The following is a 47,395-nucleotide window of genomic DNA, read 5'->3' on the forward strand; positions in this document are numbered from 1 at the left end:
GTGGCGTGGCACCTGACAGGTGCCACGCCACCGTCCGTCGCGGGTTCCGGGTCCGTAGTCCTGCGCCGGGCTCGTGGTCAGGGGCCCGGGGCCGGACTCGTGGTCAGGGGACGGGGCGGGGCCTGGCTCGTGGTCCGAGGTGGGAGCCGGAGCCGGGCCCGTGGTCCGGGGTGCTCGGTCCGAGGGGTCCGGCCCCCGTACGCGCGGGCGTCACGCCGCCGCGGCCAAAGGCGGGTTCCCGGACACGGGCGCCGTCACGCCGCTCCCCCGTCCAGTTCGAACCACACCGCCTTGCCCACGGCGTGCGGCCGGACGCCCCAGGCGTCGGCGAGCGACTGGACCAGGATCAGGCCCCTGCCGTGGGTGCCGTCGTTGGCGCCCGGCACCCGCAGCCGCGGCCTGCGGGCCACGAAGTCCCTGACCTCGACCCGCAGCGAACGCGGTCCGACGGTCGCCGTGACCACCGCGTCCTGGTCGGTGTGGACGAGCGCGTTGGTGACGAGCTCGCTGGTGAGCAGTTCCGCTATCTCCGCCCTTCCCGGCCTCCCCCACTGCCTCAGCATCTCGCGCAGGGCCCGGCGCACCTCGGGCACCGCGCGCAGGTCCGTTCGTGTCAGCCTGCGCCTGAACTGCGCGAAGCCGTTCAGGTGCGCCTCGCTGTCCGCCGGTTCCGCCGTCGGTCCGGCCTTCTTCACGGAGAGGGTCCCGGTGATCACCGGACCGCCTCCTCGTGCATGCCTCTTCATGACCCCCGCCCACACGCTGCTGTCGGTCGTTCCCCTCAGGCCCGAACACGTTCACGGGATGCATGCCCCCGGCCCGAACACGGCAGTCATGTCGAATGGTCAACGAGCATCCGCCCTCGTACGGCCGCCCCACCGCGCCCCGGTTGCGTGAAGCCGGAACGGTGCGCCGGGGACGCTCCCGGGCCGCCGCCGGGTACGCCGTCCGGACGCGGGCGGGACGCGGAGCACGCCGTGCGGCGGAACTCCCTGCGGCTCACGCAGTACGCGGCGTCCATGCCGTAGGTCCTGCCCGCGCGCCCGGCGGGCCCGTGGAACGCCGGTGCGGGGGCGTTCCGCGCACCGGACCGCGCACCGGCCGTCCTCCGGCGGGGGGAGGCGGCCCGGTGCACCTGCCGCTGCGGGCGGCGGGGTAGCGGGCGGTGCCCCGCCACGCGCGGTGGCCCGGCCCGCTCGCGTGCGGCCCGCGGCAAATCGCCCCAACTGCCGACGCGCCACTGCCCTTGTGGGCGTAGACGACGGAGCCGTGGCGGCGCGGTCGTTCCGTCCGTACGACCGGGGGGCGCCGCGGGCGCCCCCCGGCGACGTTCGCACGGGCCTTCGCACGCCTCCGGAGCGGCACCGGCCGCCCCGGCGCGCCCGCGCACCGGAGGTGGTGCCGCGGGCCGCGGTTCACTCCTCCCACACGGCCGCGGCGGTACGGTCGTCGGCGTACCCCTTGACCCGTGTCTGGGTGTCCGCGAGGAACGCGGCGAGGCCCGGCGGGCGGCCGGCGGACCAGCGGGACGTGAGGTGCACGGCGAGGCCGGGTTCGCCGCGCAGCGGGTCGGCGAGACCGGCGGTGCACAGGAGCAGCGTGTCGCCCGGGCGGGCGACCGAGGCCCGGAAGCGGAACGGGGCCCGGGGCGCCGCGGGGGCCGGTTCGTACGGGCTCGGGGGCGTCGTGATGCCCAGGTCCATGGTGAACCGGTCGCCCCCGGAGGTCTCGTGGGGCTTCCGCTGGGCCTCTTCCTGGGGCAGCGAGCCGAAGCCGACGACGGCCTCGCCGGTGGCCGCGGCGACGCGCGGCTCGATGTCCTGCCACTCCCCGTCGCGCAGCCGGAACAGGCCGCCCGCGCCGACGCCGAAGAAGACGCGGACACGGCACCCGGGGTCGGCCGGCAGCAGCAGGCAGCGCAGGGTCGCCGTGTACTCCTCCGGGGCGACGCCCTGTTCCGCGGCGGTGGCGCGGAGCCGGCCGAGGCTGCGGTCGGTGAGCCGCTGCAGACCGGACTTCAGTTCGCCGCGGCGGGCGGCGCGGAGGTCCTCGGCGAGGCGGACGTGGCTGCGGCCGACGGCCCGGCCGATCCACCGGCAGGCCTCGGCGGCGGCCCGGTGCGCGCCGGGCGTCCCGCGCGCGCCGGTGGCCATGGCGACCAGCACGAGGGCGTCGTCGCCGCTGCCGAAGCGGGCGGTGAGCAGGGAGTCGCGGCGCGGCTCGCCCCGGTACCGCGGGGAGTCGCCGCGCGCGGACACCGCCCGCAGCGTGCAGGCCCCGTACCGGGCGCCGTCCAGCACGGTGTCGGCGACCAGGTCGCCGAGCGCGTCCGGGTCGGCGGCGGGCAGGACGCCCGGCTCGGCGGCGTAGGTGGGCGGCCCGGAGCCGACGTAGGCGACATGGGGCGCGGGCTGCTCCTCCTCCGCCGGGTGCTCCTCCGCCCCGGCGGGGGCGGGGGGCGCGTCGGCGGGGTCGTCGGGCTCCTTCACGCCGGCCGGAGCGGGGCCGGGGCGTGAAGGCGCCGGTATGCCGTCGCGGACGGGCTCGCGGGACCGGTCGTCCGCGGGGACGGGAGGCGTGTCGCTCCAGGCGGCACCGGGCGGGGGCGTCAGAGGGCCGAAGGCGGGACCCGCGGTGGAGGCGGCGGGCCCGCCGGACGGGGCGGGCGGGACGGACGGAGGCGCGGCGGGGTGCGGGGACGGGGACGGCGGCCGATCGCCGGCCGCCGGCGCGTTCGGCCGGAAGCCGGGAGGGAAGGTCGCAGGCCCCGGCGGCCGTTCGGGCGGCTCCCAGGGGGCACGCCGGGGCCGCAGCCCGCCGGGGAGCAGCGGCGCGTACGAGGGCCCGGGCGGACCGGGCGGCACCGGTGGGCCGGACGGGGCTCCACCGGGGGTGCTGCCGGGTCCCGGCGCACCCTCCGCCGGGACTGCCGCCGAGGACGCGCCCGCACCGGGGGCTCCCCGCTCGCTGCCCCCGTCGGTCTCCGACGCACCGGACGCGTCCCGCCGGACACCCGCTCCGGACGGGCCGGGCGTCCGCGGCTCGTCGGCCGGGCCGGTCGTCCCGTCCGATTCCGGCCGGGCGGCCGGGCCGGGCGGGTCGGGTACCTCCCGCCGGTGCGGGCCGGTCGCCGCGCGGCGCGGAGGCGGAATGGCCGGTCCCGGGCTGTTCGTGTCCGGTGGCTCCGGCCCGCCGTCCCCCACCGTGCCGGCCGCCGACGCGAACCGGTCGTCGAGGGAGTCGGCCGCGGCCGCCGGTCCCGTGTCCTGGGCGGAGTCGGCGTACAACTCCCCCCACCAGTCGTCCTCTTGGCCGGTGGGCCTCTCCCCCTGCTGGCTCATGCCCACAATTGTCCACCGCGCGGGCGCGTTGGAAACGGGGCGTCAGGAAAAACCGGCGCGCGGGCCCGTGGCCGAAAGACGGGTGCGGCGGCCCGGCGGGCGACGGCGCGGGCCCGTCCGGCGGGCCGTCGTGCCCGTGAGGAGGCGGGCCGCCGGTACCGGGGAGACCCCGCCTTGGCGGAGTGACCGGTGGTGCGGCGATGATGTGCGACGGCGGGTTCGCGCCGTGGCCGTTTTCCGCCACGGCCGACCGTGCCGGGAACTCTGGGGAGGGGTGTCGTTCGCATGCTGGGAGCGATCGGTCTGGACGAGACGCACGAGTCGGCGTACCGGATGCTGGTGTCCGTGGGCGCCGCCGACGTGCCCGACCTCGCGCGCCGTCTCACCCTGGGCGAGCACGACACCGAGCGGGCGCTGCGCCGCCTCGAACGCCACGGTCTCGCCGCCCAGTCGACCGCCCGGCCCGGCCGCTGGGTCGCCGCGCCGCCCGGCGTCGCCCTCGGCGCGCTCCTCGCCCAGCAGCGCCACGAGCTGGAGAAGGCGGAGCTGGCGGCCGCGCTGCTCGCCGCGGAGTACCGCGCCCACGCCGCCGAGCCGGCCGCGCACGACCTGGTGGAGGTGGTCACCGGCGCGGGCGCGGTCGCCCAGCGGTTCCTGCAGCTCCAGCTCGGCGCGAGCGACGAGGTCCGCGCCCTGGTCACCGGTACGCCGATGGCCGTGTCCTCCGTCGAGAACGACGCGGAGGAGCAGGCGGCGGACCGCGGCGTCCGCTTCCGCGTGGTCATCGAGCGGGAGGTGCTGCACCGGCCCGCCGGCCTCAACGGTGTGGCCGTCGCGCTCGGCCGCGGCGAGCAGGTGCGGGTCGTGGACCGGGTGCCGACCAAGCTGGTGATCGCCGACCGCACGCTCGCCATGGTGCCGCTGACCGCGCACGCCGAGGGGCCCGACCGGCGGGCGCCGGAGCCCGCCGCGCTGGTGGTGCACGCGAGCGGACTGCTGGAGTCGCTGTCGGGGCTGTTCGAGGCGGTGTGGCGGGACGCGCTGCCGCTGCGGTCGGGCGCGGGCGGCCTCACCGAGCAGGATCCGGACGGCCCGGACGGCACCGACGTGGAGATCCTCTCCCTGCTCCTGGCCGGCCTCACCGACGCGAGCGTCGCCAAGCAGCTCGACCTCGGCCTGCGCACCGTGCAGCGGCGGGTGAAGCGGCTGATGGAGCTGACGGGCGTGAGCACCCGGCTCCAACTGGGCTGGCAGGCCTACGAGCGCGGATGGGTGACCCGGCACCACCCCGCGGACCGGACGGACTGACCGAACGGAACGCGGCGGAAGGGGACGGGACGGCACGGCCCGCGGGCCGTGCGGACCGACGGCGTGCGGCGGATCGTGCTTCGCTGGCCGGCATGAGCGAATTCAGCGAGGCGGAGCGCGCCTACCTCAGGTCCCAGCGGCTGGGGCGGCTGGCGACCGTCGACCCGCACGGACAGCCGCAGGCCAACCCGGTCGGGTTCTTCCCGCAGGAGGACGGGACGATCCTGATCGGCGGGTACGCCATGGGGAGCACCAAGAAGTGGCGCAACCTGCAGCGCAACCCCAAGGTCGCCCTCGTCGTCGACGACATCGTCAGTGTGCGCCCGTGGAAGGTGCGCGGCGTCGACGTCCGGGGCGAGGCCGAACTCCTCACCGGGCCGCACGGGCTGGGTCCCCGTTTCAGCGAGGAGCTGATCCGGATCCGTCCGCGGCGGATCCACAGCTGGGGACTGGAGGACGACTGAGGTCCGGTGCGAGGGCGCCTTCGAGGGTGAGCAGGCGCGTCTTGCGGTGCAGCCCGCCCGCGTACCCGGTGAGGGAGCCGTCGGCGCCGATCACCCGGTGGCAGGGGCGCACGATCAGCAGCGGGTTGGCGCCGATCGCGCCGCCGACGGCCCGCAGGGCGGCGCGCGGCGCCCCGACGCGGGCGGCGATCTCCCCGTACGTGGTGGTCGTCCCGTACGGCACGGAGTCCAGGGCGGCCCACACGCGCTCCCGGAAGTCGGTGCCGGACGTGCGGAACTCCAGGTCGAACTCCTCCAGTTCGCCGGCGAAGTAGGCCGCGAGCTGCCGCTCGGCCGCGCGGAAGAGGTCCGGGGTGTGCCGCCACTCCGGCTGCGGCGTCCGGCCGCCCTTCTGCTCCGGGACGGAGAGGGAGGTCAGGGCGCCCGACGCGTCGGCGGTGAGCAGGAGCGGGCCGAGGGGGCTGTCGAGGGTCGTGTAGTGCGGGGGCGGGGCGGACGCCGGCGCCCTCCGCCTCGCCGCTGCCGCCGATGTCGCTGTCGATGTCGATGTCGTCATGACTGTGCTTCCGGTTCCGGTGTGTGCGGGCCCGAGGGGCCGGTCGGGTGGGCGGCCCGCAGGTGGGCCAGGGCGTAGGAGCGCCAGGGGCGCCAGCCGTCGGGGGCCCGTACGCCGGGCGGGGCCACGTCGGGGTCGCCGAGCGCGCGGGCGCGGACGGTCGCGGCGGTACCGGGGTCCATGCCGGGCAGCGCCAGCAGGGCGGCGTGCGCCGCGTCGCGGTCGGCGCCCGCGTCCAGGCGCAGGGCGCCGTCGGCCAGCGCGGCGGCGAGCGCGCCGAGGGTGCCGTGCGGCACGGCCGCCGTGAGGGCCGCCGGTTCGGGGAAGAGGTGCGTGAGCGTGCCGTGCGGGGCGTCGAGCGCCTTGCCGTGCTCGCGCACCAGCCGCGCCGCCTCCTCCGGCCCGGCCACCGCCCGTACGGCCAGTTCCTCCGGATCGGCGGCGCCCGGTGCGCGCAGGCCGGGCCGGGCGGCGACGAGCGGGGCCAGCAGGGGGTCGGCGGCGAGCCGCTCGTCCACGGCGTACGGATCGGCGTCGAGGTCGAACAGCCGCCGCAGCCGCTGCACGGCGGTGGTCAGGTCGCGCGGGTCGGTGAGCCGCAGCCGGGCGTCGAGCCAGCCGCCGGGGTGCCCGACGGCCGGGTGCCCCGGGACCGTCCGGCCGGTCCCCTTCCGGAGAGCGGCGGGGGCGCCGGGGCGTTCGTCCACGGCGGCGACGCCGGTGCCGTACGGGAGGCGGAGGGTGCGGCGGTAGGTGCGGGCGCCCGGGGCGCCCGTGACCTCCTCGACGCCGGGTACGGCCTCGGCGGCGAGCAGGTCGAAGAGGGCGCCCGCCTGGTACGGGCCGCGGTACGCCAGGCGCAGCGGGATGCCGGTGAACGGGGCGGCCGCGCGGCGCGGGCCGTGGCCGCCGCGGGGCGCGGCGGCGCGCACCTCGCTCGGCGTGGCGGCGTAGACCGCGCGGATCGTGGCGTTGAACTGCCGCACGCTGGCGAAGCCGGCCGCGAACGCGATGCCGGTGACCGGCAGGTCGGTGGTCTGCAGCAGGACCCGCGCGGCGTGCGCCCGCCGGGCGCGGGCCAGGGCGACCGGGCCCGCGCCCAGTTCGGCGGTGAGCTGGCGCTGCACCTGGCGGGCGCTGTAGCCGAGGCGGGCGGCGAGGCCCGCGACGCCTTCCCGGTCGACGACGCCGTCGGCGATCAGCCGCATCGCGCGGCCGACGACGTCGGCGCGCACGTTCCACTCGGCGGAGCCGGGCACCGCGTCGGGGCGGCACCGCCGGCAGGCCCGGAACCCGTGGCTCTGGGCGGCTGCGGCGGTGGCGTAGAACCGCACGTTGTGCCGCTTGGGCGTCACCGCGGGGCAGCTCGGGCGGCAGTAGATGCCGGTCGTCTCGACGGCGAAGAAGAACTCCCCGTCGAACCGCGCGTCCCTGCTGCGCACCGCCTCGTACCGCGTGTCCTGCTCGATCACCCCTCCAGTGTGCGGGGTCGCCGGCGGCGGGGCTGGCGGAAATCGGACACGGCGCTGCGGGCGCGCGCACGAGGCCGCCCACCGGGCGCCCCGCCCCCTCGGCGAGGCGCCCGGCAACCGGAACGGGCAGCCCCGCCCGCCCCCGGGGACCGCCCGACCGGCACGAGACCGCCCGCCCCGCAGGGGCCACCCGGCCGGCACGAGGCCGCCTGCCCCGCAAGGGCCACCCGGCCGACACGAGACCGGGCGCCCCTCCAGGTGGACGAGACCCGCCCGCTTCTCAGGGGCCGCCGTTCCTCCGGCACAGGGCCGTCCGCTCCCCGGAACGGGCAAAAGTCTCCCGGAACCGGCGAAAGTCTCCTGAAATCGTCGAAAGCCTCCGGGTCGCGCGGGGCCGTCCGGTCACAGAACGGGCGGACCCCGTCCGGCCGGTGCGGCCGGACGGGGTCCTGTCGGCGCTCCGCTCCAGGTGGGGCGCCGGGGCCGGAGCCTGCCCAGGCCCGCCGACGGGCCGGGGCAGGCGACGGGCCGGGGCAGGCGACGGGCCGGGGCCGGCGCCCGGGGCCGGGCGCCGGCTCAGCGCAGGCGTCCTCGCTTCGCCTCCATCGCCGCACGGCCCTCCGCGCCCTTGCGCTTCCAGTCGCGGCGGAGTTCGGCGCGCAGCCGGGCGTCCGTCTTGGCGACGATGTACTGGTTCTCGCGCAGGAGCTTGCGGTAGCTGTCGAGGCGGCGCCGGTGGAGCGCCCCCGTCTCCACCGCGTCGAGGACCGCGCAGCCCGGCTCGGCCGTGTGCGCGCAGTCGTGGAAGCGGCACCCGGCCGCCAGCTCCTCGATCTCGGCGAAGACCTGCTCGACGCCGGTCCCGGCGTCCCACAGGCCCACGCCGCGCAGCCCCGGCGTGTCGATGAGGACGCCTCCGCCGGGCAGGAGCAGCAGGTTGCGCGTCGTGGTGGTGTGCCGGCCCTTGCCGTCCACGTCGCGCGTGGCCTGCACGGTCATGACGTCCTCGCCGAGCAGCGCGTTCGCGAGCGTCGACTTGCCCGCGCCGGACTGGCCGAGCAGCACGGACGTACCGCCGGTGACGATCGCCGCGAGGACGTCCACGCCCTCCCCTGCCGCGGCGCTGACCGGCAGCACCTCGACGCCGGGCGCCGCCCCTCGGACGTCCTGGACGAGGTGGCCCCGCGTCGCGGGGTCGGGCACGAGGTCCGCCTTGGTCAGCACGACCAGCGGCTGCGCGCCCGACTCCCAGCCGAGCGCGAGGAACCGCTCGATCCGGCCGAGGTCGAGCTCCGCGGCCAGCGACACCGCGATGACGGCGTGGTCGACGTTGGCCGCGAGGATCTGCCCCTCCGACCGCTTGGAGGAGGTGGACCGCACGAAGGCGGTGCGGCGCGGCAGGTACGCCCGGACGTAGCGGGGGTCGCCGTCCGGGTCGACGGCGGCCCAGTCACCGGTGCAGACGACCCGCAGGGGGTCGTGCGGGGTGACGAACTCGGTGTCGACGCGCACGAGCCCGTCGGCGGTGACCACGTCGCACCGGCCGCGGTCGACCCGTACGACCCGCCCGGGCACCAGGCCCCGGCCGGCGTACGGCGCGAACTCCGCCGCCCACGCGTCGTCCCAGCCGTAGGGGGCCAGCGGATGCGCCGGGGCGGAGGAGGCCGAGGAAGAGGAGAGGGAAGGGGAAGAGGAGGAGGAAGAGTACGAGGAGTACAAGGGGTGCCCTTCGCAGGGGTGGCCCCGGCCGCGCGCCCGTGCGCGGAGATGTGGAGGTCAGCCGGTGGCCACGGAGGTGGACGGAATGGACTGGATGCGGGCGGCGCCCGTCGCGATGACAGCCATCGGTCGACACCTCCTCTTCTCCACTCGTCTTCCCGAACGCATCGGCTCGCCGGAGGCCGGGCGGCCACAGCCGCTCCCGGTCCGGTGACGCCCACCCTAGGGACCCGTCCCGCCCGGCCGCCACCGAATTAACGGCCGGGTGTCCCCTCGTCCCTTTCCCCGCCCTTGTTCCCCGTTCCCCTCGCCGGGCGACGGCCTCAGCCGACGGGCGCGCCCGCGGCCGTGCGGTCCGCCCCGTCCCCGCCGGTCCCGCCGTCCCCGGCGCCGCCGTCCGCCGGCAGGCTGTCCATGAACGAGCTCACCGAGAAGACGGCGCGGCCCGGTCCGGGCGGGCCGTAGCCGGGCGGGGAGGAGAGGCCGAAGTCCTCCATGGTCTGCCGGTAGGCCTGGAGCAGCCGGATGTGGTACTCCAGCGGCGCGCCCTGCGGGTTGGCCTTGCCGAGCGGGGTGGTCGGCTCCGGGCACCAGGTGGTGAAGCGGGGCGTGATGCCGTGCGACATGAAGAAGCGCAGGCCCTCCGTGGTGGAGGCGATGGCCTCGTCGACGGTCTTGAAGCCGAAGGGCTCGGCCATCTCCACACCGGCGACGAAGTTCGGGATCACGTTGCGCGCGCCGAAGATCTCCGCCGAGTCCAGGATGCGCTTGTGCCACTCGTCGCGGCCGACGTACCGCTCCTTGCCGGGGCAGTACATCTTGAACAGGTACTCGTCCCAGACCTCGTAGTTCGGGTGGTAGATCTGGACGCCGTAGTCCTTGAAGCGCTGCACGTCGTCGCGCGGCAGGGCCTGGGCGACGACCTTGCCGATCCAGCGGCCCGGGAAGCGCTCCTCGATGGCCTTGGCGTAGTGCCCGTAGAAGTCGGCCTCGTCGCGCCCGGCGACCGTCTTGGTGATCGCGCCGCCGGTCAGCGTGTAGGCGGTGGACGCCTTCGCCGTGTCGTAGCGGTCGATGATCTCCAGGGCCTCCAGGACCTCCTCCACGTCCTTCACGCCCGTGTACGGCCGCCCGGCCGCCTTGTGCTGGCGCCAGTTGTGGTTGATGTCGCAGTACTGGCACTCCTCCTTGGCGCCGAAGTACTGGCAGACGCGGAAGACGGTGAGGTAGATCAGGTAGCCCCACTGGATGGTGGGGGCCACCTCCATCACGGACTTCCCGTTGGAGAGCTTGTGGCGGTAGTACTCCGGCATGGGCGGGACGCCGACGTCGGCGATCCGCTTCCCGTCCAGGTAGAGGCCGAGCACGCCGTCCTCGTCGGCGGCGACCCGGTACGGGGAGGACGGGTTCACGCGGACGGAGACGACCGTGCGGCGCAGGTCGTACGGGCCGCCGGTGAGGATGATCTCCTCGGGCGGGCGGCGCAGCGCGGCCTCGCCCAGCTCGGGCAGCGTGCCGTGGTCGAAGGAGAAGATGAAGTACGACTTCGGCTTGACCTCGCCGCTCTCGTTGTCGCTGAGCGCCGAGGCGTCGAAGGCCACACCACCGCGCAGCAGGTCCTCCTTGAACACGGCTTCCCGCGGTACGTGCGGGAACCGTTCCATCAGATCCTCTACCAGTGCGGTGCGGCTGCCCATCCTGTTCTCCTCGCTCCCGGATAGCTGCGCTCGACTCCTCACGGTATGCCCCCGCTCGCCGGAACCACGGGCCGGGTGCCCGGCGAACGGCCGTGACACCCGTCACGGAAGGCCGCGCGGCCCCGTCCGGGACGGCGGCACGGAACCGCCCACAGCGGCGGAACAGAGCGGTTCTGGAGGGCGAAGGCGCACGTGGGAGCTTGTTTTCATGATCGTCCGGGGTCTTGTTTTCGTGCTGCCGATGAGGTCCGATGCCCTCGTACGCGCGCGGTGGCGGGCGTGCCCCGTCACCGGTGCCGCACCCCGCGGCGCACCCGGTGGGCGGGCGATCCGGTGTGAGGAAGGACGCGGATGACCGAGGCAGTCACCAACTGGGCGGGCAACATCACGTACACGGCGAAGGAGCTGCACCGCCCGCGCTCGCTCGACGCGCTGCGCGCGCTCGTCGCGGAGAGCGGGAGGGTGCGGGTGCTCGGCAGCGGGCACTCCTTCAACACGATCGCCGACGCGGGCACCGAGGGCGCCCTGGTCTCCCTGGCGGACCTGCCGCCGGTGATCGACGTGGACACCGCGGCCCGCACGGTGCGGGTGGGCGGCGGCGTCCGCTACGCCGAGCTGGCCGAGGCGGTGCACCGGCACGGTCTCGCCCTGCACAACATGGCCTCGCTGCCGCACATCTCCGTCGCCGGTTCCGTGGCGACCGGCACCCACGGCTCCGGCGACGGCAACGGCCCGCTCGCCGCGGCCGTCCGCGAGGTGGAGCTGGTCACGGCCGACGGCGGCACGCTGGTGATCGGCCGCGGGGACGCCCGCTTCGGCGGCGCGGTCACCTCGCTGGGCGCGCTCGGCGTCGTCACCGCGCTCACCCTGGACCTGGAGCCCGCCTACGAGGTGAGCCAGCGCGTGTACGGCCCGATCCCCCTGGACGGGCTGGACCACGCGGCGGTCGCGGCCTCGGCGTACAGCGTGAGCATGTTCACGGACTGGCGGCAGTCCGGCTTCGTGCAGACCTGGGTCAAGCAGCGCACCGACCTGCCGGAGCCGCGCTTCCCCTGGTCGGAGCCGGTCGCGGAGAAGCGGCACCCGGTGCCGGGCATGTCCCCGCTGAACGCCACCGAGCAGTTCGGCGTGCCGGGGCCGTGGCACGAGCGGCTGCCGCACTTCAGGCCCGGCTTCACCCCGAGCAGCGGGGCCGAGCTGCAGTCCGAGTACCTGCTGGCGCGCGAGCACGCCCTGGACGCGATACGCGCGCTGGACGCGATACGGGGGACCGTCGCGCCGGTGCTGCAGATCTGCGAGGTCCGCACGATCGCCGCCGACACCCAGTGGCTGAGCCCGGCGTACGGGCGCGACAGCGTGGCACTGCACTTCACCTGGGTCGAGGACACCGAGGCCGTGCTGCCCGTGGTGGGCCGCCTGGAGGAGGCCCTGGACCCGTTCGACCCGCGTCCGCACTGGGGCAAGGTCTTCACCGTGCCGTCGGACGTGGTGCGCGGGCGCTACCCGCGAATGGCCGACTTCACGGCGCTGGCGCGGGAACTGGACCCGGAGGGCACGTTCCGCAACGCCTTCGTCCGGGACGCCCTCGGCCTCTGAGCCGCCCGCCCGCGCACGACCGTCCCCGGTCGTGTCCCGGCCGCCGTACGGTGGCCGGGACACGGCTGACACAGCGGACACAGCGGACACAGCCGACACGGCGAGCACGAAGGAAGCCACGGACCCGACCGCGCCTCTCCACCACCCGGTCCGGGCCCGCTGCCGCCGTACCGCCTGTGGGCGCGGCCCGCCGGGTTCTCCTTCGTGTTCTCGGGACCCGAAAAGCCCGGGACCGCGGACTGACGCGTCGGGCCCCGCGCGTCACGTCCGGGACGGAACGTGGCGTGCGGGGCCCGGCCGGGCCCTCAGCGGTCCGCCTCAGTGGTCCGCGCAGCAGGGCGTCGGGTCCGGGTGCTCGAAGGGCACCAGGGTGCCGCCCAGGGCGGGCATGGCGGCCAGGACCAGCTCGCCGTCCTGCCACTGCGGCCGCACGTGGTCCCGCGTCACCAGCGCGGTGTCCGCGGCGGGCGGCTCCTGGGCGCCCAGGACGGTCACCCGGTCGATCGCGGTGCGCGCGAGCAGCTCCGCGACCGTGAGGGTGCCGGTGAGGGACGCGGCTCCGGGGTACAGCACCGCACGGCCCGCCTCGTCGGGCACGCCGTCCGTGACCTCGTACCCCTGGTCCGTGAGCCGGTCCCGGGCGGCGTCCCGCGCCCCCTGCGCCGGCAGGGCGAAGGAGAGTGCGACCCGCGGCCGGCCGTCCCGTACCAGGTGCGTGCAGCCGAACACGTCCTCGGCCCCGGTGAGGCCGAGTCCGGACGCCAGCGTCCTGAGCAGGTGGTCGGCCGCGAGCAGGTCCGTGACGTCCGTGTCGACGGTGAGGGCGTACGGCGTCACGAGGGCAGGACCCAGACCGGGTTGGAGTAGAACCACAGGTCCTCCCACGGGTCGGCGTCGCCGATCACGTCGATGGCCGGGCCCGCCGGGTCGACGGCCGCGCCGTTCGGGCCGACGGCCGTGCGCTTGCCGTCGCCGCCGCGCAGCCGGACGTAGACAGGGTGGTCGACGCGGCCGAGGTCGTAGGTGAGCTTGACGGTGCCGCTGTCCTTGTTGACCTCGTAGGACTTGACGACCCTGGCCGTAGGCGCGGTGAAGGTGTCCTTGTCCTTCACCTCGCCGGTCACGTCGCCCTGGATGACGTCGACGCGCGCCAGCTTCGGCACGAAGCCCGCCCAGTTGGGGCCGCCCGCGAGCGCCACGTTCACGGTCAGGGTGACGCGCGTGCCCTTCTTCACGTGCAGGGCGCCGCCGAGCGTGGCCCAGCGGCTGCCGCCGGCGACCCGGACGTCGAGGCCGCTGATGAGCTGGCCGTGGTCGACCCAGATGCGGCCGGCCCGGATGCCGTCCATGACGTCGGCGTAGGTGAAGCCCTCGGCGCCGACGTGGGTGCGGCTGTAGTAGCCGGGCCAGTAGTCGTTCTCGGTGAGGTCGATCTGCCCGCCGTAGACGGGGTCGTCGTACCGGCCGTTGGCGTTGAAGTCGCCGCCGCCGCGCGCGGCGGTGTCGGCGTACACCTGGTGGGAGTCGGAGTTGGCGGTGATCCACCAGGGCTTGCCCTCGGCGAGGAGGCTGTCCCACAGGCCGCCGACGGTGGCGGTCATCCAGTCGAAGCCGCCCCAGGTGCGGTAGCTCTCCAGCGGGTAGCCGGCGAAGGAGTTGGCGCTCGGGCTGCCGTCGTAGATGCCGCGGGCCCCGCCGGGTCCGTTCGGCTTGGGCAGACCGCCGGCCTGGTGGCCGGGGGCGCCCTCGAAGCCGACGGCGATGCGGTGGCCCGGGGACGTCGCGTCGCGCCAGGCGCGGATCTCGTGCGGGGAGTCGATGCCCTTGCGCGCCGGGTGGTTGGCGAGCATCAGCGCGTCCTTGACCTTGCGCCGCTTCACCTGGTCGGCGAGGAAGTTCAGGCCCGCGACGGCGAGGGCCTCGTTGGCCGGGGTGGAGGAGGTGGCGCCCTTGACGCTGCCGTCGTAGCCGGTCTCGAACTGCTTGAGGACGGAGACCTCGTTCCTGCCCGGGTGCACGAAGACGGTGCCGTGCTCGGCGGCCGGGATGTTCCACTCCAGGCCCTGGAAGACGAGGGTGTCCTCGTGGGCGGCCCGGGCCTCGACGATGTCCGGGTTGACCTTCTCGACCCCGATCCTGGCGTGGGTGGCGCTGCCGTGGTCGGTGATGACCAGCCAGTCCATGCCGTGCCGGGCGCCCTGGCGGACCTGGTCGACGACGCGGTACTTGCCGTCGCTGCTGTACTGGGTGTGGATGTGGTGGTCGCCGGCCAGCCAGAGGAAGCCGTTCTTCCTGCCGCGGCCGCCGCCCTGGGCGTACGCCGGAGCGGCCCCGGCGGTCTGGCCGAGCACGCTGCCCGCCGCCAGGCCCGCGCCCAGCAGCCCGGCCCGGCGCAGCATCGAGCGGCGCGAGTGCTGTTCGGGGGTCAGGGCCTCGTCCGGGACGGAGGTGTCGAAGGCGGCCGGCAGCGCGGCGCCCTCGGAGCCGTGCCCGTGGCCGTGGCCATGATCGTGATCGTGGTGATGGTGGTGCCCGTGCCCCATGGTCGCTCTCCTCGCTCGACGCCACCGGCGTGGCCGTGTCGCATGCGAGAGTCGACGGAAAACATGAACATTGAACGACTTGGGGGTGATCCCCCGCCGGCCTCGTCACGACCACTCACCACCCGCCCGCGCCGCCCGCTCGCACCACTCGTGCCGCCCGTCCGCCTCCCCGCCCGGCCGTTCCGTCCGACTCCCTGTCCGCCCGCGCCGTCCGGCCGTACGCTCCGCGAGCGCGGTCGCGGCACTCCGGCGCACTCAACTCCCGTTACAGGGACTTCAGTTGGTGCGGAATTCGGTCGCGCTCCCCGTCCCAGGCGCCCCTTCCACCACTTAAACTGAAGGCTTCCCTGGTCATGTGCCGCTTCGGGGGAGGAATCGGGCCGTGTCCCACCAGCAGCCGCGCCGCGACCGGTTCAGACCGGAACCCCTGCCCGGGATGCGCGACGGAGGCGGATCCGGCCGGATCGTGCGGTGGCTCGGCGGGTTCGGCTGCGTGGCCGCCGGATACGCGGTCTTCCAGTCGCTCCTCGGCGTCCTGCCGCCGGGCCTCGACGGCGAGAGCGCGCGCTACGCCGTGGCGGTGGTGAGCGGTCTCGGCACCGCCGCCGCGGCCTGGCTGTCGGCGGCTCTGCTGCGGGCCCGCGCCGCCGACCCCGCCCGGACGCCCGGCCCGTTCACCGCGCGGCGGGCCGGCACCGCGCCGGCCGCGCCCGCCCCCGGGCCGCTCCCCCGGCTGTGCGCGTCCGCGTACGAGACGCTGGTCGAGCAGGTCCGCGTCGTCGACGACCCGGACCGCGGCCGGCTCACCGGCTGGCCGCACTCGCTGGGCGAGCAGGAGCACGGCCGGCCGACCTCGGTCGGCACGGCGTACGGCCTGCACACCCTCCTCGACCTCGGGACGCCCGACGGGCGGCTGGGCACCGGCGAGCTGGTGCGGACGCTGTGGAACCTCCAACTGCCCGACGGCGGCTGGTCGGCCCGCTCGCAGGGGGCGGCGGCCCGTCCCGAGGTGACCGCGCTGGTGCTGGGCGCGCTGGCCCGGGCGGGCGCGGACCCGATCCGCGTGGCCGCCGCGGCCGAGGCCTGCACGGCCCGCTTCACCGACGAACTGGACCGTACGGGGCGGGAGCTGACCCACGTGGTGACGACGGTGCTGCGCGGCCTGCTGCGCGCGGCGCCCGGCTCGGAGGCCCTGCCGCGGCTGCGGGACGCGCTGGCCGCCGGGGCGATCACCGATCCGCGCCGCGGGCACCGCCGCTGCTGGGCCTACCGGCTCGCCGCGTCCCACGGCCCGCCGTCCGCGGTGCACACCGCGCAGGCCGTGCTCGCCCTGGACCGCGCGGCCCGCGTCGCGCCCGAGCCCGACGCCGTCCGCGCCGCCCGCGAGGACGGCGTCCGCTGGCTGCTGGCCTGCCCGGACACCCGGCACGACGGCTGCCTGGACCTGACCCCCGTACGCGAGGAGGTGCGCCGCCCCCGCATCGACGACCCCGCGCGCCACGAGGTGCTCAACGTGCGGCACTTCGCCGCCGCGTGGGTGCTGCGCGCCCTGCTCACGCCCGGCGCCCGCGCGGTCGCGCACGAGGACGGGCTGGAGGACGCGTGGCGGGAGCGGCTGAACGGCGCGGCGGCGGCCGTGGCCGCTGCGCAGACCGACGGCATCTGGACCTGGTCCCCCGACAACGCCGGTGAGCTGCTCCGCCGTCCCCTGTGGATGACCTATCAAGGTCTTTCGGCACTGCGTGCCCATGCCATATGGATGTACCGACCGGACGATTGAGCCCGGACGCGGGCCGGCGGGGGAGGATGCGCATGGGCGGTCGGCAGGTCCTGGCGGTACGGCGGTCGCTGGCCGAGGCACTGGACGGCGAACTGCCCGAGCACGAGCGCCTGGCGGTGGCGCGCTCCCTCGTCGGCGAGCTGGGCGCCCCCGGCCGGCTCCTCGAACTGGTCGCCGACCTCGCCTCGGGGGAGGGCGACCCGGAGGCCTGCGCCCGGCTCTCGTACCGCCACGTCCTCGGCTTCGACAAGCTGCTGCTCGTCGACGCGGGCTCGCGCCACATGCTGCGCGCGCACCTGTGGCACCCCGGCGGGGGCGCGGCGGGCGGGGAGGACGTGCACAACCACCGTTCGCCGCTCGCCTCGTGCGTGGTGCGGGGGCGGCTGACGATGGAGCTGTACGCGTCCGGGGACGGCGGCGGGGCACCGGCCGAGCGCTACCGGGAGTCCCTGGCGGGGCGGTCGGCGGACTGGCTCCTCGAACCGGCGGGCGCCGCGTCGCTGAGACTCGCCCAGGTCGCGGAGTACACGGCGGGCAGTACGTACGCCCTGCCCGCGCACACCCTGCACCGGGCCAGGACCGAGGCGCCCGGGCCGACCGTGACGCTGTTCCTGGAGACGGGCCGGGGACGGCGGCGGCACACCGACGTGTTCACGGCGGGGCCGCACCCGGAGGCGGTGCCGAAGGTGCCGCTGAGCGTGCGCGACTACCTGGCGGAACTGGCCGCGCTGGCCGAACTGCTCAGGGCGTCCTGAGCCGCCCCGCGCCCCGCGGTCCGGCCTCCGCGACGGCCTCCAGCGCCTGCCGCACGACGTCGAGGTTGTACGCGTCGACGTCGACGGTGGTCAGCTCGGAGGGCCGCAGCCAGGTGAAGGTCTGGTCGGACTCGGGCAGCGTGATGTGCCGGGAGAGCGGCCTGACCAGGAAGTTGTCCTGCCGGTTCTTGGTCTCGTGCCCCTGGTAGTCGCTCACGAAGGACGACTCGCCGACCTTGCGGACGACCTCGCCCAGCAGGCCCGTCTCCTCCTTGAGCTCCCGCAGCACGCCGTCCTCGGGGCTCTCGCCGGGCTCCAGCTTGCCGCAGGGGACGCCCCAGACACGGGGCAGGAACCGCTCCTTCTCGCTGCGCCGCACCAGCAGGACATGGCCTTCGTGCATCACGACGGCGGCCGCCAGTCGCTTGTCGCCGGGGTGCTCCATGTCGCTTCCTCGGTCCCTCGCCTGTCGGGCTCCACCACGGGTTCGCGTACCCGTGAAGGGTCAACGGTATCGTGGGCGGCCGTCCGGCGGCCCCTTTCCGGCCATGATCGGTCGCACGCCCGTACGGCACGTGCGTCCCGGGGACCTGCGTCCGGGACCCCGTCCCGTGCGAGGACCTGGGGCGCCCCGGTTCCGGTCGGGACGCCCCAGGCGTCTGTCGCACCCGCCCCCGCGGGAGGCGGGTACCGCGGAGCCGGTCCGTCGCGCACCGGCTCCGCTCACGCGCTCGCTCCGCGGGCAGAGGTGTGAGTGTTGTCCCGCTCCTCCCCGAAGAGATAGGGCTTCTTTGAGCCCTCGGCACCGGGGACCCGGCCGGGGGCCCGGTCCCGGCCGCCGGGCCGACGGGCGGCACGCCGCGCCCGGGCGCCTGCCGGGCCCGGCCGGGTCAGGCGGCGCGGGTCCACTGCTGGTTGGTGCCGCCGTTGCAGGCGTGGGTGATGAGCGCCGCGGAGTCGGCGGCCGAGCCGCCGCTGACGTCCAGGCACTCGCCGGTCGCCCGGGACCTGAGCAGGACGTACCCGCCGGACGCGGTGACGCTCCACTGCTGGGCGGTGGCCGTGGAGCACGGCTCCTGGGTGACGCCTGCGGCCTGCTCGGTCAGGCAGAAGGAGCTGTGCCGGGCCATCAGCCGGACGTACCCGCCGCCCGCGTCCTGGAACCAGAACCGCTGGTTGCCGCCGCCGTTGCAGGTGTACTGCTTCAGCGCGGCGCCCGCGAGCTGCGACTGGCCCGGGACGTCGGCGCACTTGCCGCTGTGCCGGGCGGCCAGCGTCTCGTAGGGGCCGCCGCGCCCCGTGACCGTGCCGGCGGCGGTGTCCACGACGGTCTCCGGGTACCAGGACATCGACAGCGTGGTGGCGCTCGGGAAGGACAGCGGCAGCCAGACGTGGCGCGAGTCGTTCACCGTGCCGCCGAAGGAGTTGCCCCACCGGTCGCCCAGGTAGAGGTAGGAGGTGCCGGAGGTGCCCTGCACGGGCAGCACGTACGCGGTCTGCGAGCCGTAGGCGGTGGAGTCGCCGACGTTCGCCATGGCGGTCCAGGGCCCGGCGGGGCTGGTGGCGGTGGCGTACTGCTGCTGGTTGGGGCTCCAGCCGGTCGCGCCCGACGTCAGCATGAAGTACACGCCGTTGCGCTTGAACAGCGCGGGCGCCTCGCGGTGGCCGCCCGGCCAGGGGTTGGCGACGAGGCTCGCGATGCCGGTGTAATCGGCGGTGAGCCGGTAGATGTGCAGGTCGTAGTTCTCGCGGGCGGCTGAGACCATGTAGCCGGTGCCGTCGGTGTCCGTGAAGACCGTGATGTCGCGGGACATGTGCTGCCCCAGCGGGCGGAAGCTGCCCCGCCAGATGTAGTTCCCGTCGACGGTGTCGGACACGGCGACGGCGGCGCGCGCCTCGCCGTAGTCCGTGCCGTTCTCCTTGTGCATCCACATCACGAACTTGCCGGTGGCCGCGTTGTACATGACCTTCGGCCGCTCGATGCCGGCGCTCGCCAGCTCGGCGGCGCCGGACTGCGTCAGGACGTGGTTGCGGAACTCCCAGTTCTTCAGGTCGGTGGAGCGGTAGGCGTCGACGTACCGGAAGGTGTTGTCGGCGTTGCGGTGCTCGCCGAACCAGTAGTAGTACGCGCCGACCTTGAGGACGCCGCCGCCGTGGGCGCGCACGGGCGCGCCGGACACGTCCGTGAACTGCGTGCCGCTGACCACGGCCTGCGGGGCGGCCTGCGCGGGGCCGGCGCCCGCGAGGGCCCCGGCGACGGCGAGGCAGAGGGCGAGGAGCACCGCGTGCGCGCGTCTCATCGCGTGCCCCCGCCGCCGGAACGGACCGGTCCGCCGGGACCGGAGTGGTCGGGCAGGTCGTGTGCGCGGCTCATGCGGGACTGCCTCTCCGGGGTGGGGGGACGGCACGGCGCGTCCGTCGTTCGAGATCCCGTATGCGATCTGCCCTGCCGAACGGCGAGAACGGCGGTAACCGTAAAGCCGTGCCGAGAACGAGGTCAACGGGTCGGGAGGGACCGAAAGTTGCGAAGCCGGCACCCTGCGCCAGGAGGTGCGGTGCGGACGCGGGGCCCGGACACGCGGACGGGCGGGCGGGCCGGAGCACGGCAGCCTCGGCGCCCGGGTCCGCGCGGCCCGCCTCGTTCCGTACCAGGCGGTGATCGGCGCGCGGGAGGCCGCGGCGGACCGGGGCGCCCTGCGCCTGCGCGGCGGCCGCCGCCTCGGTCCGCTCCCCGCCGCCGACGTCCTCGCCCGCGTCCGCGGCCTCGTGGCCTCCCACGGCCCGGACCTGTGGGACGCGGAGGCCGGCCGGTCCCTTTCGGAGGGCTGCCCTCGGAGGGCTCCCCTCGGACAGGTCCTCCCCGGTCGGGGTCGACCAGTGCCGTGACCGGAAAGGTTTGCCATGGGCTCGCGGCGTCCGGTGCGGTGCATCGCAAGGCGGAGGACCACCCTCGTACCGGGCGTACCCGGGTGGCTCCGACAACGCGGCGAAGTGCCGTGCCGGGCGTCGTGAGCCGGTGAACCTTTCCGGTCACGGCACTAGCGTCGGGGGCATGAGCACCGCCTCCGGCCGCGCGGCCCCCACGACCTCCCCCGTCCCGCTCGCCGAGGCCCTCGCCGCGGGCCCGGTGGTCCTGGACGGCGGGCTGTCCAACCAGCTGGAGGCGGCCGGGCACGACCTCGGCGACGGCCTGTGGTCGGCGCGGCTGCTGGCCGAGCGGCCGGAGGCGGTCGCCGAGGCGCACCTCGCCTACTACCGGGCGGGCGCCCGCGTGGCGATCACGTCGAGCTACCAGGCGACCTTCGAGGGGTTCGGGGCGCGCGGCGTCCCGCGCGGGCGGGTGACCGAGCTGCTGGGACTGAGCGTCGCGCTCGCCCGCGGGGCCGCCCGCCGTGCCGAGTCGGGCGGCGCGGCCGGCCCGCTGTGGGTGGCCGCCTCGGCCGGGCCCTACGGGGCGATGCTCGCGGACGGCTCGGAGTACCGGGGCCGGTACGGCCTGACCGTCGGCGAGCTGGAGCGCTTCCACCGGCCCCGTCTGGAGGTCCTGGCCGCGGCCGGGCCCGACGTGCTCGCGCTGGAGACCGTGCCCGACGCCGACGAGGCCGCGGCGCTGCTGCGCGCGGTGCGCGGACTCGGGGTGCCGGCCTGGCTGTCGTACAGCGTCGCCGGGGACCGCACCCGTGCGGGCCAGCCGCTGGAGGAGGCCTTCGCGCTCGCCGCCGGTGCCGACGAGGTGATCGCCGTCGGGGTGAACTGCTGCGCGCCCGAGGACGTGACGCCCGCGGTGGAGACGGCCGCGCGCGTGACGGGCAGGCCCGTCGTGGTCTACCCGAACAGCGGCGAGCGGTGGGACGCGCGGGCGCGCGCGTGGCGGGGGCGGTCCACGTTCGCACCGGAACGGGTCACCGAGTGGGTCCGTGCGGGCGCCCGCCTGATCGGCGGCTGCTGCCGGGTGGGCCCCGCCACGGTCGCGGGGATCGCGGAGACGCTGCGGACGGCGTGATCCGCCGCGGCCGCCCGCCCGCGCGCCGGGCCCGCCGGGCGGGGCCGCCATCAGGGCCGACGGGCACCGGCGGAGCGGCGGAAGCGCGCCGCGACCGACCGCCGCGCCGTACCGCGTGGGGACGGACCGGGTCGGGGACGCGCCGCGGGTGCGGACACCGCAGAGCCGGACCCCCTTTCCCAGAGCGCCAGTTGGCGGTCGCGCGGGCCGTACGCGACGACCGGCTCCCCGGCGGCCGCACATGCGTCACCGCCCGCCTCCGTACGCGGTTCCGCTCCCGCGCCGGCGCCGAAGACCCGTACCGGGTGCGCGGCGTCCCAGGCCGGCCAGCCGGGGTCCCCACCGCAGGCGAAGCGCACCCACGCCCCGTGCACGGCGTCGGCGAGTTCCTGCGGCGCGCCGGGGCCGGCGAGCCGGGCGGCGTCCGGCTCGCCCAGGGTGTCGAAGACGAAGCCCAGCTCCAGGGCGTGGCAGGCGCCGAGCCCGGGGAGGTTCGAGGGCCAGGCGAACTCGTAGACGTACGAGGGCGCGGCGGCGCCGTCGCGGGCGTCGGCGAGGCGGTGCAGCGGCGCCCGCAGCAGATGATCGGTGATCATGTCGCCGACCAGGTCGGCGGCGCCCGCGCCCGGACGGGCCGCGCGGTAGCCGCGGGGCACGGCGGGACCGCAGCGGCAGCGGGCCCGGGCCCCGGCCAGGGCGAGGGGGCCGAGCCGGTCGAGGCGTTCGGCGAGCCCCGTGGGCGCCAGCCACAGCCGGTGCTCGTCGCGGGTCCAGCCCAGCAGCAGTTCCACGTCCCGGGCCGCACCCTCCTCCACCAGCGCGCGCAGCGGGTCGCGCGGCACCACGTCGCCGTCCACGACGACACCGAAGGCGGGCCCGCCCAGGAGCGGGCCCGCGCGGCGGCCCACCGCGGCCTGGGCGGCGGCGAGGCGCCGCCGGTCGACGGCGGCGAACGCGGCGGCGGTGGCCGGGACCCGCAGCCGGGCCGCCGTCCTGCGCACCATCCGCCGCACCCTGTCCCGGTCGGTGGCCTCGGGCGCCCCGCTCTGCAGCACCGCCCGCCGGAACAGCCCCCCGGCGCGCGGGCTCGCGAGCAGCGCGCCGATGCTGATGGCGCCCGCGGACTCGCCGAAGACCGTCACCCGGTCCGGGTCGCCGCCGAACGCGCCGACCGCCTCGCGCACCCACTCCAGGGCGGCGATCTGGTCCCGCAGCCCCGCGTTGGCGGGCGCGTCCGGGAAGAGGCCCCAGCCCTCGACGCCCAGGCGGTAGTTGAGGGACACGAGCACCACGCCGTCGCGCGCGAAGGCGCGGCCGTCGTAGACGGGCAGGGCCGAGGAGCCGCGGGTGAGCGCGCCGCCGTGGATCCACACCATGACCGGCAGGCGGGCGGCGGGGTCCGGCTCGGGCGTCCACACGTTGAGGTTCAGGCAGTCGTCGCCGGGCACCACCGGGTCGGCCAGCAGCCGGGCGAACCGCGCGGAGTACGGCGGCTTCGGCGGGGTCGGGCCGAAGGAACCGGCGTCGCGCACGCCGTCCCAGGGCTCGGGCGGCACGGGCGGCATGAAGCGGCGGGGGCCGAAGGGCGGGGCGGCGTAGGGGACGCCGCGGAAGACGGCGACCCCGTCCTCGTAGCGGCCGCGCACCGCTCCGTACGGGGTGGTGACGACGGGATCCGGTCTCTCGGCCATACGTGCCTCTCCTCCCTGCCGCGGACGGCGGTGCCCGCGCCCTCGCCGGCGCACCGCACCGCGTCGCACCGCGGCGCGCCGTGCGACGGGGCACGACGGGTCCCCGGCCGTCCGGGGGCCCGGCCCGGTACCCAGTGGATCATGACTGCGCGGCCGGCTCACCGCCGCAGCGCCGCCCGGGCGCCGCGACGGCACCGCGACGGACGCGGCCGGGCACGCGGCCGGACCGCCACGGGAGCGCCGCCGGGCGCACGCCGCCCCCTCCTCCCGCCGGGCCCCGGCCGTCCCTGGGGTCCCGGCGGCGCGCTCCGCGCTCTTCCGTGCCGCGTCGGCCCGGCCGTACTGTATGGGACGACCGGAGGAAGCGCTTTCTACACGGTCGTACCGCCGCCGTACGACCACGGCCGTTCCGCCGTTGTGCAGGCCCGCGGGACGGGGCCGGAGAGGTGGGCTCATGGTGCGTACGCCGGGCACGGCCGGACCGACCCTCGCGGTCGTGGCGCGGGCGGCCGGTGTGTCGGTGCCGACGGCGTCGAAGGTGGTCAACGGGCGCGCGGACGTGGCGCCGGAGACGCGCCGCCGGGTCACCGAGGCGCTCGACCGGCTCGGCTACGTGCGCAGACCCCGCCACGACGCGCTGCGGCCGCCCGCGCTGGTCGACCTCGTCGTGCCTTCGGCGGTCAGCTCCCGCTCGGGCGCGGTGCTGCACGGCGTGGAGGAGGCGGCGCGCGAGGCGGGCCTCGAGGTGGTGGTGTCGGTGAACCCGCCGGGGACGCCAGGGACGGCCGGGACGGCGGGGACCACCGGGGCGGCGGGGACGGTCGACGGGCCGGGCGGGCCCGGGGGAACCGGCCGTCCGGGCGGGCGCGGCGGGTCCGGCGGACCGGACGGGCGCGACTGGCTGGACCGGCTGGCCGCGCGCGGCTCGCGCGGAGTGCTGTTCCACCTCCTCGGGCCGGACCCGCGGCAGTACGCCTGGCTGGCGCGGCACGGCGTGCCGTTCGTCCTCGTCGACCCGGTGCGCCGGCCGCCGCCCGGCGTGGTGTCGGTGGGCGCGGCGGACTGGCACGGCGGGCTGACGGCCACCGAGCACCTGCTCGCACTGGGGCACGAGCGCATCGCGGTGGTCGCGGGGCACCGCCACCGGATGCGCGGCGGCGCGCGCGTGGCGGGCTACCGCTCGGCGCTCGCGGCGGCCGGGGTCCGGCACCGGCCCGAGTACGTGCGGTACGGGGACCCCGGCGAGGCCGGGGCCTGTCGCGGCGCGCTGGACCTGCTGGACCTGCCGGAACCGCCCACCGCCTTCTTCGCCTGCTCGGACCGGACGGCCCTCGGGGTGTACGAGGCGGCCGCCCGGCGGGGGCTGCGGGTGCCCGAGGACGTCAGCGTGGTGGGCTTCGACGACCTGCCGGAGGCGCGCTGGGCCAGGCCCGCGCTCACCACCGTCCGCCCGCCCCTGTCGGAGATGGCCGCGACGGCCCTGCGCCTGCTGGTGCGCATGATGGCGGGCGAGCACTTCGAGGGCACCCGTACGGAGCTGTCGACGTGCCTGGTGGAACGGGCGAGCACGGGGCCGCTCCCGTACGGCCGGGCGCGCGCGTGCGGCTAGTGCCGTGGCCGGAAAGGTCTGCCGTGGGCTCGCGGCGTCCGGTGCGGTGCGTCGCGAGGCGGAGGACCACCCTCGTACCGGGACGTACTCGGGTGGCTCCGACAACGCGGCGTGGGGGTCCCCCCTGCTCGAAGAGCCAGGGGGAGTGCCGTGCCGGGCGTCGTGAGCCGGTGAACCCTTCCGGTCACGGCACTAGGGGCGCCCACCTCCGTCCCCGCACCTGTCTCCGCCCCCGCTCCCCCACCTGTCCCCATGACCGCACGCCGACCGGGCCGCCGGCACCGGCCCGCCGCCGGCCGTGCCCCGCCGAGGTGTCCGATTCCTTCAAGACCTCCGCGCCGGTGCCGTCCTACGGTCGCCGTATGACTCCACGATTCGCCGTGATCGGCCTGGTCGTCTCCGACCTGGCCGCCTCGCTCGCCTTCTACCGCCGCCTCGGCCTCGTGTTCCCCGAGGGCGCCGAGCGGCAGCCGCACGTCGAGGCCGGACTGCCCGGCGGGCTGCGCCTGGCGCTCGACACCGAGGACACCGTCCGCTCCTTCCACCCCGCGTGGCGGCCCCCGGCGGGCGGCGGCCGGACCTCGCTGGCCTTCGCCTGCGACAGCCCCGCCGACGTCGACGCCGTGTACGCGGAGCTGGTGGGGGCCGGCCACCACGGGGAGCTCAAGCCGTGGGACGCCGCCTGGGGCATGCGGTACGCGGTGGTGCACGACCCGGACGGCAACGGCGTCGACCTCTTCGCCGCCCTGCCGGCCGGATAGTCCGGCGGCTCGGTCCGGCGCCCGGCGACCCAGCGGCCCGCCGGGGCTACCGGCCCAGCAGCGTGCCGAGCGGCATCCCCGTCAGGTCCCGTACGTCACGGGCGAAGTGGGCCTGGTCGGCGTAGCCCGCGCGGGCCGCCGTCCGTGCCGCGGGCACCCCGGACCGGACCAGCGCGAGCGCCCGCTGGAGCCGCAGCACCCGGCCGAGCGTCTTGGGGCCGTAGCCGAAGGCGGCCAGCGAGCGGCGGTGCAGCGTGCGCGCGCCGAGTCCCAGGCCGTCCGCGACCGCCGCGACCGGACGGCCCGCCTCCAGGCCCCGGACGATCGCGCGGAGCAGCGGGTCGGGCGGGTCCGCGCGGGCGGCCCGGTCCAGCGCCAGCTCCTCCAGCGCGGCCGCGGGGCCGACGGCGGCGTCGACGCGGGCGGTCAGGCGCCGCACCCGGTCCGCGGGCCACAGGTCGGCCAGGTCGACGCGCCGGTCGCGCAGTTCGTGCGCGGGCACGCCCAGGTAGGCGGGCGCGGTGCCGGGGAAGAAGCGGACGCCCGCCCAGCGCGTGGCCGGGCCCTCGGGGAGGTGGGCCCGGGTGTCCGGGCCCGCGACCATCAGCCGCCCCTCGGTCCACAGCAGGTCCATGCACCCGTCGGGCAGGACGGGCCGCGCCGCGGGAGCGGCTGGGACGTTGGTCCACACGACCGCGCCCGGCACCCGGGACGGCCGTTCCGCGTACCCGCCGCCGTCCGCCGGGGAGTTCTCACCGACCGCGTCCACGCGAGGAAGGGTACGCCGTGCGCTGCGGGCGGCCGCGGCCACCGGGACTCCGCGGGGGCGGCCGCCGCCCCGGCGCGTACCGCCCGTGCTCCGTGCGCCGCCCCGCCGGACCCCGCCCCCGGCGCGCCGTCGGCGCGTCGCCGGGTCCCGCCGTCTCAGAGGCCCGGCGGCGGCCCGTCCCCGTTCCCGTTCCCGCTCGCCCCTGGACCGCCCGCCCGCGCGCCCCCGCCCGGCTCGTCCGCGGACCGTCCGCCCCCGTCCCGCGCGTCCTTGGTCCGCTCCCCCTTGGCCTGCGCGTGCTTCGCGTGGGTGCGCAGCCGGGAGGTGACGTCCTCGGGGGGCAGGAAACGCGACCAGCGCTCCGGGAACTCGGAGGGCATGTCGGGGTCCTCGGGATCGTGGGTGCGGGCCGCGGTCATCCGGGCCACGTACTCGGCGGCCTGCTCCTCGCGCGCCCGCTCGTTGGCGGCGCGGGCGGCGGCCGTCGCGGCGGCGGGCCAGACGCGGTCGATGGCGGCGTTGACCGCGGCCCCGACCAGCACCGCGAACGCCGAGACGCCGATCCACAGCAGTACGGCCACGGGCGCGGCCAGCGAGCCGTAGATCGTGGGCCCCTCGACGGTGTTGGTGAGGTAGATGCGCAGCAGGAAGCTGCCGAGGACCCACATGGCGAGCGCCACCAGGGCGCCCGGCACGTCCTCGACCCAGGGCGAGCGCACCGGCACCGACACGTGGTAGAGGGTCGTCAGGAAGACGATGGACAGCACGATCACGACGGGCCAGTACAGGATCTGCACGACCGTCGTGGACCACGGCAGGATGTCCACCACCGCGTCCGGGCCCGCGACCATCAGCGGCAGCGCGACCGAGCCGATCAGCAGCGCCACGATGAACAGCAGGAACGCCATCAGCCGGGTCGCGACGATGCCCCGCACCCCGTCGAGGCCGTACATCACGGTGATGGTGTCGATGAAGACGTTCACCGCGCGCGAGCCCGACCACAGGGCGAACAGGAAGCCGATCGAGATGACGTCGGGCCGGCCGCCCTTCATCACGTCGTCGAGGATCGGCTGTGCGATCTGGGTGACGCCCCGGTCGGAGAGGACCGTGCGGGAGGCGTGCAGGAGGTTGTTCTGCAGGCTCTGGATGGTGTCCGCGCCGGTCCAGTCGTCGACGTAGCCGAGCAGGCCGATCATGCTGAGCAGCAGGGGCGGCACGGACAGCAGGGTGAAGAAGGCGGCCTCGGCCGCCAGGCCCAGGATCCGGTACTCCATGCACGAGTTGACCGTGTCCTTCAGCAGCAGCCAGGCGGTCCTGCGCTTCGAGACGTTCCGGTACAGCGCGCGGGCGCGGTGGAGACGGCCGGACGGGCTCTCGGGTGATGTTCTCGCTGGCTGCACGCCATAAAGGTATCTGCCACGGGGCGCGCCCCTCACCGCCCGGCGCCCCCGGGCGCCGGAGCCGCCGGGCGGCGGGGCACGGGGGGACGCCTCCGCGGCGGCCGTCCGGCGGGCGGCCCGTGCGAAACCGGTGCCCGTTCGCGACAGCAAGCGGGCGATCGCCTGCGTAATCAATAAGAAAACGAAAAACAACGCATCAGAAACCGTCGAAAATGATCGGAGGTGTTTTCGGCCATGGCTTGTCCACTCACCCACCAGGCATCGCCTCACGGTTCGGTGTAGAGGGAAACGGAACTGACAATTGCGGTTCTGCTGACTCTGCGAACAGTTCCCGGTGAGGCAGGGGCCAGGGACGGGTGACGATGCGCGGGGACAGAACCGCGAACAATGAGAAAAGGACAAAAGCCATTCTGCCCTTGACCCGTTGAACGGGCATGCAGAAGAATCCGATTGTATTCTCCTCCGCACATGCCGCGGAGGAGGAGCCCAGTCCACCTGACCCGGCACATGGTTTCCGTCCTTTACCGGTGCCGGATGTCGAACGGGGGAAGGAGGACGCGGGCGCGCTGCGACTCAGGGGATGTCCTGGACCCGACCCCTTGGAAGCCGACCACTTCGCGAGTCCGGCCGCTTGCCCATCCGCGCCTTGCAGTCTCTGCAATTCTGTAGATTCGAAATTCAGCCACATCCGTCGTTCCGCACTGCCTCCGCAACCGGTGCCGCACGCCCGGTTCGATGTCCGGTGCGCGCGCACCACGCTGCCCTGCAGTATTGCCTGACCGGCGGGCGGGATTGCCTCGCATATCCCGCTCCGGAGATTTTCATGTTCATGCTCGCTCACCGGGCGGTCCTCGACGGACCGCACTTCGACGACGCGCTCGGCGGCAGAAAGACCGGGAACAGACGCGCCCGCTGACGGCGACGACGCCGTCCCACCGGCATGTGATCACACATGCCCACTTCTGTGTGCAGGTCCGCGATCAGCGACCGCGGCCGCTCCTCCAGCGTGTTCCCTTCCGTCAACACCCGACTGCCGAGGTCGTCGACACCCATGCAAGCCGTGCGCCCGCCGTGGCGCCCCCTTCTCCCCGGCCGTCCCGTGGCGGCCGGCGGCCGTCCCGGGTCCCGTACCACCGGCGTGCGCGCGACCCCCGGCCCCGCACCGCTCGGCGTGCTTCCGGCCCCCGCCGGCACGGCGCCCGGCGGCGGCGCCCGGCTCCGGGCGCCCCGGACGGCGGCCGCGCGGGCCGCGGGGCCCCTTCCGGATCCGGCCGCCGGCGCGACCCCCCGGCCCGCGCGGGACGTTCCCGCGGAGACGCCCGGCGACGCGGACGCGGCGCGCTCCGCCGCTCCCCGGCCCCGCGTATCGGCCCACCGGAGCGGCGTGTCCGTCCGGTCGAACGCCGTACGCCCCGCCCGCTCCGGCACGTTCCGGGCCCGCGCCATCGCCCCGTCCGCGCGGCGGCCGGAGCCGCCCGGCCCGGTCCCAGGGGCCCTGAGCCAGGCCGGAAATTGCCCGCGGCAGATGCAATCCAGAACCTGAGTCCGACCGAATACCCATTGCAACTGATTGATCCACTGATATGACGACATATCCACGAGGAGCTGATGAGGTGGCAGAAGCAGGCGACGTCTCGACAGCCGAGCTGGCGGGACCCGCGGGCGCCGGAGCCGGGTACGCCGGCCCGCTCGCGGGCGCCGAGGCAGAGCCCGTCTCGGACACCGAGAGGCTGCTCGCACAGTTACTGGCCGAGGTCGTGCGGACGGAGCGGGTGCCGGCCGACAGCCACTTCTTCGACGACCTCGGCGCCAACTCGCTGACGATGGCCCACTTCTGCGCCCGGGTCAGGAAGCGGGACGACCTGCCGTCGGTGTCCATGAAGGACGTCTACCGGCACCCGACGATCCGCGGCCTGGCCGCGGCGCTCGACCGGCCCGAGCCGTCCCGGACCCGGCCGCCCGCCACGATCGGCCCCGCCGAGCAGCCACCGCCCGGGAGCACCGCGCGGTACGTGCTGTGCGGCGTGTTCCAGGCCCTGGTCTTCCTCCTCTACTGCGCCCTGGCCGGCCTGGTCACCGCCCGGGGCTTCGACTGGGTCTCCCAGGGGACGGGGCTGCTCGGCCTCTACCGGCGGGCGGCGGTCTTCGGCGGCGGCCTGTTCGTCGGCGTGTGCGTCTTCCCGATCGCGGCCAAGTGGATCCTGGTCGGGCGCTGGAAGGAGACCGAGTTCCCCGTCTGGGGCGCCGCCTACCTGCGCTTCTGGACCGTCAAGGTGCTGGTGCACGCCAACCCGATGATCCTGTTCATCGGCAACCCGCTGTACGTGTGGTACCTGCGCGCGCTGGGCGCCCGCATCGGCCGCAACGTCACGATCCTGACCCGCACCACCCCGGTCTGCACCGACCTGCTGACGATCGGCGACAACACGGTGATCCGCAAGGACGCGATCATCTTCTGCTACCGGGCGCACGCCGGCCGCATCCAGACCGGCCCGGTCACCCTGGGCCGCGACGTGTTCGTCGGCGAGAACACCGTCCTGGACATCCGCACCTCGATGGGCGACGGCGCCCAGCTCGGCCACGCCTCCGCCCTGCAGTGCGGCGAGGCCGTCCCGGCCGGCCAGCACTGGCACGGCTCCCCGGCGCAGCGCACCGACGTGAACCACCTGCGGGTCGAGCCCGCGCGCTGCGGCACGCTGCGCCGCGCCGGCTACGCCGCCGCCACCGTGCTGCAACTGCTCCTGCTGGGCCTGCCGCTGACCATCGGCGGCGCGTACATGCTGGTGACCGAGGTCCCGGCGCTGGGCGGACTGCTGGCCCCGGGCACGACGAACCTCGCCTCGGCCGCGCTGTACCTCGACGCGCTGGTCCTGTCGCTCGTGCTGTTCTTCGGCCTCGGCCTGGTGGGCCTCGTCGTGCTCTTCACGGTGCCCCGGCTGGTGAAGCTGGTGATCCGCCCCGAGCGGGTCTATCCGCTGTACGGCTTCCACTACTCGCTGCACCGCCGCGCCGCCGGCATGACCAACAACAAGTTCTTCCGGTGGCTGTTCGGCGACAGCAGCTACATCGTCCCCTACCTGAGCACGCTCGGTTACAACCTGAACAAGGTCGAGCAGACCGGGTCGAACTTCGGTACCGAGGTCAAGCACGAGTCGCCGTACCTGGTCTCCGTCGGCAGCGGGACCATGGTCGCCGACGGCTTGTCGATCATGAACGCGGAGTACTCCAGCACCTCGTTCCGGGTCTCGCAGACCTCCATCGGGGCGCACAACTTCCTGGGCAACCACATCGCGTACCCGGCGGGCGGCCGCACGGGCGACGACTGCCTGCTGGCCACCAAGGTGATGGTGCCGCTGGACGGCGAGGTCCGCACCGGGGTGGGGCTGCTCGGCTCGCCGCCCTTCGAGGTCCCGCGCACGGTGGAGCGCGACACCCGCTTCGACCACTACCGCACCGGTGACGAACTGCGCCGCCGACTGGCGGCCAAGAACCGCCACAACCTCGCCACGATGGGCGTCTTCCTCGTCCTGCGCTGGGCGCACGTCTTCGCGCTGACCGTGCTCGGCATGGCCGCCCTCGACACCTACGAGACGGCCGGGCCCCTGGTGGCCGCCGGCTACCTGGCGCTGACCCTGGTGTTCACCGTCTGCTACTTCGTGCTGATCGAACGGGTCATCCTGCGGTTCAAGCCGCTGCGGCCGCGGCTGTGCTCCATCTACGACCCGTACTTCTGGCGGCACGAGCGCCTGTGGAAGGTGCCGGACGATTACCTCAACGCGTTCAACGGCACCCCGTTCAAGAGCCTGGTCTGGCGGATGCTCGGGGTGCGCATGGGCCGCCGGGTCTTCGACGACGGCTCCTACATGACGGAGCGGACGCTGGTCGCCGTGGGCGACGACACCACCCTGAACGCGGGCGCCAAGATCCAGGCGCACTCGCAGGAGGACGGCACGTTCAAGTCCGACCACATCACGGTCGGCGCCCGCTGCACGCTCGGCATCGGATCGCTCGTGCACTACGGCGTGACCATGGGCGACGGCGCCGTACTGGCCCCGGACTCCTTCCTGATGAAGGGCGAGCAGGTACCGGCGGGGGCCCACTGGGGCGGCAACCCGGCCACCGAATGGCACACAGCGGTGGAGCGGACGCCCGCCGCCGGGGGGAGGACCCGATGAGCACGACCACCACGACCACCACACCGGACCGCGCGTACTGGCACGACGTCCTGCTCGCCGGCGGGCGCACCGCCGTGCCGCGGTGGACCTCGGGCCCGGTGCCCGGCGTCGCCGAGTACGAGACGGCGATCCCGGACGACCTCGTGGCGCGGCTGCGCCGGCTGGCCGAGGCGCAGGGCGTGCCGCCGGCCGCGGTGCTGCTGGCCGCGCACGCCAAGGTGCTGTCCGCGCTCTGCGGCGAACAGGAGGTGACGGTCGGGCTGGTCGCCGAGCGGGGCGGCCCGGCACTGCCCTGCCGGGTGCCGGTCGAGCCGGGCCCCTGGCGCTCGCTCCTCGACGCCGCCCACCGGGCGGCCGACGGGACGCGGGCCCACAAGGACTTCCCGGTCGGCGAGCTGGGCCGCGAACTGGGCCTCACCGCCCCGCCGTACGAGACGGTCCTGGACCCCTACGGCGTCGGCGGCGAGCCCACCGGAGGCACCGTGCTGCGCGTCGGCGTGCGCGGCCGCGGCGACGGCTTCGCGCTGCGCCTGCGGTTCCGCACGGACGTGCTGGACACCGCGTACGCCGACCGGATCGCGGGCTACCACCTGACCGCCCTGGGCCGGATCGCCGCCGAGCCGGACGCCGCGCACGGAGCGCGCAGCCTGCTCTCCGACCGCGAGACCCGCTTCCAGCTGGAGGAGCTGGCCGGCCCCGTCCGGGAGCTGCCGCCCCGGCGGATGCACGAGCTGTTCGAGGAGCGGGTGCGCGAGCACCCGGACGCCGTGGCCGCCGTGCAGGGCGGCCGGGAGTGGACCTACCGCGAGCTCAACGGCCGCGCCAACCGGATCGGACGGGCCCTGCTCGCCCGCGGCCTGGGCCACGAGGACGTCGTCGCGGTGGTCACGGAGCGGAACCTGGACTGGATGGCCTGCGTGCTCGCGGTGTTCAAGGCCGGCGGGGCCTACCTGCCCGTCGAGCCGCACTTCCCGGCCGACCGCATCGCCGCCACGCTCGGGCGGGCCGGCTGCCGCGTCGCGCTGACCGAGCCCGGCTCCACGGCCACCCTGGACGAGGCGCTGGAGAAGCTGCCCGAGGTGGACAGGGTGCTGGTCGGCACCGCGTACGAGGAGGGTCACGCGGACGACGACCTGGGCGTGCGGGTCGCGCCCAACCAGCTCGCGTACATCTACTTCACCTCCGGCTCCACGGGTGAGCCCAAGGGCGCGATGTGCGAGCACGCGGGGATGCTCAACCACCTCTACGCCAAGATCGACGACCTGGGGATCGGCGAGGGGGACACGGTCGCCCAGACCGCGCCCCAGTGCTTCGACATCTCGCTGTGGCAGCTGGTCGCGGCGCTCCTGGTGGGCGGCCGGACGCTGCTGGTGGAGCAGGACGCGGTCCTGGACGTGGAGCGGTTCGTGGACCGGATCGCCGACGGCCGGGCCGCGGTGGTCCAGGTGGTGCCCTCGTACCTGGAAGTGGTGCTGTCCTACCTGGAGCGCCATCCGCGGCTGCTGCCGGACCTGCGCTGCGTGTCGGTCACCGGCGAGGCGCTGAAGCGGGAGCTGGCGCAGCGCTGGTTCGCGGTCCGGCCGAAGGTGAAGCTGGTCAACGCCTACGGACTGACCGAGACCTCGGACGACACCAACCACGAGGTGATGGACCGGGCGCCACAGGGCGACCGGGTCCCGCTGGGCCGCGCCGTGAACAACGTGCACGTCTACGTGGTGGACGAGGGGCTCGGGCTGGTGCCGCTGGGCGCGCCCGGCGAGATCGTCTTCTCCGGGGTGTGCGTCGGCCGCGGCTACGTCAACGACCCGGAGCGCACACGGGCGGCGTTCGTGGCCGACCCGCACCGCACGGGCCGCCGGCTGTACCGCAGCGGCGACCACGGGCGCTGGCGGCCCGACGGCAAGCTGGAGTTCCTCGGCCGCCGGGACGCCCAGGTGAAGATCCGCGGGTTCCGCATCGAGATCGGCGAGATCGAGAACACCCTGCTGCGGGTGGACGGCGTCCGCGACGGCGCCGTGGTGGTCGCCGGGCAGGAGGGCGGCGGCAAGCAGCTGGTGGCCTTCTACGCGGGGCCGAAGGAGCTGGAGGCCGACGTCCTGCGCGAGCGGCTGGGCGCGTCCCTGCCCTCGTACATGGTGCCGGCGGCGTTCCACTGGCGCGAGGAGCTGCCGCTCACCGCCAACAGCAAGATCGACAAGAAGGCCCTGACGGCGCTCGCCGCGGAACTGGGCTCGGCCGAGGCGGAGTACGCCGCGCCCGCCACCCCGGCCGAGAAGCGGCTCGCGGCGGCCTGGGCGAAGGTGCTCGGCCTGCCGGAGGAGAGGATCGGCCGGCACGACCACTTCTTCGACCGGGGCGGCAACTCCCTGTCGGCGGTGCGGCTCGCGGTCGCCCTGGACCGCGCGGTGTCGCTGAAGGACGTCACCCGGCGCCCGGTCCTGGCCGACCTCGCGGGACTGCTCGACGGGACGGCCGGCGACGCGGACGAGGCGGCGGCGCACGGCGCGGCGGACGCGGACTCCGGGCTGCTCCAGGAGCTGTCGGTCCCGCCGGGGGCGCCGCGCGGGACGCTGGTGTGCTTCCCGCCCGCCGGCGGCAACGCGGTGAACTTCCGGCCGATGGCGGACGCGCTGCGCGACAGCGGGCTCGCCGTGTACGCGGTGGAGCTGCCCGGGCACGACCTGGACGACGAGGGCGCCTTCGCGCCGCTGGAGCGGGTCGCCGAGCGGGCCGCCGCGGAGATCGCCCGGCGCGGTCTCACCGGCGTGCTGCTGTGGGGCCACTCCTCGGGCGCGGCGCTCGCCCTGGAGACCGCGCGGCGCCTCCAGGAGCGGGGCACGGCGGTGGACCGGGTGTTCCTCGGGGCGCAGCTGCTGGGCACGGCCGCCGAGCGGCGGGCCGCGGTGGCGGAGCTGTCCGGGCTGTCCGACGCGGAGATCGCCGCCCGGCTGAGCGCCGACGACGGCCTCGAAGGCCTCGACGAGCTGGACGAGCGGCACCTGGCGCACATCGGCGCCGCCTACCGCCACGACTGCGTCTCCGCCCACCGCCACCTCGCCGAGCTGCTGGACCGGCCGCCGGCCGACCGGCTGTCGGCGCCGGTCACGGTGGTCCTCGCCGCCGACGACACGCACACCGCCAGGGCCGCGGACCGGCACCGGGAGTGGCTCCTGCTCGCCGACCACGTCGACGTGTGCGAACTCGCCGACGGCGGTCACTACTTCCCGCGCACGCGGCCGGCCGAAGCGGCCCGGGTCGTCCTGCGCGCGGCCGACCCCTCCGCCCCTTCGTCCTGAAGCGGCGCGAGGCACGAGAAGCACGAAGCGCAACGAGAGAAGGGAACAACACGTTGTCGTCCTCATTCCCCAGCGGCAGGCAGGCGTCGTCCTCGGCGCCGGCGCTCCGACCGGAGCTGCGACCGGGCAGGCCACCCCTGCTGCAGGTCGGCGCCGGCCATGACGCGGTGGGCTGGGTGACCGAACACCGGTCCGCGCTGCGCGCCGTCGTCGCCGAGCACGGCTCGGTGCTGGTGCGCGGCCTCGGACTCGGTGACGTCGCGGAGATCACCGCCGTCTTCCGCCACCTGGCGGGCGGCCTGATGACCGGCAAGGAGGCCTTCGCGCCCCGGCGCACCTACGCCGACGGCGTCTACTCCTCGGCGAAGTGGCCGCCGAACCAGCCGATGTGCATGCACCACGAGCTGAGCTACACCCTGGAGTTCCCGGGCCTGCTGATGTTCGCCTGCCTGACCCCGCCCGCCGAGGGCGGGGCGACCGGGGTGGCCGACGCGGCCGCCGTCCTGTCCGAGCTGCCGCCCGAGCTGGCCGAGCGGTTCCGCCGGGAGGGCTGGCTGCTCACCCGCAGCTACAACGACGAGATCGGCGCGTCGGTCGCCGAGTCCTTCGGCACCGACGACCGCTCGGCGGTGGAGAGCTACTGCCGCGCCAACGCCATCGAGTTCGCCTGGCAGCCCGACGGCGGCCTGCTCACCCGGCAGCGCCGCAGCGCGGTGGTGCACCACCCGGTCACCGGCACGCCGTGCTGGTTCAACCAGGTGGCGTTCCTCAGCGAGTGGACCATGGACCCGGAGGTCCGCGAGTACCTGATCGACATGTACGGCGCGGACGGCCTGCCGTTCAACACCCGCTTCGGCAACGGCGACCCGATCGGCCAGGACGTCGTGGAACTGCTGAACAAGGTGTACGAGTCCCGCACGGCCCGCGAGCCGTGGCAGGCGGGCGACCTGATGCTCGTCGACAACGTCCGCACCGCGCACAGCCGCGAGGCCTTCGAGGGGCCGCGCGAGGTGCTGGTCGGCATGACGGACCCGGTGCGCCTGGCCGACTGCTCCCCGACGATCGAGGTGACCGCCCGATGACGACGACCCACTCCGCACGGGAGACGGCCGGGGCGCGCACCGTGCCGCCGTTCTCCGTGATCTCCGGGGCCCAGGTGCAGCGGGCGCTGCGGGGGCAGGAGCCCCGGATCGTGGAGCTCGTGGAGACCGTGTACCGGCTGCACGGGGCCGGCGACTCGGTGAACCCGCCGTCGTACTTCCTGCGGTTCCCCGACCGCCCGACCTCGCGGATCATCGCGCTGCCCGCCTCCATCGGCGGGGAGGTCCGGGTGGACGGCCTGAAGTGGATCTCCAGCTTCCCGGAGAACGTGGCGTCGGGCATCCCGCGGGCGTCGGCCGTGCTGATCCTCAACGACCACGACACGGGCTACCCGTTCGCCTGCCTGGAGAGCTCCATCATCAGCGCGACCCGGACGGCCGCGTCGGCGGCCCTGGCGGCGGACCGGCTCAGCCGGGCCCGCGGCGGGGAGCGTCCGGCCCGCGTCGGGTTCTTCGGCACGGGCCTGATCGCCCGGTACATCCACACCTTCCTGGCCGCGACCGGCTGGTCGTTCGACGGGATCGGCGTGCACGACCTGTCCGCCGAGAGCGCCGCCGGCTTCCGCGGCTACCTCCAGACGTCCGGCGCCGACGGCCGGATCACCGTGCACGACAGCGCAGAGGAGCTGATCCGCTCCAGCGACCTGGTGGTCTTCGCCACGGTCGCCGGGGAACCGCACGTCCACGACGTGTCGTGGTTCGCGCACAACCCGCTGGTGCTGCATGTGTCACTGCGGGATCTCGCGCCCGAGATCCTGCTCGCCTCGGCGAACGTCGTGGACGACGTCGAGCACTGCCTGAAGGCCGAGACCTCGCCCCACCTGGCGGAGCGGCTCACGGGGAGCCGCGACTTCCTGAACGGCACGTTGGACGACGTGCTGGCCGGGAGGGTGACGTTGCCGGCGGACCGGCCGCTGGTGTTCTCGCCCTTCGGTCTCGGCGTGCTCGACCTCGCGGTCGGCAAGTTCGTCCACGACGAGGTGGCCCGCTCCGGCGAGCTGCACGTCGTCGACGACTTCTTCCACGAGCTGCGCCGCTACGGCTGAGCGGTCCATCGCACCGCTTGCACAGATGAGGGGGCCATCTTGCCAGTCATCCGCATTCCGCAGGACTTCAACGAGGAGTCGCTCTACGTCGACCTGCGGCCGATCTTCGACCAGTCGCTCTACCTGAAGTGCGAGGGTTTCAACTTCGCCGGTTCGATCAAACTCAAGGCCGCGGCCGAGATGGTGAACGCCGCCGAGCGGGCGGGCGTCCTGACGCCCCGCTCGATCCTGGTGGAGTCGTCCTCCGGCAACCTGGGAGTGGCACTGGCCACGATCGCGGCCAGCAAGGGATACCAGTTCCTGTGCGTCACGGACTCCCGCTGCAACCTGTCGGCCCGGCGGCTGATGGAGGCACTGGGGAGCCAGGTGCACATCGTGTCGGAACCGCACATCAGCGGGGGGTTCCTCGGCGCACGCCTCGCGTACGTGGAGGCGCTGTGCGCGTCCGACGACCGGTACGTGTCGCTGAACCAGCACAGCAACCCGCACAACTGGAAGGCGCACTACGGCACCACCGCGCCGGCCATCGCCCGGCAGTTCCCCGACCTCGACGTGCTGTTCGTGGGGGCCGGCACCACGGGGACGCTGATGGGCTGCGCCCGCTGGTTCTGGGAGCGGCACCGCCGCCGGGTGCGGATCGTGGCCGTGGACAGCGTCGGCTCGGTGACGTTCGGCACCCCGCCGGGCCGCCGGATGATCCCGGGCCTGGGCACCAGCGTGCGGCCCGCCCTGCTGGACGAGTCGTACATCGACGAGGTGATCCACGTCGAGGAGGCCGACGCCATCCGCGCCTGCCACCGGCTGGCCCGGCGCGGCTTCCTGTTCGGCGGCTCCACCGGCACGGTGGTCAGCGCGGCCACGGAGTGGCTCGAGCGGCACGACCCGGGCCGTGAGCTGACGGCGGTGGCCATCTCGCCGGACCTCGGGGAGCGCTACCTGGACACGATCTACCAGACCAACTGGCTGCAGGACCTGTACGGCGAGGAGGTGCTCGACTCGGCTGAGCTGGCGACCGTCTCACGGTCGGCCTGAGCCACGTCGGCGACGCGGTCACCGGCCCGCTCCGCGGACCAGGTGACCGCCGCCGATCGGAGGGTAAGTTCCCCAGCATGGCAACCAGCACCCATGAAGTGACCAACCAGGTACCGCCCCTGGTCGGATATGACGTCTTCACGGCCGACCGGGTCCTCGTCGAGGCGGTCGAGCGGCACCTGGACGCGGCACTGCTGGACGAGGCGCGCTCCGAGCTGTCGGGTTTCGGGACCACGGCCGGCTCGGCCCAGGTGCAGGAATGGGGGGTGCTGGCCAACGAGAACCCGCCCGGGCTGCGCACGCACGACCGCTACGGGAACAGGATCGACGAGGTCGAGTACCACCCCTCGTGGCACCGGCTGCTGGGCAAGGGCGTGTCGGCCGGGCTCACGGCGGCCTGGACGCGTCCGGGCGGGCACCTGCGGCGCGCGGCCGGGTTCCTGATCTGGACGCAGGTCGAGGCGGGCAACGGCTGCCCGCTGTCGATGACGCACGCGGCGGTGCCCGCGCTGCGCACCGACCCCGCCCTCGCGGCCGAGTGGGAGCCGCGCCTGACGTCCATGGTCTACGACCCGGGGCTGCGGCCCGCCGCGCAGAAGCCGGGCGCCATCTTCGGCATGGGCATGACCGAGAAGCAGGGCGGCAGCGACGTACGGGCCAACACGACCGCGGCACGGCCGCTCGCCGAGGACGGCGCCTACGCGCTGACGGGCCACAAGTGGTTCATGTCGGCGCCCATGTCCGACGGCTTCCTCGTCCTGGCGCAGGCGCCCGGGGGGCTGACCTGCTTCCTGGTGCCGCGCGTCCTGGAGGACGGCACCCGCAACGTGCTGCGCCTGCAGCGACTGAAGGACAAGCTCGGCAACCGCTCCAACGCCTCCGCCGAGGTCGAGTTCGACGGCACCTGGGCGCGGCGCGTGGGAGAGGAGGGCCGCGGGGTGCGCACCATCATCGAGATGGTCGCGGCGACCCGCCTCGACTGCGTGCTGGGTTCGGCGTCGCTGATGCGCCAGGCGGTCGCGCAGGCGATCCACCACTGCACGTACCGCGAGGCGTTCGGCGGCAGGCTCGTCGACAAGCCGCTGATGCGCAACGTCCTGGCGGACCTGGCACTGGAGTCCGAGGCGGCCACCACCCTGGCGATGCGCCTGGCGGCCGCCTACGACGACGGGAGCGAGTCCGAGCGGGCGTTCCTGCGGCTGGCCGTGCCGGCCGCGAAGTACTGGGTGACCAAGCGCTGCACGCCCCTGGCCACCGAGGCCGCCGAGTGCCTGGGCGGCAACGGCTACGTCGAGGAGTCCGGCATGCCGCGACTGCTGCGCGAGTCTCCGCTGAACTCGATCTGGGAGGGCGCGGGCAACGTCCAGGCGCTGGACGTGCTGCGCGCACTGCAGCGCGAGCCGGGGGCGCTCGACGCGTTCCTGCGGGAGGTGGGGCGGGCCCGCGGCGCCGACCACCGCCTGGACGTCGCGATCAAGAACCTGCTGACCGAGCTGGCCGACCTGGACGGCGTCGAGGCCCGCGCCCGGCGCGTGGTGGAGCGGCTGGCCCTGGTCCTGCAGGGCTCCCTGCTCGTGCGGTACGCGCCACCGGAGGTGGCCGACGCCTTCTGCGCCTCCCGCCTGGGCGGCGACTGGGGCACGGCCTTCGGCACCCTGCCCCACACCCTGCACCTGGCGTCCCTGGTGGAGCGGGCGCGGCCGGTGGCGTAGCTCCCCCTCCCCGGGCACGGCACGGCGCGGCGCGGCGGCGGGCGGACAGCCCGGCCCGGGGCCCTCCGGGAGAACGCCGCGCGGTCCGGCCGGTGCGGCGGGCGGCTCGTCCCGGGGGCCGGGCGTCCGGGCCGGCCCGGCGGTCTCGTCCGCGCGCGGGCCCGCCGGGGATCTCCCCCGGACGACGGAATCCGGACACTTGCGTGCCGGGCGTGTGCGGTCCGCGGCGCGGCGCCGGACGGCGCGGCCCGAGGGGCGGCTCGCCCGGGAACGGGTCCCGGCCGGGAACGGGCACCGGCCCCATGGTGCCCGGTCGTCCCTTCCCCCGTGCCCCGCGGAGCACACGCGCGGGGGTGGTGCTGCGCCGACACGGCACCACCCCCGCTCGTAGGACCGCGTGGCGGCCCACGTGCGCCGCTCGCGCGGCGCAGCGCCAAGTTTTGGCCATCGAACGGCGGTCCACCAGGGTTGCAGGGGGTTGCAACGGCGCGAAGCACCGCGTGAGATTCAGGAAATCCCCGTCCCGTGAGCGGATCCGTCCCCTCGGCCCGCAGCACCCCGCAGAATGAACGTGCAGTCAGTAAGGGCCTCGGGCCCGCGACCGGGAGCGGGCCGGGGAGCCGCCGTCCGCTCAGCCCTCGGGAGGACCCACTTGCACGCGCCGATAGACGTGACACGGCTCGCCGCGGTGGACCACGCGCGCGCGGCGCGGGTCCTCAGCGAGGTCCGCAGCGCCACCCTCGCCGGCCGGCGCGTCAGGATCGCCCCCCGCCAGGTGATCGGCGAGTCCTGGGGCCGGATGCTGAGGGAGGGCCTGGACCCCGAGCACGCCGTCGGCGTCCCGCTGCTCGGCCGGGACGAGCTCGAACGGCGCCGCCAAGCCTCCCCGCTGCGCCACGTCCTGCCGGTGCTGCGCGAGAACCTGCTGTCCGTGGCGGACGTGGCGCACCACATCCTGGTCGTCGCGGACGCCGACGGCCTGGTGCTGTGGCGCGAGGGCAACCCGTCCGTCCTGCGCAGCGCCGACCGGCTGGGCTTCGCGATCGGCGCCGACTGGGGCGAGAAGGTCGCCGGCACGAACGGCATAGGCACGCCGGCGGTGATCCGCCGCCCCGTGCAGGTCTTCGCCTCCGAGCACTTCTCGCGCCGGCTGTCCTCGTGGACCTGCTCGGGCGCCCCGATCACCGATCCGCGCGACAACCGGCTGATCGGCGTCGTCGACGTCAGCGGCCCGCTGGAGAGCATGCACCCGGCGACGCTGCCCTGGGTGAACTCGGTGGCCAAGCTCGCCGAGGCCGGACTGCGCGAGCGGCACCGGGCGGCGCTGGAGCGGCTGCGCTCGGTGGCGGCGCCCATGCTGGCCCGGGTCGGCGGCCGCGCCCTGGCCGTGGACGCCTACGGCTGGACCGCGGCGGTCACCGGGATGCCGCACCTGGACCGCCTGGCGCTGCCCGGGTCGCCCGCGCCCGGCCCGGTCTGGCTGCCGTCCCTGGGCCCGTGCTCCCTGGAGCCGCTGCCGGGCGGCTGGCTGGTGCGCGTCACCGACCGGCCCGAGCCGCGCGGCACCGCCCGCATCGTGCTGGACCTCGGGCAGCCGCGCCGCTGGACGGTGACCGTGGCGGGCGAGGCGGGCACCTGGACGCACGAGCTGACCCCGCGCCACGCGGAGCTGCTGTACCTGCTCGCCCGGCACCCCGAGGGGCGCAGCGCCGCCGCGCTGGCCGAGGACCTGTTCGGCGACCCGGCGCGCACGGTGACGGTACGGGCGGAGATGTCCCGTGTGCGGCGTTATCTGGGAGGCTTCCTCGAACACCGGCCGTATCGTTTCTGCGAACAGAGCGAGGTGCAGGTCCTCCTCCCGGACGACCCCTGCGACCTGCTGCCCCACTCGACCGCCCCGGCGCTGGCCGGAACGCGCGCCGGCGACTGACCGGCCCGCCGCCGGACGCCTCGGCACGTCCTCGTGCGATTTCACGGTTTTCCCCGGTACGGGGCCGGACAGCGGCGCCTCTGGCGTACCATCCAACGCACGGCTCCCCGCGCCCACTCCTCCGGCGCAACGTCCGGAATCAGTGGGGACGTTGACCGCGTACCACGGGAGGACGCATGAGGCAGCGAGGCAGGCACCGGCGCAAGCGGACCGGCCGTGCGCTGCGGGCCGCCCTGGCCGGCACGGCCCTGGCGCTGACCGGCGCCGCGGCCCTCATCACCACCTCGCAGGCCGCGGGCAGCGACAGCCCCGGCTTCCTCACCGCGCGCACCTCGGCCGCCGACATCGCGGAGCTGCGGCTGCGGGAGGACCCCGTGCCCGAGAGCTCCCTGGACCGGCTGAGCGCGGAGATGGGCGCGCCGGTGGGCGTGGACGCGGTGCTGGCCGACGCCAACCACACCCTGCGCGGCGGGACCGACTGCACGGCCGACGAGACCGGGGCGCTGCCCGCCGCGCCGTCGGCCGCCCGCGCGTACTGCTGGGAGACCGGCGACGCCACCGACCCGCGCTGGCTGCCGCGCTCGGTGACCACCTCGGGGGACGCCGACGAGGACGGCATGTGGGGCGCCAACCGGGTGGTCCTCGCGGGCTGGACGCACGACGAGCGGCCGGACACCCCCGAGGCCGACCGGGGCCTGGCGCGGGTCGCCTTCGTCGACGCGGGCGACCCCGGGCGGCTCCGCTACCGCTGGGTGCTGCTGGTGGTGCCCGTGGACGGCGGCAGCGACTACCGGAAGCTGACCTCCCGTCTGGACGGCATGGTCTGGTACCAGGACAAGCTGCTCGTCACCGCCTCGGACGGCGACGGCGGCCGCACCGCCCTGTACGTGTACGACATGGACCGCATCCTGCGCGCCGACGTGCTCGGCGACGCGGTCGGGCGGACCGACGAGGGCTGGTCGGCGCACCGCTACCGGTACGTGATGCCGGCGGTCGCCTCGTACCGCCTGACCGGCGGCGCGTGCGACCCGGCCGCCGACGGCGGGACGCCCTGCACCGGCCCGATCTCCCTGGACCGCACCTCGACGCCGCACAGCCTGGTCGCCGCCGAGCGGGTCCCCGCGGACAGCACGCGCCACGCCCGCCTGTGGCGCTACGACCTCAGCGACGCCCCCGACCGGACCGGCCTGCTCCGCCTGGACGCGGACGGGTACGCGGACGCGACGGAGGTGTACGAGACCGGGGCCACCGGCGTACGCGGCCTGCTGTCGTACCGGCCGGGCGGCGCCGAGAAGGCGGACTGGTATCTGGGCCAGGCGCCGGACGACGGGGCCGGGCACGGGACCGTGTGGCGGCAGGACGGGAGCGGCGCGAAGGCCGCGACGTGCGGCGAGGACGAGGCGCACGACTGCTGGGGCGCCGCCACCGGGTCGATGTCGTACTGGCAGGAGACCGGCGAGGTGTGGTCTCTCACGGGCGTGCGCGACCCCGGCACCGGCCCGCCCGCGGGGTCCGGGGCCGCCCGTGTGCTCTTCTCCGTGCCGCTGGCCGACCTCGACGGCACGTTGGAGTGATCCGCGCGGGCCGGGGCGGGCTCGGAGCGGGATCAGGCACCGTGATTCCCTGGCGTGCATGAGCAGCATCACCGTCACCACCTGGTCGCTCGAGCAGAGCTCCCCCGCCGATCTGCGGTCCGCCGCCGCGCCCGCCGGCGACGTCCGCGTCGTCCGCGCCGAGGTGCCCTCGCCGGAGTTCAGCCGCTTCCTGTACGCGTCGGTCGGCGGCGACATCCACTGGACCGACCGGCTCGGCTGGACCTACGCGCAGTGGCGGGAGTACCTGAACCGGCCGGGCACGGAGACCTGGGTGGCGTACGACCGGGGCACCCCGGCCGGGTACGTGGAGCTCCAGGCACAGGACGAGGGGGCCGTGGAGATCGTCTACTTCGGGCTGATACCCGCCTTCCGCGGCCGGCGGATCGGCGGCCACCTGCTGTCGTACGGGGTCGCGCGCGCCTGGGACCTGGCCTCCCGGGTGCCGGGGCGGGAGCCGACGCGGCGGGTGTGGCTGCACACGTGCAGCAGGGACGGCGAGCACGCGATGGACAACTACCTGCGCCGGGGCTTCAAGGTCTTCGACACCAGGGTCGAGGAGGAGCCGGAGGCACCGGCTCCCGGGCCGTGGCCGGGCGCGACGGCCGGCTGAGCCGCCTCTCCGGCACGGAGGCGGGCGCCTCGCCCGGGCGGCCTCCGCGGCGGGGACCCGCGGACCCCTCTCCGAAGCCGCGAAACGTGATCAAGGCCACTTCGTCTCATCAGTCGGGACAGAGTTGTCCGCATCACGGACGATGGTGGACTGTCGCGGAACCCGCGTGACACGCTTCCGTCATGCCTGGAACTGGAATTGCCTTGGTGAGTCGGCGGCACGTCGACCTCGGCCGCATGTCCAGCGCCATCTGTCCGGCGGGCTGACGAGCCGCAGCACCGCCGATCCCCCTTCCTTTCCGCCCTGCCCGCGCAATGACGCGCACGTATGCCCGCATGTGGACACATGCGGCCGTCATCGCAGGCCAGAGCCGCTTGCCCGCCTGTCCCGAAGGACGTAGAACCCATGGCCGCCACCCCGCAGAACCCCGCCGCAGCGCCCCGCCGCAAGGTGAGCCGTCACCGTGGTGAGGGCCAGTGGGCCGCAGGGCACTTCACGCCGCTCAACGGCAACGAGCAGTTCAAGAAGGACGACGACGGTCTCAATGTGCGGACACGCATTGAGACGATCTACTCCAAGCGCGGTTTCGACTCGATCGACCCCAACGACCTGCGCGGCCGGATGCGCTGGTGGGGTCTGTACACCCAGCGCAGGCCCGGGATCGACGGCGGCAAGACCGCGGTCCTGGAGCCGGAGGAGCTGGACGACGAGTACTTCATGCTGCGCGTCCGCGTCGACGGCGGCCGGCTGACCGTCGCCCAGCTGCGCGCCATCGGCGAGGTCTCCGAGACGTACGCGCGCGGCACCGCGGACATCACCGACCGGCAGAACATCCAGCTGCACTGGGTGCGCATCGAGGACGTGCCGGCGATCTGGGAGAAGCTGGAGGCCGTCGGGCTGTCCACGACCGAGGCGTGCGGGGACTGCCCGCGTGTCATCATCGGCTCCCCCGTGGCGGGCATCGCCGCGGACGAGATCATCGACGGCACCCCGGCCGTGGACGAGATCCACCGGCGCTACATCGGCAGCAAGGAGTTCTCCAACCTGCCGCGCAAGTTCAAGACGGCCGTCTCCGGCTCCCCCGTGCAGGACGTCGTCCACGAGATCAACGACGTGGCGTTCGTCGGCGTGGTCCACCCCGAGCACGGCCCCGGCTTCGACCTCTGGGTCGGCGGCGGCCTGTCCACCAACCCCAAGCTGGCCCAGCGCCTCGGCACCTGGGTGCCGCTGGACGAGGTCGCGGACGTCTGGGCCGGAGTCGTCGGCATCTTCCGCGACTACGGCTACCGGCGGCTGCGCAACCGGGCCCGGCTGAAGTTCCTGATGGCCGACTGGGGCCCGGAGAAGTTCCGCCGGGTGCTGGAGGACGAGTACCTCCACCGCAAGCTCGTCGACGGCCCCGCGCCCGACGAACCCGTCTCCCGGTGGCGCGACCACGTCGGCGTCCACAGGCAGCGCGACGGCCGCTACTACGTGGGCTTCGCCCCGCGCGTCGGCCGCGTCGACGGCACCACCCTGACCAAGATCGCGGAACTGGCCGCCGCCCACGGCTCCGACCGGCTCAACACCACCGTCGAGCAGAAGATGATCATCCTCGACGTGGAGCGGGACCAGGTCGACTCGCTCGTGGCCGGCCTGGAGGCGCTGGACTTGCAGGTGAACCCCTCGCCGTTCCGCCGCTCCACCCTGGCCTGCACCGGCATCGAGTTCTGCAAGCTGGCCATCGTCGAGACCAAGGCGCGCGGCGCCTCGCTCATCGACGAACTGGAGCGCCGCCTGCCGGACTTCGACGAGCCGATCAGCATCAACATCAACGGCTGCCCGAACGCCTGCGCCCGCATCCAGACCGCCGACATCGGCCTCAAGGGCCAGCTGGTCGTCGACGACCGGGGCGAGCAGGTCGAGGGCTTCCAGGTGCACCTGGGGGGCGCGCTCGGCCTTCAGGCCGGCTTCGGCCGCAAGGTCCGCGGTCTGAAGGTCACCTCCGAGGAGCTGCCGGACTACATCGAGCGGGTCCTGAAGCGCTTCCAGGAGGAGCGCGAGGACGGCGAGCGCTTCGCCGCCTGGGCTTCGCGGGCCTCCGAGGAAGCCCTGTCATGAGCGAGCGTGCGGCGCCCTTCTACTGCCCGTACTGCGGCGACGAGGACCTGCGGCCGAGCGAACAGGGATGGGGGTCCCCCCGCGCGAGCGGAGCCGAGCGTGGGGGAGGGGCCTGGGAATGCGCAGCGTGCAACCGAGCCTTCCAGCTGAAGTTCCTGGGGCTGCTGTCCCGGGGGCTCCAGCGCACCGAGAGCGGAGGGGACGAGAGATGACGACCGTTCGGACGGCGACACCCGAAGCGTCCGGGAGCGGCCGGGAGGACGGCCTCACCGAGCGGGAGGCCGAGCTCAAGGCCCTCGCCGAGCGGGCGGGCCGCGACCTGGAGGACGCCTCCGCACCGGAGATCCTGCAGTGGGCCGCCGACACCTTCGGCAAGGAGTTCTGCGTGACCTCCTCGATGGAGGACGCGGTGGTGGCCCACCTGGCGTCCCGCGCCCTGCCCGGCGTGGACGTGGTGTTCCTCGACACCGGCTACCACTTCCCCGAGACCATCGGCACCCGCGACGCGGTCGAGGCCGTGATGGACGTCAACGTCATCACGCTGACCCCGCGTCAGACGGTGGCCGAGCAGGACGCCGAGTACGGCCCGCGGCTGCACGACCGCGACCCCGACCTGTGCTGCGCGCTGCGCAAGGTCAGGCCGCTGGAGGAGGGGCTGACCAAGTACGCCGCCTGGGCCACGGGCCTGCGCCGCGACGAGTCCCCGACCCGGGCGGGCACCCCGGTCGTCGGCTGGGACGCCAGGCGCCGCAAGGTGAAGGTCTCCCCGATCGCCCGCTGGACGCAGGACGACGTGGACGCGTACGTCGCCGAGCACGGGGTCCTCACCAACCCGCTGCTGATGGACGGCTACGCCTCCGTGGGCTGCGCCCCGTGCACCCGGCGGGTGCTGGAGGGCGAGGACGCGCGCGCCGGCCGCTGGGCGGGCCGCGCCAAGACCGAGTGCGGGCTGCACGGCTGACCATGGCGAAGATTCCGCAGAACCAGGAGAACCAAGTGACCGGAGCCACGATCTGGCTCACCGGGCTGCCGAGCGCGGGCAAGACCACCATCGCGTACGAGCTGGCCGGGCGGCTGCGCGAGGAGGGCCACCTCGTCGAGGTGCTCGACGGCGACGAGATCCGCGAGTTCCTCACGGCGGGCCTCGGCTTCAGCCGCGAGGACCGGCACACCAACGTGCAGCGCATCGGCTTCCTCGCCGACCTGCTGGCGCGCAACGGCGTCAAGGTGCTCGTCCCCGTCATCGCGCCGTACGCCGACAGCCGCGAGGCCGTGCGCAAGCGCCACCAGGCCAGCGGCACCGCCTACCTGGAGATCCACGTCGCCACCCCCGTC

35 protein-coding genes and 1 pseudogene are annotated in these 47,395 nt (G+C 75.0%); 23 read left to right on the top strand and 13 right to left on the bottom strand.

Features of this window, described 5'->3' with window-relative positions; all coding sequences use genetic code 11:
* Positions 1–254: 254 nt before the first annotated feature.
* The gene (locus IE271_RS32240; protein WP_373308876.1) at positions 255–647 is read right to left on the bottom strand and encodes an ATP-binding protein; all 393 of its coding nucleotides are present in this window, start codon (positions 645–647) and stop codon (positions 255–257) included.
* Between the two features lie 768 nt (positions 648–1,415).
* Positions 1,416–3,341 (bottom strand): protein phosphatase 2C domain-containing protein, encoded by a 1,926-nt coding sequence (locus tag IE271_RS32245; protein ID WP_190194036.1) that lies wholly within the window; start codon positions 3,339–3,341, stop codon positions 1,416–1,418.
* A 285-nt stretch (positions 3,342–3,626) separates the two neighbouring features.
* Between IE271_RS32245 and IE271_RS32250 the strand changes: the two genes are divergently transcribed.
* Both IE271_RS32250 and IE271_RS32255 read left to right on the top strand, forming a co-directional pair.
* Positions 3,627–4,649 carry a TrmB family transcriptional regulator gene (locus IE271_RS32250; RefSeq protein WP_190194037.1) on the top strand — a complete coding sequence of 341 codons (1,023 nt, stop codon included), beginning with the start codon at positions 3,627–3,629 and terminating at the stop codon, positions 4,647–4,649.
* Positions 4,650–4,741: 92 nt separating this feature from the next.
* A complete protein-coding gene (locus IE271_RS32255) occupies positions 4,742–5,113 on the top strand; it encodes a PPOX class F420-dependent oxidoreductase (protein WP_190194038.1) in 372 nt (123 codons plus the stop codon).
* On the opposite strand, the gene IE271_RS32260 is transcribed toward IE271_RS32255, so the two are convergent.
* The 4 genes from IE271_RS32260 to IE271_RS32275 all read right to left on the bottom strand — a co-directional run bounded on the left by IE271_RS32260 (position 5,049) and on the right by IE271_RS32275 (position 10,557).
* A complete protein-coding gene (locus IE271_RS32260; RefSeq protein WP_190194039.1) occupies positions 5,049–5,669 on the bottom strand; it encodes a methylated-DNA--[protein]-cysteine S-methyltransferase in 621 nt (206 codons plus the stop codon). The two genes, IE271_RS32255 and IE271_RS32260, sit on opposite strands and share 65 nt — an antisense overlap.
* Entirely contained in the window at positions 5,666–7,138 is a 1,473-nt protein-coding gene (locus tag IE271_RS32265; protein ID WP_190194065.1) for a bifunctional transcriptional activator/DNA repair enzyme AdaA, read from the bottom strand. Before IE271_RS32265 ends, IE271_RS32260 begins: the two co-directional genes overlap by 4 nt.
* 579 nt (positions 7,139–7,717) lie before the next feature.
* Positions 7,718–8,860 (bottom strand): ribosome small subunit-dependent GTPase A, encoded by a 1,143-nt coding sequence (gene rsgA, locus IE271_RS32270; RefSeq protein ID WP_190194040.1) that lies wholly within the window; start codon positions 8,858–8,860, stop codon positions 7,718–7,720.
* A 323-nt stretch (positions 8,861–9,183) separates the two neighbouring features.
* Entirely contained in the window at positions 9,184–10,557 is a 1,374-nt protein-coding gene (locus tag IE271_RS32275) for a radical SAM protein (protein ID WP_229919690.1), read from the bottom strand.
* 351 nt (positions 10,558–10,908) lie between these two features.
* On the opposite strand from IE271_RS32275, the gene IE271_RS32280 reads away from it, so the two are divergent.
* The gene (locus IE271_RS32280) at positions 10,909–12,153 is read left to right on the top strand and encodes an FAD-binding protein (RefSeq protein WP_190194041.1); all 1,245 of its coding nucleotides are present in this window, start codon (positions 10,909–10,911) and stop codon (positions 12,151–12,153) included.
* Between the two features lie 318 nt (positions 12,154–12,471).
* On the opposite strand, the gene IE271_RS32285 is transcribed toward IE271_RS32280, so the two are convergent.
* Positions 12,472–12,990 (bottom strand): hypothetical protein, encoded by a 519-nt coding sequence (locus IE271_RS32285; RefSeq protein ID WP_190194042.1) that lies wholly within the window; start codon positions 12,988–12,990, stop codon positions 12,472–12,474.
* Positions 12,987–14,696, bottom strand: a complete 1,710-nt coding sequence (locus tag IE271_RS32290) for a PHP domain-containing protein (RefSeq protein ID WP_190194043.1) — start codon at positions 14,694–14,696, stop codon at positions 12,987–12,989. The genes IE271_RS32285 and IE271_RS32290 overlap by 4 nt, the downstream gene beginning before the upstream one ends.
* Before the next feature lie 382 nt (positions 14,697–15,078).
* Between IE271_RS32290 and IE271_RS32295 the strand changes: the two genes are divergently transcribed.
* The gene (locus IE271_RS32295) at positions 15,079–16,476 is read left to right on the top strand and encodes a prenyltransferase/squalene oxidase repeat-containing protein (RefSeq protein ID WP_229919691.1); all 1,398 of its coding nucleotides are present in this window, start codon (positions 15,079–15,081) and stop codon (positions 16,474–16,476) included.
* Between the two features lie 32 nt (positions 16,477–16,508).
* Entirely contained in the window at positions 16,509–17,231 is a 723-nt protein-coding gene (locus IE271_RS32300) for a hypothetical protein (protein WP_190194044.1), read from the top strand.
* Here the strand turns inward: IE271_RS32300 and IE271_RS32305 are convergent.
* The gene (locus IE271_RS32305) at positions 17,218–17,676 is read right to left on the bottom strand and encodes an NUDIX hydrolase (RefSeq protein ID WP_190194045.1); all 459 of its coding nucleotides are present in this window, start codon (positions 17,674–17,676) and stop codon (positions 17,218–17,220) included. The genes IE271_RS32300 and IE271_RS32305 overlap by 14 nt on opposite strands.
* A gap of 445 nt (positions 17,677–18,121) precedes the next feature.
* Entirely contained in the window at positions 18,122–19,531 is a 1,410-nt protein-coding gene (locus tag IE271_RS32310) for an RICIN domain-containing protein (RefSeq protein WP_190194046.1), read from the bottom strand.
* Between the two features lie 277 nt (positions 19,532–19,808).
* Here IE271_RS32310 and IE271_RS42485 point away from each other — a divergent pair.
* A pseudogene (locus tag IE271_RS42485) lies at positions 19,809–20,030 on the top strand (threonine--tRNA ligase); the annotation flags it as partial.
* Positions 20,031–20,283: 253 nt separating this feature from the next.
* Complete coding sequence (mmuM, locus tag IE271_RS32315; protein ID WP_190194047.1) at positions 20,284–21,234, top strand: homocysteine S-methyltransferase; 951 nt, start codon at positions 20,284–20,286, stop codon at positions 21,232–21,234.
* A 50-nt stretch (positions 21,235–21,284) separates the two neighbouring features.
* Here the strand turns inward: mmuM and IE271_RS32320 are convergent, their stop codons facing one another.
* Entirely contained in the window at positions 21,285–22,925 is a 1,641-nt protein-coding gene (locus IE271_RS32320) for a carboxylesterase/lipase family protein (RefSeq protein ID WP_190194048.1), read from the bottom strand.
* 454 nt (positions 22,926–23,379) lie between these two features.
* Here IE271_RS32320 and IE271_RS32325 point away from each other — a divergent pair, with 454 nt between their 5' ends.
* Both IE271_RS32325 and IE271_RS32330 read left to right on the top strand, forming a co-directional pair.
* A complete protein-coding gene (locus tag IE271_RS32325; protein ID WP_190194049.1) occupies positions 23,380–24,534 on the top strand; it encodes a LacI family DNA-binding transcriptional regulator in 1,155 nt (384 codons plus the stop codon).
* A 362-nt stretch (positions 24,535–24,896) separates the two neighbouring features.
* Positions 24,897–25,295: a VOC family protein gene (locus IE271_RS32330; protein WP_190194050.1), complete on the top strand. Its 399-nt coding sequence runs from the start codon at positions 24,897–24,899 to the stop codon at positions 25,293–25,295.
* A gap of 46 nt (positions 25,296–25,341) precedes the next feature.
* Here the strand turns inward: IE271_RS32330 and IE271_RS32335 are convergent, their stop codons facing one another.
* Both IE271_RS32335 and IE271_RS32340 read right to left on the bottom strand, forming a co-directional pair.
* The gene (locus tag IE271_RS32335) at positions 25,342–26,064 is read right to left on the bottom strand and encodes a helix-turn-helix transcriptional regulator (protein ID WP_190194051.1); all 723 of its coding nucleotides are present in this window, start codon (positions 26,062–26,064) and stop codon (positions 25,342–25,344) included.
* A 155-nt stretch (positions 26,065–26,219) separates the two neighbouring features.
* Entirely contained in the window at positions 26,220–27,464 is a 1,245-nt protein-coding gene (locus IE271_RS32340; protein ID WP_229919692.1) for a YihY/virulence factor BrkB family protein, read from the bottom strand.
* A gap of 1,583 nt (positions 27,465–29,047) precedes the next feature.
* Here IE271_RS32340 and IE271_RS32345 point away from each other — a divergent pair.
* The 14 genes from IE271_RS32345 to IE271_RS32405 form a co-directional block, all read left to right on the top strand.
* Entirely contained in the window at positions 29,048–31,639 is a 2,592-nt protein-coding gene (locus tag IE271_RS32345; RefSeq protein WP_190194052.1) for a Pls/PosA family non-ribosomal peptide synthetase, read from the top strand.
* A complete protein-coding gene (locus IE271_RS32350; protein ID WP_190194053.1) occupies positions 31,636–34,935 on the top strand; it encodes a non-ribosomal peptide synthetase in 3,300 nt (1,099 codons plus the stop codon). Before IE271_RS32345 ends, IE271_RS32350 begins: the two co-directional genes overlap by 4 nt.
* A gap of 116 nt (positions 34,936–35,051) precedes the next feature.
* Entirely contained in the window at positions 35,052–36,017 is a 966-nt protein-coding gene (locus tag IE271_RS32355) for a TauD/TfdA family dioxygenase (RefSeq protein WP_373308877.1), read from the top strand.
* Complete coding sequence (gene sbnB / locus IE271_RS32360; protein ID WP_190194055.1) at positions 36,014–37,081, top strand: 2,3-diaminopropionate biosynthesis protein SbnB; 1,068 nt, start codon at positions 36,014–36,016, stop codon at positions 37,079–37,081. The genes IE271_RS32355 and sbnB overlap by 4 nt, the downstream gene beginning before the upstream one ends.
* A gap of 39 nt (positions 37,082–37,120) precedes the next feature.
* The gene (gene sbnA, locus IE271_RS32365; protein WP_190194056.1) at positions 37,121–38,113 is read left to right on the top strand and encodes a 2,3-diaminopropionate biosynthesis protein SbnA; all 993 of its coding nucleotides are present in this window, start codon (positions 37,121–37,123) and stop codon (positions 38,111–38,113) included.
* Positions 38,114–38,190: 77 nt separating this feature from the next.
* Positions 38,191–39,825: an acyl-CoA dehydrogenase family protein gene (locus IE271_RS32370; protein WP_190194057.1), complete on the top strand. Its 1,635-nt coding sequence runs from the start codon at positions 38,191–38,193 to the stop codon at positions 39,823–39,825.
* A gap of 652 nt (positions 39,826–40,477) precedes the next feature.
* Complete coding sequence (locus tag IE271_RS32375) at positions 40,478–41,755, top strand: GAF domain-containing protein (RefSeq protein ID WP_229919693.1); 1,278 nt, start codon at positions 40,478–40,480, stop codon at positions 41,753–41,755.
* A 176-nt stretch (positions 41,756–41,931) separates the two neighbouring features.
* Positions 41,932–43,329: a hypothetical protein gene (locus IE271_RS32380; RefSeq protein ID WP_190194059.1), complete on the top strand. Its 1,398-nt coding sequence runs from the start codon at positions 41,932–41,934 to the stop codon at positions 43,327–43,329.
* A gap of 58 nt (positions 43,330–43,387) precedes the next feature.
* On the top strand, positions 43,388–43,960 hold the full coding sequence (locus IE271_RS32385) for a GNAT family N-acetyltransferase (RefSeq protein ID WP_190194060.1): 573 nt from the start codon (positions 43,388–43,390) through the stop codon (positions 43,958–43,960).
* A gap of 182 nt (positions 43,961–44,142) precedes the next feature.
* A complete protein-coding gene (locus IE271_RS44065) occupies positions 44,143–44,226 on the top strand; it encodes a putative leader peptide (protein ID WP_316248393.1) in 84 nt (27 codons plus the stop codon).
* 139 nt (positions 44,227–44,365) lie between these two features.
* A complete protein-coding gene (locus tag IE271_RS32390; protein ID WP_190194061.1) occupies positions 44,366–46,060 on the top strand; it encodes a nitrite/sulfite reductase in 1,695 nt (564 codons plus the stop codon).
* A complete protein-coding gene (locus IE271_RS32395) occupies positions 46,057–46,272 on the top strand; it encodes a hypothetical protein (RefSeq protein WP_190194062.1) in 216 nt (71 codons plus the stop codon). Before IE271_RS32390 ends, IE271_RS32395 begins: the two co-directional genes overlap by 4 nt.
* Positions 46,269–47,021 (top strand): phosphoadenylyl-sulfate reductase, encoded by a 753-nt coding sequence (locus IE271_RS32400; RefSeq protein ID WP_190194063.1) that lies wholly within the window; start codon positions 46,269–46,271, stop codon positions 47,019–47,021. Before IE271_RS32395 ends, IE271_RS32400 begins: the two co-directional genes overlap by 4 nt.
* Positions 47,022–47,023: 2 nt before the next feature.
* On the top strand, positions 47,024–47,395 hold a 372-nt coding region (locus IE271_RS32405; RefSeq protein WP_190194064.1), incomplete at its 3' end, for an adenylyl-sulfate kinase.

Source organism: Streptomyces minutiscleroticus, assembly GCF_014650875.1.
Lineage (GTDB): Bacteria > Actinomycetota > Actinomycetes > Streptomycetales > Streptomycetaceae > Streptomyces > Streptomyces minutiscleroticus.

What these genes read in the sequence shown, in the direction of transcription:
- IE271_RS32245 (WP_190194036.1), bottom strand. Translation starts at nt 3,341, where the DNA reads ATGAGCCAGCAGGGGGAGAGGCCCACCGGCCAAGAGGACGACTGGTGG.
- IE271_RS32250 (WP_190194037.1), top strand. Translation starts at nt 3,627, where the DNA reads ATGCTGGGAGCGATCGGTCTGGACGAGACGCACGAGTCGGCGTACCGG.
- IE271_RS32255 (WP_190194038.1), top strand. Translation starts at nt 4,742, where the DNA reads ATGAGCGAATTCAGCGAGGCGGAGCGCGCCTACCTCAGGTCCCAGCGG.
- IE271_RS32260 (WP_190194039.1), bottom strand. Translation starts at nt 5,669, where the DNA reads ATGACGACATCGACATCGACAGCGACATCGGCGGCAGCGGCGAGGCGG.
- IE271_RS32275 (WP_229919690.1), bottom strand. Translation starts at nt 10,557, where the DNA reads ATGGGCAGCCGCACCGCACTGGTAGAGGATCTGATGGAACGGTTCCCG.
- IE271_RS32280 (WP_190194041.1), top strand. Translation starts at nt 10,909, where the DNA reads ATGACCGAGGCAGTCACCAACTGGGCGGGCAACATCACGTACACGGCG.
- IE271_RS32290 (WP_190194043.1), bottom strand. Translation starts at nt 14,696, where the DNA reads ATGGGGCACGGGCACCACCATCACCACGATCACGATCATGGCCACGGC.
- IE271_RS32300 (WP_190194044.1), top strand. Translation starts at nt 16,509, where the DNA reads ATGGGCGGTCGGCAGGTCCTGGCGGTACGGCGGTCGCTGGCCGAGGCA.
- IE271_RS32305 (WP_190194045.1), bottom strand. Translation starts at nt 17,676, where the DNA reads ATGGAGCACCCCGGCGACAAGCGACTGGCGGCCGCCGTCGTGATGCAC.
- IE271_RS32310 (WP_190194046.1), bottom strand. Translation starts at nt 19,531, where the DNA reads ATGAGACGCGCGCACGCGGTGCTCCTCGCCCTCTGCCTCGCCGTCGCC.
- mmuM (WP_190194047.1), top strand. Translation starts at nt 20,284, where the DNA reads ATGAGCACCGCCTCCGGCCGCGCGGCCCCCACGACCTCCCCCGTCCCG.
- IE271_RS32320 (WP_190194048.1), bottom strand. Translation starts at nt 22,925, where the DNA reads ATGGCCGAGAGACCGGATCCCGTCGTCACCACCCCGTACGGAGCGGTG.
- IE271_RS32325 (WP_190194049.1), top strand. Translation starts at nt 23,380, where the DNA reads ATGGTGCGTACGCCGGGCACGGCCGGACCGACCCTCGCGGTCGTGGCG.
- IE271_RS32330 (WP_190194050.1), top strand. Translation starts at nt 24,897, where the DNA reads ATGACTCCACGATTCGCCGTGATCGGCCTGGTCGTCTCCGACCTGGCC.
- IE271_RS32345 (WP_190194052.1), top strand. Translation starts at nt 29,048, where the DNA reads ATGACGACATATCCACGAGGAGCTGATGAGGTGGCAGAAGCAGGCGAC.
- IE271_RS32350 (WP_190194053.1), top strand. Translation starts at nt 31,636, where the DNA reads ATGAGCACGACCACCACGACCACCACACCGGACCGCGCGTACTGGCAC.
- sbnB (WP_190194055.1), top strand. Translation starts at nt 36,014, where the DNA reads ATGACGACGACCCACTCCGCACGGGAGACGGCCGGGGCGCGCACCGTG.
- IE271_RS32370 (WP_190194057.1), top strand. Translation starts at nt 38,191, where the DNA reads ATGGCAACCAGCACCCATGAAGTGACCAACCAGGTACCGCCCCTGGTC.
- IE271_RS32380 (WP_190194059.1), top strand. Translation starts at nt 41,932, where the DNA reads ATGAGGCAGCGAGGCAGGCACCGGCGCAAGCGGACCGGCCGTGCGCTG.
- IE271_RS32385 (WP_190194060.1), top strand. Translation starts at nt 43,388, where the DNA reads ATGAGCAGCATCACCGTCACCACCTGGTCGCTCGAGCAGAGCTCCCCC.
- IE271_RS44065 (WP_316248393.1), top strand. Translation starts at nt 44,143, where the DNA reads ATGCCTGGAACTGGAATTGCCTTGGTGAGTCGGCGGCACGTCGACCTC.
- IE271_RS32390 (WP_190194061.1), top strand. Translation starts at nt 44,366, where the DNA reads ATGGCCGCCACCCCGCAGAACCCCGCCGCAGCGCCCCGCCGCAAGGTG.
- IE271_RS32395 (WP_190194062.1), top strand. Translation starts at nt 46,057, where the DNA reads ATGAGCGAGCGTGCGGCGCCCTTCTACTGCCCGTACTGCGGCGACGAG.
- IE271_RS32400 (WP_190194063.1), top strand. Translation starts at nt 46,269, where the DNA reads ATGACGACCGTTCGGACGGCGACACCCGAAGCGTCCGGGAGCGGCCGG.